The following is a 40,838-nucleotide window of genomic DNA, read 5'->3' as shown; positions in this document are numbered from 1 at the left end:
ACGCATATCCAAACACCTCAGATTTGGACGCCATCATAGCGCCCGATTGAGGTGTCCAAAATCATTAGGCCAGTTCAAGCCCGCTCCCACAGTAGATGAGTCACTGCTTGGAGAGGGTATGCAGATCAAAAATGTGGGAGCTGGCTTGCCAGCGATAGCGGTGGTTCAGCAATGAAGAGGTGGCTGACGGGTCGCCATCGCAGGCAAGCCCGCTCCCACAGTTGATCGAGTCACTGCTTGGAGAGGGTATGGAGATCAAAAATGTGGAAGCTGGCTTGCCAGCGATAGCGGTGGTTCAGCAATGAAGAGGTGGCTGACGGGTCGCCATCGCTGGCAAGCCAGCTCCCACAGTTGATCGAGTCACGGCTTGGAAGGGGTATGGAGATCAAATTGTGGGAGCGGGCTTGCTCGCGAATGCAGTCTTTCAGTCGAAGATGTATTCATTGAACCACCGCTTTCGCGAGCAAGCCCGCTCCCACATTTAGACCGTGCCCGGCCTCAGGGCTTCCAGGTCTGCACATCCTTGGCGTCTACCGCCTTGGGCAGCAAGCCGGCCTTGAAGAACGCGTCGGCAATTTTCTGCTGCTCACCCAACTGATCGAGCGTCACCGGTTGCACCTGATAACTGCGGTGCGCATTGGCCGCTTCTACGGTGGCCACGTCCAGGTTGCCCCACAACGGGCCGAGGATTTTCGCCGCGTCCTGCGGGTTTTTCTTCACCCACTCGCCGGTTTTCTCCAGCTGCGCGTACACCACTTTCAACACCTCGGGATGCGCCTTGGCGTACGGCGTCCCGGTCAGGTAGTAACGCTTGTAACTGGCCAGCCCGGCGCCGTCGGCCAAGGTGCGTGTCGGCAATTGACGCTGCACGCTGGTCAGGAAGGGTTCCCAGGTGACCCACGCATCCACCTTGTTGTTCTCGAACGCCGCGCGACCATCGGCCGGCGACAGGTACGCAGGCTCGATATCCGAAAAGGCCAGCCCCGCCTTGGCCAGCGCCGCGATCAGCAAATAGTGGGTGCCGGCCGCCTTGGTCACCGCGATTTTCTTGCCTTTCAAATCCGCCAGTTGCTGGATCGGCGAATCCTTGCGCACCACGATGGCCTGGGCCGAAGGCGAGGGCGCTTCCTGGGCGAAGTAGGTGAGTTTGGCCTGGGCCGCCTGGGCGAAGATCGGCACGGTATCCGCCACATCGGCGCTGATGTCGACGTTGCCCACGTTCAGCGCTTCGAGCAGCGGCAGGCCGCTGGGGAACTCGTGCCAGCTCACATCAATGTTGTCGGCCTTGAGGGCTTGTTCCAGGCTGCCCTGGGTTTTCAGCAGGGTGATCAGGGTCGAGGATTTCTGGTAGCCGATGCGCAGGGTTTCCTGGGCTTCGGCGCTGATGGCAACGGAAAAGGCCAGCAACCCTAAAACGACGGCGAGGGGACGGCGAATGGACATGGCGAGCTCGATCTTCAGCGAAATATCGCCAAGCATAAAGTTCTAAAAACTATTCGATAAATACTCTTTCGATCTTAGCTTAGGGCGCTTTTCGCACAGTCCTGCGAATTCGGCATAACCATAGAATTATAGAGTTCTTTCATAATCGCTCGTCATTAATATAATCAAGTTCGCTTATTTGCCAGGCCTTATGCCGCGTTTTGGCATATGCAGCTTCTTTCACTTCTTCTATGCCAAGGCCTTTTCATGACGTTCAAGAAACTCATTCTCGCCGCCAGCCTGCTGTTTGCCGCAGCGGCGGCCCATGCCGAGCAGACCCTGGATATCAGCTACCAGCGCTCATCCACCCTGTGGATCCTGCTCAAGCAAAATGGCCAGCTGGAACAGCGCCTCAAGCCGCTGGGGTTCACGGTCAACTGGCATGAATTCAGCACCGGCCTGCTCAGCTCGTTGAACGCCGGCAGTGTCGATCTGCATGCGGATGTCGCCGACGCCTTCGCCTTGTTCACCCAGGCCGCCGATGCGCCGCTGACCTACTACGCGCAGGAAAACGCGTCGCCCGGCGCGCAGGCGATCATCGTGCAGGATAAATCGCCGATCCACAGCGTTGCCGACCTCAAGGGCAAGACCGTCGCCGTGTCCAAAGGCTCGGGCAGCAATTTCCTGCTGATCAGTGCGCTGAAAAAAGCCGGGCTGACCCTTGCCGATATCACCCCGCGTTACCTCGAAGCCCCCGACGGCGGCGCGGCGTTCGCCAATGGCAGCGTGGACGCCTGGGTGATCTGGGACCCGTTCTACGCCACCCAGCAACTCGACCACCACGCGCGCGTGATTGCCGACGGCAGCGACGGCCAGGCCAATTACAACCGCTTCTACCTGGCCACGACCCGGTTCGCCAAGGCGCATCCGGACGTGTTGCAGGTGACGTTCGACACCCTGCGCGAGACCGGCCAATGGGTCAAAGCCCATCCCAAGGAGGCCGCTGAAATTCTCGGTCCGCTGTGGGGCAACATCGCCCCGGCGACGGTGGAGCGCGCCAACAGCCGCCGCAGCTACGACATCATCCCGGTCAAGGTGGACAACCTCGCCGAACAGCAACGCATTGCCGACTACTACTACGCCGCCAAGCTGATTCCCAAGCCGCTCAAAGTCTCTGATATCACCGTGTGGACGCCGAAGCCATGAGCCGCCAGATCCACTTGTCAGCCTTCCTGCTGAGCGGGCCCGTGGTGCACAGCCATGCGGTGTGGCGCCATCCGGAAACTGTCGGCAATTACCTCGATCCCGAGTACTACGCGCGAGTGGCCAAGGTGGTGGAGGAGGGGCTGTTCGACTTTCTGTTCTTCGCCGATCGCCTGGCGGTGGGCGACCAGATGGGCGGCTCCCGCGAGTTGGCCTTGCGCTACGGCGCCCAGGACGCCACGCGCCTCGACCCGCTGCCGATCCTCTCCTACCTGATCGGCCAGACCCGCAAGTTGGGCCTGGGCGCGACGCGGTCCACCACCTATTACGAACCGGCACACATCGCCCGCGAGTTTGCCACCCTCGACCACCTGTCCAAGGGCCGCGCGGCCTGGAATATCGTCACCTCGATGAACGACAGCGAAGGGCGCCTGTTTGGCAAGGACAAGCACCTGGAACACGACCTGCGCTATGATCGCGCCGATGAATTTGTCGAAGTCGCGCTGAAGCTCTGGAACAGCTGGGGCAAGGACGCATTGAAGCTCGATCGTGCCAGCGGCGTGCTCGCCGACCCGGTGTTGATCCAGTCGGTGCAGCACCAGGGCGAGTGGTTCAAGGTCGAGGGCCCGCTGAATATTCCGCGCACGCCCCAGGGGCGGCCAGTGCTGATCCAGGCCGGTTCCTCCGGACGTGGCCGTCGGTTTGGCGCGCGCTGGGCCGAAGCGATTTTCACCATTCACCCGCACCTGGCAGCCATGCGCGCGTTTCGCGATGACGTGCGCGCGCAGGTCGTGCAGCAAGGCCGCGAGGCCGACAGTTGCAAGGTGCTGACAGCGGTGATGCCGTTCATTGGCGGCAGCGAAGCCGAAGCCCGCGCCAAGCGCGACCAGCACAACGCCCTGGCGCGTCCCGAGCTGGGCCTGGTGACGCTGGCTTCGCAGTTGAATGTGGACCTGTCGCCCTTCCCGTTGAGCGCCACGCTGGCGGAAATCGCGCAGTCGCCGCTGATCCATCCGGCTGCTGCGGAAAAGCTGCTGATGCAAGGCCCGCAGACCACCCTGGAACAACTCGGCCGGATCTTCGCCAGCAGCGTGCGCGTGCCGCAACTGGTAGGCACCGGGGCGCAGATCGCCGACCAACTGGCCGAACTGTTCGAGCAGGGCGGTTGCGACGGGTTTGTAATTTCGCCGGGTTATTTGCCGGGGTCGTTCACTGAGTTTGTCGAGAGTGTGATTCCGCACCTGCAGCGCAAAGGCTTGTTCCGCAAAGCGTATGAGGGCTCCACGCTGCGCGAGCACTTGGGACTGGCTGACGTGCAGGCCTGAGCGCAACTTGCGCGACACACGCGCTTTTTTGTGGGGACCGAGCTTTTTTGTGGTGAGCAGTTTTTTTGTGGCAAGCCCGCTTTTTTGTGGCGAGCGGGCTTGCCCCGCGTTGGGGCGCGCAGCGCCCCCAAAACCCAACCCCGCGGTGTACCTGGAAGAACGCGGTGACTGTATTTGGGGCCGCTGCGCAGCCCAACGCGGGGCAAGCCCGCTCACCACAGGTAAGCCCGCTCACCACATCCAAGCGGGCTCACCACAGGCAATCCCACTCACCACAGGCAAGCGGGCTCACCACAGGCAAGCCCACTCACCACAGACGAGCGGGCTCACCACAGAAAAGCCCGCTTACCGCATGACCAACAACATCAATTTAAAAGGGATATTGAGCATGGCCACTTTCGATCACTTGACCCGTCGCCGCCTGCTCGGCATGGCCGGCCTGACCCTGGCTGGTCTGTCGCTGCCCGGCCTGGGCTTTGCCGCCGATGAACACGCCGGCCACAACACGCCCCAGGAGCCCGCCGGCACCGGAGACTTCATCCGCCTGGACGCGCCGCGCAAGCTGAAACTGGCCGTCAACCTCAACGCCGTGTGCCTGGCCCCGGTGGTGATCGCCCACGGCCAGGGCTTTTTCACCAAGCACAATCTCGACGTGGAGCTGGTCAACTTCGGCAACTCCACCGAAGTGCTGCTCGAAGCCATCGCCACCGGCAAGGCGGATGCGGGCGTGGGCATGGCGCTGCGGTGGCTCAAGGCGCTGGAGCAGGGCTTTGATGTGAAGCTCACTGCCGGCACGCATGGCGGTTGCCTGCGTTTGCTCAGTGCCGTGAACGGCGGCGTGAGCAAGCTCGAAGACCTCAAGGGCAAGGCCATCGGCGTGACCGACATGGCCAGCCCGGACCGCAATTTCTTTTCGATCCTGCTGAAAAAGCACGGCGTCGACCCGGTGCGCGATGTCGAATGGCGCCTCTACCCGGCCGACCTGCTGGGCACTGCGCTGGAGCGTGGCGAAGTGCAGGCGGTGAGCGGCAGTGACCCGTTCATGTACCGCCTGATCAAGTCCGGCGTGGCACGCGAGCTGTCCACCAACCTGGTGGAGGAATACGCCAACCTCAGCTGCTGCGTGGTCGGTGTCACCGGCAAGCTGGTGCGTGAAGACAAACGCGTAGTGGCGGCGCTGACCCAGGCGATTCTCGAAGCCCATGACTATTCCGTGCAGCACCCGGAGGCCGTCGCCAAGGGCTTCCAGGCCTATGCGCTGAACACCTCCACCGAAGAAGTGCAGGCGATCCTCCACGACCACACCCACGGCCACCATGCGGTCGGCGCGGCATTGACCCAGGAGATCACCACCTACGTCACCGACCTGAAAACCGTCGAAGTGATCAGCAAGGGCACCGACCCGGTGGAATTCGCCAAGGAGATCACCGCCGATGTCTTCAGCTGACGCCACAACCCTCAATCCGCCCGTGGCTCTCAAGGTCGGCTGGCAGGGCGCCGCCGTGGTGGCGGCCTGGGTGGCCGTCGCGCTGTTGATCAGCTATTGGCCCAACGCGACGCGCAATTGGCCGATGACCCAGGGCCTGGCGAATCTGTGCGTCGGCGTAGCGGTCGTGTTTATCCTGCTGAGCCTGCTCGGGCGCAAATTGACCAGGCTCGGGCAGCGCCTGCGCACGGCGGCGCCTTGGCTGATCGCCTTGCCGGCGCTGCTGGGCCTCTGGGAATTGCTCACCGCCAAACTGGCGTTGTTGCCGGTGCCGTTCTTTGCCCCACCGCAGGCCTTGCTCGCGGTGTACCTCGAAGACTACGCGCGGCTGGCCGACAGCCTGCTGCATTCGGCAGTGTTGCTGGGCTCCGGCGTGGCGCTGGGCGCCGCCACCGGCTTTGTCGCCGGCGTAGCCATCGGCTGGTCCACGCGGATCGGTTACTGGCTGCACCCGGTGTTGCGCATTCTCGGTCCGGTGCCGTCGACGGCGTTGTTGCCGCTGTGCTTTTTCCTGTTTCCCAGCAGCTGGAGCGCCAGCGTGTTCCTGATCGCGCTGGCCACCTGGTTTCCGGTCACGGTGCTGACCTGGTCCGGCGTCGCCAGCGTCGACAAAGCTTATTACGACGTGGCGCGCACCTTGGGCGCGAAGCAGGGCTTTCTGATTTTCAAGGTGGCGATTCCCGCCGCGTTGCCCCACGTTTTCGTCGGTCTGTTCATGGGCCTTGGCGCGTCGTTTTCCACCCTGGTCGTGGCGGAGATGATGGGCGTGAAATCCGGCATCGGCTGGTACCTGCAGTGGGCCCAGGGCTGGGCCGCCTACGCGAATATGTACGCTGCACTGTTGATCATGGCGTTGGCCTGTTCGGGGTTGATCACCGGGTTGTTCCTGGTGCGCGATCGGTTGTTGGCCTGGCAAAAAGGAACGATGAAATGGTAGCCCTGGCAACTGCAGTCGCCGCTTCCACGGGGTTGGCACTGCGTATTGAAAACCTCAGCCATGGCTTTGCCCTGGACGGTCAGCACCTGCCGGTATTGGAGCGGGTCTCCCTGGATGTTGCACCGGGCGAGTTCGTGGCGTTGCTCGGGCCTTCGGGCTGTGGCAAATCCACCTTGCTGCGCCTGGTGGCCGGCCTCGAACCTGCGGATGCCGGCAAGCTGCTGGCCGACGGCGAGGCCATCCTCGGCCCCGACCCGAGCCGCGTGGTGGTTTTCCAGGACCCGACCCTGTACCCGTGGCGCCGCGTGTGGGACAACGTTGCCATTGGCCTGGAAGCCCAGGGCCTGCTCAAGACCCATGCCGGCAAGGTCGACGAGGCGCTGGAAAAAGTCGGTCTCAGCCAGTTTGCCCGTGCCTACCCTCGGCAATTGTCTGGCGGCATGGCGCAACGTGTCGCGCTGGCGCGTGCGCTGGTCAACCAGCCGCGCTTGCTGATCCTCGATGAGCCCCTGGGCAAGCTCGATTCGCTGACGCGTATCACCATGCAAAAGGAACTCATCGACCTGTGGCAGCGCCAGGGCTACACGGCATTGCTGGTCACCCACGATGTGGAAGAGGCGCTGCTGCTGGCCAATCGGGTGATTGTGTTCAGCGACCGCCCGGCGAAAATCCAGGCGCAACTGCACATCGACAGGCCGTATCCACGGCACCGCGACGACCCGTATCTGGTCGATTTGCGGCGGCAGATTCTTGGCCTGCTGGGGCTCGGAGAAAGCTGGTAGTCAGCGCGCATCTTTCAGCGCAATGGTCTGGCTGGTCGCGCTCAACACACCGGCGCGCTCGGCCAGGTAGCGCGCCGGCGGCTGGCCCACCGCCTTGCGGAACATGGTGATAAAGCCGCTGGCATTCTCATAGCCCAGGTCCAGGGCCACGGCTTGCACGCTCTGACCTTTGGCCAGGCGCTGCAACGACAGGATCACATGCAACTGCCGTCGCCAACGGCCGAAACTCAAGCCCAACTCCTCAAGCAGCAGGCGCGTCATGCTGCGCTCGCTCATGCCGATGCGCACCGCCCATTGGCCAAGCGTGGCCTTGTCGGCGGGTTCGGCCAGCAGGCTGTCGGCCAGGCGCCGCAGCCTCGGGTCCCGGGGCATCGGCAGGTGCAGCGCTTCGATGGGGGCAGCGGCCAGCTCGTCCAGCAGCGTGTTGATCAAGCGGCCCTGGGCGCCGGCCTCGTCATACAGCTGCGGGAAACTCACCGCCTTGCTGATCAACTCATGCAACAGGCCGGACACTGCCAGGGTGCAGCACTGCGGGGGCAGGGCGCAGGCGGCATCGGGGTCGATCAGCAGGCAATAGACTTCCGCCTCACCCGAGCCGCGCGCCGCATGGCAGGTGCCGCCGGGAATCCACAGTGCGCATTGCGGCGGCACGATCCAGATTCCCGCTTCGATTTCGCAATGGATCACCCCGCGCAGGGTGTACATCAACTGGCCTTTGCGGTGCGCGTGTTGCGCGTGTTCCCAGGTGTCCGAGGCGCTGGTGGCACCTACCGCGACCACGGCACGCGGGAACACGTCGGCATCCTTGGCCATCAGCGGGTCGTGCAAGTCCAGGCGGTGGTGTCTCATGGCGCGTTCGCAGTTTGGCTGAATTGCGAAACAGTCTGGCTATTCTGTGCAATGCCGTCCAGTTCCGGGCTCATTATAGTGAGAGTCACTCTCATTAAGGAGCTTGGCCATGCGACTCGACAGTACAACGTTCCCCGTGGTGAAAATCGTGTTTGACGCCCCCAACGAAGGCGGGCCGGAGGATGCGTTCCTGGCCTTTGAGCGCCTGTTGGCGAGGGAGCAAGCCTTCATGCTGCTGCACGAAAAATCCGCCGATGAAAACAATCACGAGCACTCCCACGAAGAGCGCAAGCAGGCGTCGATCTGGATGAAAAAGAACAAACAGGCGCTGCGCACGTTCGTCAAAGGCATGATCCAGGTCGAGCCCAGCGCCGCGCAACGCCTGGCCCTCAAGCCGTTTGCGGTCATGTTCGGCAAGGCCTGGGGCTATCCGCTGCTGGTGGTCGAATCCAAGGACCAGGCCTGGGCACTGGCGCGCGATGTGCTGGATGAGCAGGTGTCGGACGTGGCGCATTTCTGAGCTGCGCCAATACAAGCCTGTGGGCGCTGGCTTGCCTGCAATGGCGGTGTGTCAGGCACCTGATGCATCAGCTGACACACCGCCTTCGCGAGCAAGCCCGCTCCCACATTGGATTCGGGTCGGGCTCAGGCATCCGGGTGCATGGAGATCAAAGGTGGGGATTGGGGTAGCGCCTAGGCACCTGAGTGCATGGAGATCAAAAAGTGGGAGCTGGCTTGCCTGCGAAGGCGGTGTGTCAGGCACCTGATGCATCAACTGACACTCTGCCTTCGCGAGCAAGCCCGCTCCCACATTGGATTGAGGTGGGGCCTGGGCATCCAGGTGCATGGAGATCAAAGGTGGGGATTGAGGTGGCGGCTAGGCACCTGGGTGTATGGAGATCAAAAGGTGGGAGCTGGCTTGCCTGCGAAAGCGGTGTGTCAGGGACCTCATGCATCAGCTGACACACTGCCTTCGCGGGCAAGCCCGCTCCCACATTGGATTGGGGGTGGGCCTGGGCATCCAGGTGCATGGAGATCAAAGGTGGGGATTGAGGTGGCGGCTAGGCGCCTGGGTGTATGGAGATCAAAAAGTGGGAGCTGGATTGCCTGCGAAAGCGGTGTGTCAGGCGCCGGATGCATCAGCTGACACACTGCCTTCGCGGGCAAGCCCGCTCCCACATTGGATTGGGGTGGGGCTTAGGGATCCGGGTGCATGGAGATCAAAGGTGGGGATTGGGCTGGCGCCCAGGCACCTGGGTGTATGGAGATCAAAAAGTGGGAGCTGGCTTGCCTGCGAAGGCGGTGTGTCAGGCAATTGATGGATCAACTGACACACCGCCTTCGCGAGCAAGCCCGCTCCCACAGGGGGGCGGTGGCGGCCTTAGTCCACGCAGATCGCGCGGCCCAGTTGGCCTTTTTCTACGGTTGCCGAGCAGCCGAAATGTCCGTTGTCCACCTGGCATGCACCGGTTACCGGGCCGTTGCCGGATTGGGTCGTCACGCTGGTCTGGCACTCGCCTTCGCACTGGCTGGAGTCGGTGCAGGCCTTGCCGGCGTCCTGGTACGGTGTAACGCACTTCCAGCTCTGCAGCTTGCCAACTTGCTTCATGGTGCCGCCGCCGGCCAGGCAGGCAGACGCGGTGGAATCCTGGGCGGGCGGTGTTGCAGAGCACGCCGATAGCAACAGCAGGGCGGCCAGGCCGATCATCAATTTCATGCAAATGTCCTCGTGGAGTTAGCGCAACGGTGCAGTGTACGGGCAATTGGACTACTTTGAATGACGAGCGATCCCTCCCGGTACTGACCCATGCACACGTTATGGAAACGCTATGTGGCACTGCTGGAAAACGACCTGAGCACGCAAATCTTCGACAATGTGAAGAACCTGCTGGTGTGCGCACTGCTGTTTGCAGCGGGGACTAATACAGTGCTCGGGCAGCGTGACTTGTTTATCGGCGTGTTCGCCTCCAGCGTGGCCGGTTGGGGGCTGATCATCCTGTCGTCGCTGTTGTTGGTGCTGAACGTGAGCGACGGCATTCGCAGGCTTTCCAAACTGCGCTACCACCTCGTGCTGCAACTGCTGATGATCCTGGTTTACCTGGTGATTGCCGAACGCATGGTCGAGATAGTCTGGGGCTTCCGCGCGCATTGAAGTATCCTCCGCGGCCCGCTTCCCATTGATTCAAAGACAGATGACAGCACAAGACATGCAGGCGATGCTTTCGTCGATCCTCGACGAAGTGCGCCCACTGATCGGCCAGGGCAAAGTCGCCGACTATATCCCCGCCTTGGCCGACGTACCCGCCAACCAGCTCGGCATTGCAGTGTACGGCAACGACGGTTCGGCGTACTGCGCAGGCGATGCCGATACGCTGTTCTCGGTGCAGAGTATTTCCAAGGTATTCAGCCTGGTACAGGCCATCGACCACGGCGGCGAAACCATCTGGGAGCGCCTGGGCCACGAGCCGTCGGGGCAGCCGTTCAACTCCATGGTGCAGCTGGAATTCGAACGCGGCCGCCCGCGCAATCCCTTCATCAACGCTGGCGCGCTGGTGATCTGTGACATCAACCAGTCGCGCTTCGCCGTGCCGATCCTGTCGATGCGCGATTTCGTGCGGCGTCTGTCGGGCAACCCGCAGATCCTGGTGAACAGCATCGTCGCCGACTCCGAAGCCCAGCACGGCGCGCGCAATGCGGCCATGGCTTACCTGATGAAATCCTTCGGCAACTTCCATAACGATGTCGACGCGGTGCTGCACAGTTACTTCAATTACTGCGCGCTGCAGATGAGCTGCCTGGACTTGGCCAAGGCCTTCAGCTTCCTGGCCAACGAAGGCGTGAGTGCCCACAGCGGCGAACAGATCCTCACCGCGCGCCAGACCAAGCAAGTCAACTCGATCATGGCCACCAGCGGCCTGTACGACGAGGCGGGCAACTTTGCCTATCGCGTCGGCTTGCCGGGCAAGAGCGGCGTCGGCGGCGGGATCGTCGCGGTGGTGCCGGGGCAGTTCACGGTGTGCGTATGGTCGCCGGAGTTGAACGCGGCGGGGAACTCGCTGGCGGGGATGAAGGCGTTGGAGTTGTTGAGCGAGCGGATTGGTTGGTCGGTGTTTTGAGGTTATAAAGGTGTTCCAGGCCGTTCCTGCGCTGCGTGGGAACGAGCATTTCTGCAGTGTCCAGATAGGTATCTTCATGGCTTACGAACTTCACATCGCCCGTGCCGACAGCCATGCAATTGCGCCTGAAGAGTGGCGCGCGTTGTGTGCCAGCGATCCAACCCTGGAGCTGCAGGACGAGGTGACCGGCATTAATCCCACTACCGGTGCGGTGATTTCCATGGGCGGAAATCAAACCGCCTACTGGACCTCTCCCACCACGCAGCAGGCTTACTATTTTGACTACCGGCGTGGTGAGATTGCCTTTGTGTACAGCGATGAAGCGATCGTGAAAGCCAAGGCTATTGCTCAATCGTTTGCCGCGACTATCAGGGGCGACGAGGGTGAGGCGTACTGACAGGCCTAGGCTTTGCGCGGCTTCATGAACAAATCCATCATCAAATACAGCGCGCCCACGGTGATTGCGATATCGGCAATATTGAACACGCCGGTATGGGCCGGCCCGACGTTCAGCACCATGTAATCAACCACGTGCCCGTCGCGAAAGACGCGGTCGATCAGGTTGGCAATGCCGCCTAGGGCGATGGCGTACAGCGGCAGGACTTTGCGCAGGGGCTGGTTCCAGTTGGAAAGGGACCACCACAGTGCCCAAGCCACTACGACAGCCACGCCGACGATGAAAATCAGCTGTTTGACCTGCGGCGGCAACGCGGCGCCCAGGCTGAGGAACGCGCCGGGATTCAGGCTCAATTCGAGTGCCAGGTTGATCGGGTTGGCGCCGATTTTGAAGCTGTGGGCGTGCAGTGAAACCAGGGCCAGCAGTTTGACGAGTTGGTCCACGGCAATAAAGGCGAGGCCGGCGAGGAGGGCGAAGGTGCGGCCTCGCAGTAGGGGCGACGTGCTCAAGCGGTAACTTCCTGTTTCAGGCTTTCGATAGAGCGCCCGAAGATAGCTCAGGCGCTGTATCGCGTCCATCGTCACGCCGCCGGATGGGCCACGCTCAGTGCCTTGTCCACCAGCAGTTGTACCCCGTCGAGCATACGGCAGATACCCAGCGCGACATTGCGTTGAGTCCCGTCGATCTCGAACGCCAGGTGAGTGGCGATGTCGCTGATGCAGGCCAGGTCCTGGGAGGCGTTGACCAGCAGGGTTTCGGTGCCCAGGTCGGCGCGCACGGTGAAGAGTCCGTCGTTGGATTCGGGCGTGGCGGGTTTTGGGTTGAGGTAGTGATCGATGGCGCGGTAGGCCACTTCGTGCAGGGTGCTGGTGTCGAAATCGGGATGGCTTGGGGGGTTGGGGCTGTCTTTAATCATGGTGGAATCTCTCCGGGAATGGAGCTGCCACGATTCGCGGTCAAACGAGAGAGGGTGGCAGCTATACGCGGGTTGACCGACCGGTCCCAAAGTAGCCCGGCATACCCGAAGGTATCCCGCGTACAGCTGCCGCGACACGATACAACAGGCGTACACAAAACGCCTGATTCGATGTGGCACAGATGCATTTGGGAGGGCGGACGGTCAAATCCGGCCGCTGAATTGGCAGCGACGACGAGAGGTTAGCCAGCACCTTGGCGAGCCACAACCTGAAAGCCTTGTCGGAAAAGTCCGAGAGCCGCATGCGCGGGGCACCGTTTATCGGCGGGTTGATTCAGTCAATCTCGGTGCGGCGTGGCAGTCCATGGGTGCCTGTGAGCTGATCACGGCGGGGGCTTGTTGATTGGGGTTGGGCTGGAAACAGCGGGAGTGCTGCGCACTCCAACGCGGGGCAAGCCCGCTCACCACAAAAAAACAAGGGGGGGGCTAGTTTTTGGGTTTTTTCGGGGGCTTTGACCCGGGGATAATCATGGCGACCTCTTGCTGGTAGCGTCGGTACCGCTCACCGAACAGCGTCACCAGGTCCTTTTCTTCAAAGCGTGCGCCGATGAAGATATAAACCGTCATTCCGACCGCAAACAACAGATGCCCGGCGGTCATGTGTGGCGTTGCCCAGAAGGCAATCAGGAAACCCAGGTACAGGGGGTGACGCACGAGCTTGTAAAACAGTGGCGTCGTAAACACCGGCGGCTGTGACGTGGGCTTGCGCCAACGGTCGATGGCCTGCTTGAGCCCGAACAGCTCAAAGTGGTTGATCAAAAACGTTGCCAGCAACGCGATGCCCCAGCCCAGCCAGAACAGGCCCATCAACAGGGCATCGGCCCAGGCGGCTTCAACCTTCCAGACACTCGCCGTAATGGGCTGCCACAGCCAGAACATCAACCCCAGCACCAGGCTGCTGAGCAGCACGTACGTGGAGCGTTCAACCGGCGCCGGGATGAACCCTGCCAGCCATTGCTTGAAACCCCGGCGCGCCATGACCGTGTGCTGGGCGCCGAACAGCATGATCAGCGCGGCATTGATCAACACGGCGGTCGGCCACTCACCGGGTGGGCCGTCGTTGATGTGCTTGGGCACCCCGATCTCGCCGACAAAGCCGATCAGGTACACGCAGGTGCACAGGAATACGAGGTAGCAGCAGGCGCTGTACACCAGCCCGAGCATTCGGGCGGTGTGTGGAGGATGTTCGAGGTTCATGGATGTCCTTCTCACTCAGTTGATCGCCCGCAATCCCAGCAGGCCAGCCAATGCATCTGGGCTAAGCCTAGCGAGTTTTGCGCGAGCGGTAACCTGTGAGAATTGACAGTCTGCAGCGTGCCTGGGAATAGGATTCAGCTGATATTGAGCCGGTCCAGCAGGCTGTACCACGCTACCCCCGCGCCAATGTAGAACCGCTGCAACCCGTGCATCGGCAAGCGTTGCAACGGTGTCACCGGGTAGGCGAACTCCGCGTGGCTGTCGCACAAGCGTGCGGCCAATTGCTGCCCCAGGCTGGTACACAGCGCGATGCCGCGGCCATTGCAGCCCAACGCCAGGGTGAGCCCCGGCGCGGGCTGGTGCACGTGGGGCATGAAGTCGCGGGTGATTGCGATGCGCCCGGCCCAGCGGTACTCGAATTCCAGCGGGCCCAATTGCGGAAAGAGCAGTGCCAGGGAGCGCTCCAGGTGGGCAAAGTCGGCCGGTGATGTGGGATCGTTGAACAACCCGCGCCCGCCCATCAATAAGCGTCCATGACTGTCTTTGCGAAAGTACAGCAGCAGCCGTTGCGCGGTGGACACGGTTTCCTGTCCCGGCAGGATACACTCTGCCGCGCGCCCACTCAGCGGCTTGGTGGCGACGATAAAACTGTTCGCCGCCAGAATGCTCTGCGCCATCCCCGGCCACAGGTTGCCGCTGTAGCCGTTGGTGGCCAGCACCACTTGATCAGCCGTGACCTGAGCCCCCCCAGCCGTCTGCAGTTGCCATCCGCCGCCGTGGTGCTGCAACCCTGTCACCGCACTGTGCCCATGAATGCGCACACCCGCCGCCAATGCCGCGCCGACCAGCCCACGGGCATACGCCAGCGGCTGAATCGCCCCGGCACGGCCGTCCAGCCAGCCGCCAGCGAACGCCTCGCTGCCCATGCGCGCGGCCACCGCTGCTGCATCCAGGCGCTGCACCGGCACGCCGCGTCGCGCCCATTGCTCGGCTCGCGCATGCAGCCCGGCCACGCCCTTTTGCGTGTACGACACCTGCATCCAGCCCTTGCGCACCGGCGCGCAATCAATGCCGTGCTTGTCGATCAACCTGAACACCAGGTCCGCCGAATTCGACACCGTCGAGATCAGTGGCTCGGCGCGCTCCGGTCCGAACATCTGCACCAGTTGCTCCGGGTCGTATTTGAGTGTCGGGTTGACCTGTCCACCGTTACGCCCCGAGGCGCCCCAGCCCGGCTCATTCGCCTCCAGCACGCATACACTGACCCCGCGCTCGGCCAAGTGCAGCGCCGTCGACAGGCCGGTATAGCCCGCCCCGACAATCGCCACGTCGACCTTCAGCGACTCCGCCAGCGCGGGCGTTGGCAGCACGGACGGCGCCGTCGCCGACCACAACGACTTCATGACAGGCTCCTTGCAGTGCCGGTGGGGTGCAGCACGCGTCGCAGAAAATCCTGGGTGCGCGCGTGCTGCGGGTCGCCCAGCACCTGCTCGGCCGGGCCGCTCTCGACGATGTAGCCGCCATGCAGGAAGCACACGCGGTCGGCCACTTCGCGGGCAAAGCCCATCTCGTGGGTGACCACGATCATGGTCATGCCTTCGTCGGCCAGGGTGCGCATCACCGCCAGCACATCGCCGACCAGTTCCGGGTCGAGGGCCGAGGTGGGTTCGTCGAACAGCATGGCTTCGGGTTTCATCGCCAGGGCGCGGGCGATAGCCACGCGCTGTTGCTGACCGCCGGAGAGTTGTTCCGGGTAGGCGTCGGCCTTGGCACTCAGGCCGACTTTTTCCAGCAGCACCAGGGCTTCCTCGCGCGCTTGCCCAGGTGACTCGCCCTTGACGTACACCGGGCCTTCCATCACGTTTTCCAGCACCGTGCGGTGCGGGAACAGGTTGAAGCGCTGGAACACCATGCCCATGCGGCTGCGCAGGGCGTGCACGGTCTTGCTGCCGCGCTGCACGGTTTCACCGAACACGCTGATCGTGCCGCCGTCGTAGGCTTCCAGTGCATTGATACAGCGCAGCAGGGTGGATTTGCCCGAGCCCGAGGGGCCGATCAGGCACACCACTTCGCCCTTGGCCACGTCGAGGTCGACGCCGTGCAATACGCGGTGGCTGCCGTAATGTTTTTGCAGCTGACGAATCTCGATCATGCTTTTTTCCTCCGGCCCAAGTGCTGTTCCATACGGCGCAGGCCATACACCAGCGGCAGGCTCATCAGCAGGTAGAGCAGGGCGACCAGGGTGTAGACGGTCATGTTCTGGAAGGTCGACGAGGCGATCAGTTGGCCCTGGCGGGTCATCTCGGCGACGGTGATGGTCGACACCAGGGACGAGTCCTTGAGCATCATCACCAGGGTGTTGCCGTAGGGCGGCAAGGCAATGCGAAACGCCTGCGGCAGGATCACCCGGCGCATCATCAACGCCGAGCGCATGCCCAGGGCTTCGGCGGCTTCGCGCTGGCCCTGTTCGACCGCAATGATGCCGGTGCGAAAGTTCTCGGCCTGGTACGCCGAATAGGCGATGCCCATGCCGATCACCCCGGCGTAGAACGCCGTGAGGTGCACGCCCATGTCCGGCAGGACGAAGTAGATGTAGAACAGCTGCACGATGATCGGCAGGCCACGGATCACGTTGATGATGGTGCTCGCTGTCCACGACAGCGCGCGGATCGGCGACAGCTTGAGCAACGCCAGCACCAGGCCGATGGCGCTGCTGAGCAGGAACGACAGCACGGTGATCTGGATCGTCACCCAGGCGCCCTGCAGCAGAATCGGCAGGAAATCCTGGGCGTTCTGCAGGAACTCAGCCAGGTTCATGGGCGCACCTGGGTATCAAGTCCCCACTTCTTGAGGATGCTGTCCAAGGTGCCGTCGGCCTTGATGCTGGCGATGGCAGTGTTCAGGCGTTCGAGGGTTTGCGCGTCGCCCTTGCGCACTACCAGGCAGACCTCGCCGACGTTGACCGGTTGGTAGTCGGCGGCGAGTTTCACGCCTTTGAACAGTTTCTGGCGGATCTGGTACGCCACCACTGGCTGGTCGCCAACGGCGGCCTTGATGCGGCCCAGGGACAGGTCGCGGACCATCTCGCCAATCGAGTCGTAGGTGCGGATTTCCTTGAAGATGCCGAGCTTGTTCAGTTGATCGTAAAAGATCGTGCCAGCCTGCACGCCGACCACCTGGTCCTTCAATGGGGTGAGGTCGGGGTAGGCGGTGTTGTCTTCGGCGTTGATGATCAAGCCTTCACCGTAGGCATATACCGGGGCGCTGAAATCGACGACCTTGGTGCGTTCTTCGGTCTTGAGCATGCCGGCGGAGATGAAGTCGAGCTTGCCGGAGGTGAGAGAGGGGATCAGCGCGGCGAAGTTGGTCTGTTCGATCTGGCTGGTGAAGCCGCCGACCTTGCCGACGGCTTCAGCCACGTCGACCATCACCCCCTGGATGCTGTTGCTCTTGATATCGAGGAAGGTGAACGGCGAACCACTGGCCGTTGCACCGACTTTGTACGTGGACGCACTTTCTGCGTGCGCGGCGCTGACGCAGAGCGTGGCGCACACGGCGAAGGCGAGGCGGCGAAACACGGGCGAAAGACTGTTCATCGGGTTACTCCAAAAGGAAAACGGAAAGTCAGTAGCGCAAGCGGCTGCCGATGAAACCGCAAGCTCTGTGCCATTTCGATTGGAGTAAATCGAATATCGCCACGTAAAATCGACAAAATGAACTTGTCGTATCGATATGCGATATTTTGTGGTCTATTTTTGCGATTTAGGGTAGAAATATCGCCACGCCTGATCGTCCTGACCGCGAGTCCGCCATGTCCGAAGAACGCAACAGTTTGCACAACCAATCCCTGGAAAAAGGCCTGTCGGTGCTCAAGGCATTCAGCGCCCAGCGCCGCAGCATGAGCCTTGCAGAGGTGGCCGAGGCCGCCGGCATGACCAAAAGCTCGGCCCAGCGCATGGTGTTTACCCTTGAAAGCCTGGGTTACCTTCGGAAACACTCGCGCACCCGGCATTACCAACTCACCCCGCGCGTGCTGGAGTTGGGCTTCAGTTACCTGGACGCGCATTCGCTGATCGAAGTGGCCAACCCGTTCCTGTCCGAACTGACGCGGCTGACCGGCGAAACCTCATGCCTGACTGAGCCTGCGGGCTACGACATGACCTATATCGCGCGGTTCGTCAGCGCGGGCTTTGTGCCGGTGCACATGCCGATCGGCTCGCGAGTGCCGATGTACTGCACGGCGTCGGGGCGCGCGTATTTGAGCGCGTTGCCTACGGATGAAGCGTTGGCGCTGATCGAGCACAGCCAGCGCATTGCGCACACCAGCCAGACATTGACCGAGGTCGACAGGATCCTGGAATCGTTGCAGCAGGTGCGTGAGCAGGGCTATGCGGTCAATGCCCAGGAGCTGTTCCTCGGCGACATGACCATCGGCGCACCGGTGCTGGGCGCGAATGGCCGGCCAGTGGCGGCGGTGCATGTGGTGGCGCCGACCAGTCGCTGGAGTCGGGCGGACGCGGAGAAGCAGTTGGCGCCGGCGTTGTTGCAGTGCTCAAGGGCGTTGAGCAATTCGGCGCGCAATCTTGAATAGCCCCATTCTCAAGAACACGGCCAATTCAATGTGGGAGCGGGCTTGCTCGCGAATGCGGTGTATCAGTCGCCAGATGCAGTGACTGGCACACCGCATTCGCGAGCAAGCCCGCTCCCACATTTTGATCTTCATTGTTCTTTGATAGTTATGTGAGCCCCAACAAAAAATGCGCCCCTTGGGGCGCATTTTTTTGTTCGGTCAGCCATCGCCTATCAGGCAATCGCGTCCCAAGCCCGATCACCGTGCTCGTCTTTGATTCGAGTCGGCAGGCCCATCACGTCCAGCGCCTTGAGGAACGGCTCAGCCGGCAGTTCCTCGACGTTGGCCATGCGTTGCACATCCCATTCACCACGGGCTACCAGCAGCGCAGCAGCGACCGGAGGCACGCCTGCGGTGTAGGAGATGCCCTGGCTGTCGGTCTCGGCGAAGGCTTCTTCGTGATCCGCCACGTTGTAGATGAACACCTCGTGCGGCTGGCCGTTCCTGGTGCCCTTGACCAGGTCGCCGATGCAGGTCTTGCCGGTGTAGCCAGGCGCCAGCGACGACGGGTCGGGCAGCACGGCCTTGACCAGTTTCAGCGGCACGACTTCCAGGCCTTCGGCGGTGGTGACCGGCTTTTCGGAGAGCAGGCCGAGGTTTTTCAGCACGGTGAACACGTTGATGTAGTGTTCGCCGAAGCTCATCCAGAACCGCACGTTGGGCACGTCGAGGTTTTTCGACAGCGAGTGCACTTCATCGTGGCCGGTCAGATAGAGGTTCTGCGAGCCGACTACCGGCAGGTCGTCGGTGCGCTTGACTTCGAACATGGTGTTGCTGGTCCACTGGCTGTTCTGCCAGCTCCACACCTGTCCGGTGAATTCGCGGAAGTTGATTTCCGGATCGAAATTGGTGGCGAAGTATTTGCCATGGGAGCCGGCATTGACGTCGAGAATGTCGATCGAATCAATGCGGTCGAAATGCTGTTGCTGCGCCAGCGCGGCGTACGCGTTGACGACACCCGGGTCGAAGCCCACGCCAAGGATGGCGGTGATGTTCTTCTGTTTGCACTCTTCCAGGTGGTTCCATTCGTAGTTGCCGTACCACGGCGGGGTCTCGCAGACCTTGCCCGGCTCTTCGTGGATGGCGGTGTCGAGGTACGCGACGCCCGTGTCGATGCAGGCACGCAGGACCGACATGTTGAGGAACGCGGAACCCACGTTGATGACGATCTGCGATTGTGTCTCGCGGATCAGGGCCTTGGTCGCTTCCACGTCCAAAGCGTTCAGCGCGAAGGCCTGGATGTCGGCGGGTACCTTGAGGCTACCCTTGGCCTTGACGCTGTCGATGATGGCCTGGCATTTGGAGATGTTGCGCGACGCGATAGCAATACCACCGAGTTCGTCGTTGTGCTGCGCGCACTTGTGGGCCACCACCTTGGCGACACCTCCTGCACCAATGATAAGAACGTTCTTTTTCAATTGCTTTATCTCTCCTTTATCCGCCAGCTTACGAAAGGCTGGACAGGTAGTCGTCGTAACCAAATTCACGAACCACTTCGACTGTACCGTCGAGTTGTTTCACTACGATGGACGGCATTTTCAGGCCGTTGAACCAGTTTTTCTTGACCATGGTGTAGCCCGCGGTGTCGATGAACGACAGCCGATCGCCGATGGCCAGCGGACGATCAAATTGGTACTCGCCGAAGATGTCCCCGGCCAGGCAGGATTTGCCGCACACCATGTAGGTGTGTTCGCCCTCGCTCGGTGCCAGCTTGGCGTTGAGGCGGTAGATCAGCAGGTCCAGCAGGTGCGCTTCGATGGAGCTGTCGACCACGGCGAGGTGTTTGCCGTTGTAGAGGGTGTCGAGCACGGTCACTTCCAGCGAGGCGCTGTTGGTGATCGCCGCTTCGCCGGGCTCCAGGTAGACCTGCACGCCGTACTTCTCGGAGAACGCCTTCAGGCGCGCGCAGAATGCGTCCAGCGCATAGCCTTCACCGGTGAAGTGGATGCCGCCGCCGAGGCTGACCCACTTGACCTTGTGCAACAGCGCGCCGAAGCGCTCTTCGATGGTGCCGAGCATTTTGTCGAACAGGCTGAAGTCGCCGTTCTCGCAGTTGTTGTGGAACATGAAGCCTGAGATCTGCTCGATCACGCCTTCGATCTTCTCCGGGTCCCATTCGCCCAGGCGGCTGAACGGGCGCGCCGGGTCGGCCAGCAGGTAGTCGGAGCTGCTCACCTGCGGGTTGACGCGCAGGCCACGGGTCTTGCCTTCGCTGCGTTCGGCAAAACGCTGCAGCTGGCTGATCGAGTTGAAGATGATCTTGTCGCAGTTATCCAGCATCTCTTCGATTTCATCGTCGGCCCAGGCCACGCTGTAGGCGTGCGCCTCGCCTTCGAACTTCTGGCGACCGAGCTTGAGCTCATACAGCGACGACGAGGTGGTGCCGTCCATGTATTGCTGCATCAGGTCGAACACCGACCAGGTGGCAAAGCACTTGAGCGCCAGCAGGGCCTTGGCGCCGGACTGTTCGCGCACGTAAGCGATCTTCTGCATGTTGACCAGAAGCTTCTGTTTATCGATGAGGTAGTACGGCGTTTTGATCATTTTTGAGAGCCTGCGGCGGTGCCTGCCAAAAAAGGACACGCATTGTGCCCGCACTTGGATCAGATCGAAAGGTTAGTGGGCGGATTTTGCTGCGCCGCCTTTAATCTGGCCTGCGAATATGACAGCCCGTGAGGATGATGAACGGTCATGGTGATTGAGCCAGGCTGGGGCGACGAGAGGTGAGAATGGACGCATGGACAGTGCACTGGCTGGAGGCTTCGGGCTGCCTGGCCGAGTTTCGTCAGGCATTGACGGGAGAATTCGACATCGCCTGTCAGGCCATTTCCCGATACCTGCCTGCCCAGGACCTCCTGGCGATCGCACTCGACAAAGGATGGCTCCACACCCCCCTGTAGGAGCCGGCAAGCTGGCTCTTGAAGGTTATCGGTGACATCAAACTGTCATCTGCCCACCATGTGACTGCCATATTCCCTCGCTACTGTCCTCGCCAATGAGATCGATCTCAAGCGAGTGACGATGACTGACCTGAAAGACGTTGCGCGATTGGCCGGGGTATCCCGTGCCACTGCCGCCCGCACCTTTGCTTCCCCCGACCAGGTGCGTCCGACCACCCGCGAGCAAGTGTTCGCCGCCGCCCGCGAGCTGGGCTTTCGCCCCAATCTGCTCGGCCGCCAGTTGCGGCTGCAAACCACCCAATTGATTGGCGTGGTGGTGCCCAACCTGCTCAACCCGGTGTTCGCCGAGCAGTTCCAGGCCATGGAGCGTGCGGCGCGGTTGCGCGGCTACAGCCTGGTGCTCGCCACCACGGACTACGACAGCGAGCGCGAAAGCAGCGTGGTCGAAGAGTTGCTGCGCCAGCGCGTCGACGGCCTGGTGCTGACGGTCACCGACGCCGAAAGCAACACCGTCCTCAGCAGCCTTAACAGCGAAAAAACCCCGTTCGTGCTCGCCTACCACCAACCGGGCAACCCCAACTACAGCGCCGTGTCGGTCGACAACCGCGCGGGCATGGCCCTGGCTACCCGCTACTTGCTGGAAGCCGGTCACCGGCGCATCAGCATGGTCGCCGGGCCCGCGTTGCAGTCGGACCGGGCCCGGCTGCGTTATGCGGGCTACTGCGATGCGATGAGCGAATACGGGCTTGCAAGCCGGCCGGTGATCGAAATGCCGGCCCACACACAGGCCGAATTCGCCGCTATCGAAGCCTGCCTGCAAGGGCCCCAGGCGCCGACTGGGCTGGTGTGTTCCAACGATTTCCTGGCCATCAGCCTGATCGCCGAACTGCGCCGCAATGCCTGGCAGGTGCCGCAGCAACTGTCGGTCGTGGGCTTTGACGGCATCGCCCTCGGCACCCAGATGCACCCGACCCTGTGCAGCGTGGTGCAGCCCATCGCACTGCTCGCCAGCACGGTGATTGATCAACTGCTGGCGCAGATCGCCGGTAACGACCCGATATCCCACTGCCTGCCTTGCCATATCCGGCCTGGCGACAGCACTCAACCCCATGAGGAGAGCTTCGATGCGCGCATTGCGTAAAACCCTGGCAGCCGTGCTGCTCTGCGGTATGGCCGGCCTGGCCCAGGCCGCCGACACCGCAATTTGCTACAACTGCCCACCGGACTGGGCCGACTGGGGCACCCAACTCAAGGCCATCGCGGCCGACACCGGCGTGCAGGTGCCGCTGGACAACAAGAACTCCGGCCAGTCCCTGGCGCAACTGGTGGCCGAGAAGGCCGCCCCCGTGGCGGACGTGGTGTACTACGGCGTGACCTTCGGCCTGCAGGCGCAAAAGGCCGGCGTGGTCGACGGCTACAAACCCAAGGGCTGGGAGCAGATTCCCGCCGGCCTCAAGGACCCGGACGGCCACTGGTTCGCGATCCACTCCGGCACCTTGGGCATCATGGTCAACGTCGACGCGCTCGGTGGCTTGCCGGTGCCGCACAGCTGGGCCGACCTGCTCAAGCCTGAATACAAAGGCATGGTCGGTTACCTGGACCCGTCCAGCGCGTTTGTCGGCTACGTCTCCGCGGTAGCGATCAACCGCGCCCTGGGCGGCGACCTCGACAACTTCGCCCCGGCCATCGACTACTTCCAGAAGCTTGCGAAAAACGCGCCCATCGTGCCCAAGCAAACTGCGTACGCGCGGGTGCTCTCCGGTGAGTTGCCGATCCTGGTGGACTACGACTTCAACGCCTACCGCGCGCGCTACAAAGACAACGCCAACGTGGCCTTCGTGCTCCCCACGGAAGGCAGCATCAGCGTGCCCTATGTGATGAGCCTGGTGGCCAACGCGCCACACCGCGCCAATGCGCAAAAAGTCCTCGATTTCGTGCTGTCCGACGCCGGCCAGGCACTGTGGGCCAAGGCTTATCTGCGCCCGGTGCGCCCGCTGAAAATGCCTGCCGACGTCGCCGCGCAATTCCTGCCCGACAGCGACTACGCCCGCGCCGGCGTGGTCGACTACGAAAAAATGGCCGCCGTGCAGGAAGCCTTCGCCGCCCGTTACCTGAACGAGGTCAAGTAAGTGGCAGCATCGGCAAAACATGCGGCCTGGGCGCTGGCCCCGGCCTGTGCGGTACTGCTCGCGTTCTGGCTGTTGCCGCTGGCGCACCTGATGCTGCTCGGCGCCGAGAGCCGCGACAGCCTCGGCAGCGGTTACTGGCAGGTACTCAGCAGTGCGCAATACCTGGGCAGCCTGGGGCAGACGCTGGTGCTGGCGGTCGTAGTGACACTGGTCGCGCTGTTGATCGGCGGCATCAGCGGGGTGTTCCTCGCGCGCCAGCAGTTCTTCGGGCGTTCGGCCCTGGTCGCGCTGCTGACCTTTCCCTTGGCGTTTCCAGGAGTGGTGGTGGGGTTCCTAGTGATCCTATTGGCGGGGCGCCAGGGCCTGCTGGCCTCCCTCGGCCTGCAACTGGCGGGTGAGCGCTGGATCTTTGCCTACTCGCTGGCCGGGCTATTTGTCGGCTACCTGTACTTCTCGATTCCACGGGTGATCCTCACGGTGATGGCCGCGTGCGAAAGCCTCGACCGCAGCCTGGAAGAAGCCGCGCATTCGCTGGGGGCAGGGCACTGGCGCGTGGTCTGCGACGTGATCGTGCCCGGCCTGGCGCCGGCTTTGGCCTCGTGCGGGGCGATCTGCTTTGCCACCTCCATGGGCGCCTTCGGCACCGCGTTTACCTTGGGCACGCGCTTGAATGTGACCCCGGTGGCGATCTACAACGTGTTCACCAACTACGCCAACTTTGCCGTCGCCGCCGCGTTGTCGGTGGTGCTGGGTGCGCTGACCTGGGCGGTCTTGCTGCTCACGCGCCGGCTGGTGAAAAATGCGGGGACGGTCCTGTGAAGCGCTCATCGCTGTTTGTGATTCAACTGCTGTTCACCTTGCTGGTGTGTGCCTTCATGCTGGTGCCGGTGCTGATGTCATTGCTCGCCGGGCTCACGCGCAATTTCTTTGTGGGGCTGTCGAGTGGCTTGACCTTCGACTGGTTGATCCAGGTATGGCAGGCCTATTCGCCGACGGTGTGGCTGTCGTTGCAACTGGCGCTGGCGTGCGCGGTGTGCGTCTGCGTGATCGGCGTGCCGGCGGCCTATGCCCTGGTGCGCATGAACAACCGCTTCAGCCGCGCCTTCGAAGAGTTGATGGTGCTGCCGGTGGCGATGCCGGGGTTGGCCAGTGCGCTGGCCTTGCTGCTGACCTACGGCCAGTTCGGCACCTTCCGCAGCAGCTGGTTGTTCATCCTGGTCGGGCATGTGCTGTTCACCTTGCCGTTCCTGGTGCGCCCGGTGATGGCGGTGATGCAGCGTCAGCACTTGCCGGTGTTGGAAGAGGCGGCGGCGAGCTTGGGCGCCGGGCCGATCAAGCGCTTTTTCAGCGTAGTGGTGCCCAACTGCCGCGCGGGAATCCTCGCCGGTGTGCTGATGGTGGTGACCTTGTCCCTGGGTGAATTCAACCTGACCTGGATGCTCCACACACCGATGACCAAGACCCTGCCGGTGGGCCTGGCCGACAGCTACGCCTCGGCGCGCCTGGAAATCGCCAGCGCCTACACCCTTATCTTTTTGCTGATGATCGTGCCGCTGTTGATTGCGTTGCAGGCCATCAGCGCGCGTTTGTCCCGTGGAGAACGTCGATGACTGCTATCACTATTCGCCTGCAAGGCTGTCGCAAGGCGTTCGCCGACGGCACCGTGGCCGTGCATGACTTGAACCTGACCGTCGAAGGCGGCGAAACCCTGGCGATTCTCGGCCCGTCCGGTTGCGGCAAGACCACCACGTTGCGCCTGATTGCCGGCCTCGAACGTCCGGATGTCGGCCAGGTATTGTTCGGCAACCAGGACGTGACCCGCCTGCCCATCGAGCGTCGCGACGTGGGCATGGTCTTCCAGAATTACGCGCTGTTCCCCAACCTGGATGTGGCCGGCAACATCGTCTACGGCCTGAAGATTCGCGGCGTGTCGGCGTCCGAACGCAACAAGCGCTGCGACGAGTTGCTGGAACTGGTGGGCTTGCAGCACCACGGCAAGCGCAGCATCCACGAGTTGTCCGGCGGCCAGCGCCAGCGCGTGGCCCTGGCCCGTGCATTGGCACCGCGCCCGAAAGTGCTGTTGCTCGATGAGCCGCTGGCGGCCCTTGATGCGCAATTGCGTGAGCGCCTGCGCAGCGAGTTGGATCAACTGCTGCGGGGCCTGGGGATCACCTCGGTGTTCGTCACCCACGACCAGGGTGAAGCCATGGCGCTGGGTGATCGCATCCTGGTGATGGAACACGGCCGCGTGGCGCAGTTGGGCAGCCCGCGGGATATCTACCAGAAACCGGCCAACGCGTTCGTCGCCGGATTCGTCGGCAACCTGAATGCGTTCTCGGTGCTCGAAGCCTCGCCACTGGGCCTGAAAGTCTGCGGCGGCGAACTGCCGTGGCAGGCGGCCAACCTGCCCGGCACGGTGTACTGCCGCCCTGAACACCTGCGCGTGATGGACGGCGAGGGGCACCTGCACGGCCATCTGCTGGCGCAGTTTTTCCAAGGCGCGCAGAGCCGCCTGCTGGTGGATGTGGGCGGTCCGCAACCGTTGCTGGTCGACAGCAGCGACAACCAGCTCTACGCCGTGGGCGCGCCGATTGCCCTGGCGATCACACCGCACATGTTGTTCACCTTGAACGCCTGAGAACTTATGTCCAATCGTGCCTTTGTTGTTGCGCAGATCAGCGATCTGCACCTTAAAGCCGGCCAGCGCCTCACCTATGGCGTGGTCGATACCCTCGGTGCGCTGCGCCGCGCCGTCGATCATCTGAACGCCAGCCACCCACGGCCCGATATCGTGGTGGTCAGTGGTGACCTGGTGGACTTCGGCCGCGCCGATGAGTACGCGGTGCTGCACCCTGAACTGGCGCGCCTGCACATGCCGGTCTACCTGGTGCCGGGCAACCACGACGCGCGCGGGCCGATGCTCGATGCGTTCGGTGATCACGCCTATTTGCCGGCCTCGGCCGAGGGGCCGCTGGACTGGGTTGTGGACGCGCATCCACTGCGCCTGATCGGCCTCGACTCGACCATTCCGGGCGGCCACGGCGGGCAGTTGCTGGACAGCCAATTGCAGTGGCTCGACGAGCAGTTGGCACTGCGCCCCGACGCGCCCACGCTGCTGATCCTGCATCACCCGCCGTTTATCAGCGGCATCGGGCATATGGACCGCGAGCCCTTCATCAACGCGGCGGCTTTGGAAGCAGTCGTGGCCCGCCATCCGCAAGTGGAGCGCCTATTGTGTGGGCACCTGCACCGGCCGATGCAGCGGCGTTTCGGCGGCAGCATGAGTTGCGTGTGTCCCGGTACTTCGCACCAGATCGTGCTGGACTTGCAAGATACCGCGCCGGCACATTTCAACCTGGAGCCGGCGGGGTACTTGCTGCATCGCTGGGATGCGCAGCAGGGGTTGATCAGCCACAACGGCGTGTTCGGGGAGTACCCAGGGCCGTACCCGTTTTATGACGCGAATGGGTTGATTGATTGAAGCATCGGGCTTTCCATGGCGGGGGCGGGCGCTGCTGCGCACCTCAGCGGTAGCAGGCTCCCTCGCCACGGTCCAGGACGGGGCTCAGGCCACGCGGTTTCTGCCTGAACCCTTGGCCTCGTACAAGCGCATGTCCGCGCGTTTGAGCAACGCCAGGGAATCGCGGTCCGAGGGTTCGGCCACACCGACGCCGATGCTCACCGTCACGTGGCCGACTGTCGGGAACACGGCGGCTTCCACGGCCGCGCGGATTTTTTCGGCGACCACTTCGGGGCTGTCCGGCTCCTCGACTTCGGGCAGCAGCACGGCGAACTCCTCACCGCCGTAGCGCGCGACGAAGTCGGTGGCGCGGGTGGTGTTTTCGATCAGCGCCGCGAGCTGGCACAGCACGTCATCACCGATGGCGTGGCCGTAGGTGTCGTTGACGCGCTTGAAGTAGTCGGCGTCGATCAGCAGCAGCGCGAAGGTGCGCCCGGTGCGCTGGAACAGCAGGCTGTTCTCGGCCAGTTTTTCATCGAAGCGACGCCGGTTGAACACGCCGGTCAGGGCGTCGTGGGTCGCCAGTTTGAGCAGGTCGGCATTGGCCTGGGTGAGGTCGGCGGTGCGTTGCGCCACGGTGGCTTCCAGGGAGGCGTTGGCCTCTTGCAGTTCGCGTTCCTTGGAGAGCAATGATTGCGTCATGCCGGTGAGGGAGCGACCCAGTTGGGCGATTTCCAGCACGGGGTGGTCCTGAGGGAAGACCGCGCCGGGCTGGTGGTTCTGCACCTGTTTGGCCGATTTGGCCAGGCGCTCGATCGGGCGGCTGAGGGAGGAGGCCAGGAAGTAGGCGGCGAGCACAAACACGACCGCAGCCAGCAAGCCCAGCACCAGCAATTTGTAGAGCAGGGTGCGCGCCGGTTCCAGCGCTACATCCAGCGGTTGGCGCACCATGATGTACCAGGTCATTTTCGCGTTGGACGGGCTCGGCACGGCGATGGAGGCGGTGACGTAGCCATTGCCGGTCGACCAGCCGGACGCGCTGCGCAACTGGTCTGGCGGCATTTGCTCGCCGGCCAGCAACTCCGGGTAGAGCACCTTGCCATCGAAGTCGACGATCAGCGCCTCGATCTGTGGGATCGCATCTTTTTGCATCACGGCCGAATCGACGATCTGCGTCACCCAGCGCCAGTGCGCATGAGCGCCCAGCACGCCGATGGTTTCGCCTTGTGCGTTGCGAATCGGCGCGGCAAAGTCGATGAAGCGCAACGGCTCACCACTCGCCGAACCCGGCAACAGCTTGGCCAGCAGCACCGCCTCGTGAGGATCACCGGTGTACTCGCCGCGCATGCCGGCCTGGAACCACGGGCGCTGCTGCACCGACTGATTGACCAGCAACCCGTTGACCGCCTGGCGCACTTGACCGTTGGCGTCGGCCACGCCCATCCACGCGTATTCGGCGCGCGACTGGGTGCGCAGCTCCATCAAGGTCAGGATGTCCGGCGCGTCCAGGTCGCCCTTGCGCATGATCGGCGCCTTGCTCAGCAGCGAGACTTCCAACTGGCGTTCACGCAATTGCACCGCCAGCAGCGCCGCCGTCGAGCGGGCCGTGCTCAACAGGGCGTTGCCGCTGGCCTGTTTCATCTGTTCGGTGGCGATATGGCCGACATAGACCCCCACGCTCAATAACGTGAGTAACGACAAACCGGCAAACCACAGGGTCAGGTGACTACGCAGACTGGCTTTGATCATGGGGGGCTTTCGTCGACTGGGCGTTATTACAGGGTAGGCGTAATACCACAGAGCGTGCCAGCACTTGGGACCACAAACGTTCAAGAAGCACGCCAGGGCGGCTCAGTAGACTCGCCTCACTTCTTCTATTGCGGGTTCCCCATGGATATTTTCCTCTACGCCTTCAGTGTCATGTACAGCCCAGGTCCGGTGAATTTCATGGGCCTGAATGCCGGGCTCACCGGCCAGTTCCGGCGCTCTACCGGGTTTTTCATCGGCGTTGGTTGCGCGATGCTGTTGTTGTTCGTGCTGTTTGGCTACACCGGCGAAGCGCTCATTTCCCCGGCGGTGCTGCCGTACATCTCGTTGGTTGGCGGGGTGTACACGTTGTACCTCGCCTATCAGGTGTTCAACGCGCGCACCGAAGTTGAAGAGTCTGCAAGCCCTGCGACCAGGACCCTCACGTTCTGGAATGGCCTGGTGATCCAGTTGCTCAACCCGAAGGGCATCATGGCAGTGTTGCCGATCACCAGTGTGATGTTGCCGGCGGCGCACATTACCGGGGCATCCATCGCCGGGGTCTCGGCATTGCTGGCGTTCGGGGCGTTTGGTGCGCCGTGGGTGTATGCGCTGCTGGGCGCGGTGCTGGGGCGGCGCATCAATGGAGCGTCGGCCTTCACGCTGTTCAACCGGAGCATGGGCGTGGCGCTGGCGGTGTGCGCGTATTTCATGTTTCACGCGTTCTATGTGCATTTGGTTTCAACGTGAGAATACATCTGGTGCTGACCCACCGCCTTCGCAGGCAAGCCAGCTCCCACATTAGGCTGTGTTGAGTCAGAGGTATTTGAGTCCGGCCAGCTCCTACATTAATCCGTGTTGAGTCAGATGTATTGGAGTCCGGCCAGCTCCTACACTCGGCCGTGTTGAGTCAAAGGTACTTGAGCCAAGCCAAATCCCGCCTGCGGGCTTTCAGTCTGGCGAACCAACGCACTGGCACGTACAACGCCACAGGCAGCACTAACGCGACCAGCCAGATGGTGCCGATGCTGTCGGCGCCGAAATAGTTGCCCTGGTTGAGCCCGAACAGCGCCACACCGATGACATAGAGCATTTTCAGCACATAAAGATGCAGCAAGTAGAAGAACATCGGCGCTGCGCCGAAGGTGGCGAGCACGCCGATCCAGCGTTTTTGTCCGGCACGTTCAAACGCCAGTAACAGCAGCAACCCGAGCCCCAGGGTCAGCGCCAGAAACAATAGCGAAGGCGGGTACTTGGTGACGTTGAAAAAGCTCATCAGCGTCCGCACGCCGTCGTCATAGGCCTGCCAGGGTTTCTCGCCATAGCCATTGGCCGCGCGCGCCACCAGGAACCCCACCAACGCTGCCGCGCCGCTCAGCAACAGGTAGCGCTGGCGCAGCGCCGGCTGCAGGGCATTCGCGAACCATGGGCCGAGGCCGTAGCCGAGGGCAATCACGCCGATCCACGGCAGCACCGGATACGTGATCCGCAGGCGCAACGCGTCGCCAACCTCGATCCAACCGCGCTCATGCAGAATCGCCCAGGCGTTTTGCAGCGCCGACCCCGGCGTGAAGTGCAGGCCATCGAGCAGGTTGTGCCCAGCGATGATCACCAGGGCCACCGCGATCAGCAACGGACGCGGCAGCCACACCAGTGCGGCGAGGGCGAGCATGCTCACGCCGATGGCCCAGATCACCTGCAGGTAGATCACGCTGGGCGGCAGTTGGAAGGTCCACGCGAAGTTGACCAGGGTGAACTCCAGCACCACCAGGAACAGCCCGCGCTTGAACAGGAACGCCGACACATCGCGCCGGCCCTGGTACTTCTGGCCGTACAGCCACGCGGATAAACCCGTGAGCAGCACAAACACCGGTGCACACAGGTGGGCGAGGGTGCGGCTCACAAACAACGCGGGTTCGGTGCTGTCGATGTTCATCGGGTCGCTGACCTGGCGGTGCAGCAGGAAGGTTTCGCGCACGTGGTCGAGCAGCATGAACAGGATGACCAGGCCGCGCAGGGCGTCGATGGCCAGCAGGCGTGGGCGTTGGGGAACAGCGTCGGTCATGGGCGGCATCACAGGGCAGGCGGGCGAGGAGCGTTATCCTATAACATTAATTTGCGCGTTGCCGTGCTTCGTCGTGCAGATTAGAATGCGATCAATTCTTAATTACTCCTTGGCCCCGCGCCGGTGACTCGCATGTCGTCCCCCCTCAATCTGCCTATCCAGGACCTGTACTGCGAACACCACGGATGGTTGTACCGCTGGCTCGACCGCAAGCTGGGCAACGCCAGCGACGCGGCCGACCTGGCCCACGATACCTTCATGCGCCTGCTCACCCGCCAGCCCGGCAACGGTTTTGGCAGCGAACCGCGTGCGTTGCTCACGCATATCGCCAAGGGCCTGATGATCGACAGTTGGCGCCGCCAGGAAGTCGAGCGCGCCTACCTTGAGACCATTGCCCACCTGCCCGAGCAGGAAGTGCCGTCGCCGGAAACCCGCTGGCTGATCCTCGAAGCGCTGTACCGCATTGAGGCCATGCTGCGCGACCTGCCCGACAAAACCCGCCAGGCCTTCCTGATGTCGCAGATCGACGGCTTGACCTACGCGCAGATCGCCGAGCACCTGCAGGTGTCGCTGGTGTCGGTCAAACGCTACATGCGCGATGCATTTCTCGCCTGCCTGAGCGTGGCATGAGCCCGTCGATCGACCCGCTGATCCTCGGCGAAGCCGCTGACTGGATGGTGCAGTTGCAGTCCGGCAGCGCCACCGACGAGGATCGCCGCGCCATCGCCCAATGGCAGTGCCGCAGCGCGCAGCACGCCCAGGCCTGGCAGCGGGCGGAAGCGATCCTCGGCGACTTCAACAGCGTGCCCGGCGCGATTGCCGGCGACACCCTCAAGCGCATCGGCCGCAAGAAAGCCCTGGGTCGGCGCCAGGCCCTCGGGCTGTTGTTGCTGGCGGGGCCGGCGAGCTGGCTGGCCTGGCAGCACAAGCCCTGGCAGGCCTGGACCGCCGACCAGCACACCGCCGTCGGCGAGCAGCGCAACCTCACGTTACCGGATGGCACGCGCCTGCTGATCAACACCGCCAGCTCGCTGAATATTGTCTTTACCGATCAGGTGCGGCGCATCGATTTGCTGCAAGGCGAAGTGCTGATTACCACCGCCAAGGACCCGGCGCCGACGCACCGTCCGTTCAGCGTGCAGACTCGCCACGGCAGCGCGCGGGCGCTGGGAACGCATTTCAGTGTGCGGGTCGGGGAGCAGAGCAGCCGCGTGGCGGTGATCGACGGCGCAGTGGAAATGCTGCCGCTGCATGCCAGCCGGGGGCTGATCCTCAAGGCCGGCGAACAGAGCGCGTTCGGCAGTGACAGCGTGGCGGCGGTGGCGCCGCTGGAGGTGGGCGCAATGACCTGGGAAAACGGCATGTTGCTGGCCCAGCAGATGCGCCTGGCGGATTTGCTCGAGGAGCTGGGCCGCTACCGGCAGGGCGTGTTGCGCTGTCACGCCAGTGTGGCCGGGTTGAGCGTGTCCGGCGCGTTCCCGCTGCGCGACACCGATGCCAGCCTGCGCCTGTTGCAGGACACGTTGCCGGTCCAGGTCAGCAGCCTGACCGGTTACTGGGTCACTGTTGAGCCACGCTGAAACTTTTTTGCCTGTTCGCTGACACCTTTTTCGTTGTCGTGCGGTGTAGGGGAGAACCCTCAACTTTGCACCGCGCCGACAGGAATGCCCATGACCTTCACATCGCACCCCATCCGCCCCTTGCAGGCCTTGAGCCTGGCCGTCGCGCTCGCGGCCATCGCACCGCTGCACAGCGCCGTGGCCGCCGAGCCGGCAAGCAGCGCGGCGCGCAGCTACAACCTCGGCGCCGGGCCGTTGGGCAATGTGCTGGCGCAGTTTGCGGCGTTGTCCGGCGTGCCGTTGTCGTTCGACTCCAAGCTGCTCAATGACCAGCACAGCGCAGGCCTGCAAGGCAGTTACACCGCGCAGTCGGGCTTTATGCAGTTGCTGCAGGGCAGCGGCTATACCCTGCAAAGCACCGGCGCGAATGGCTACACCGTGGTGCCCCAGGCCAACGGCGATGCGGTGGAGCTGGGCGCTACCACCATCAGCGGCGAGGGCGGGGCGCAGGCGGACACCTACGGCGGTGGCCAGGTCGCGCGTTCGGCGCGATTGGGCGTGTTGGGCAATCGTTCGATCAACGATGTGCCGTTCAGCGTGGTCAGCTACACCGCCAAGACCATCGCCGACCAGCAGGCGCGCACCGTGGGCGATGTGCTGCTCAATGATGCGTCGGTGCGCCAGTCTTCCGGGTTCGGCAACTTCTCCCAGGTGTTCACCATCCGTGGCTTGCCGTTGAACACCGATGACATTGCCTTCAATGGCCTGTACGGCGTGCTGCCGCGGCAGATCATCACCACCGAGGCGCTGGAGCGCGTCGAGCTGTTCAAGGGCCCCAACGCCTTCGTCAACGGCGTGTCGCCGGCTGGCAGCGGCATTGGCGGCAGCGTCAACCTGGTGCCCAAGCGCGCCGAAGACATCGCCACGCGCAGCGTCACCCTCGACACCACCACCGATGGCCAGGCCGGCGGCCACCTCGACGTGGGCCAGCGCTTTGGTGAAGACAACCGCTTTGGCGCGCGGCTCAACCTGGCCCGGCATGGCGGCGATACTGCCATCGAGGATGAATTCAAAAGCTCGCAACTGGTGGCCGTGGCCCTGGATTACCGGGGTGATCGCCTGCGCCTGTCCACCGACTTCGGCTACCAGAAAGAACGCATCAACAATGGCCGCTCGGTGGTGTACCCCAATGGCACCAAAGTGCCGAAGGCGCCTTCGGCCAAGGACAACTATGCGCAGGATTGGAGCTGGTCGGAGCTGGAAGACACCTACGGCATGTTCAATGCCGAGTACGACCTGACTGAAAACTGGACTGCCTATGTCGGCGGCGGTGCCAAGCACACGCGCGAGAATGGCCAGTATTCATCGTTGTACGTGGGCAATGACGGCAGCGGCCGCGTCGGCTTCCTGTACTCGCCCCATGATGAAGACAACAAGAGCGCCATGGCTGGCCTCAACGGGCATTTCAACACCGGGCCGGTGACCCATCAGGTCAATCTCGGGTTGTCTGGCATCTGGGGTGAGCAGCGTTCGGCGTTCGAGGCGATCCAGCAGGCCAACCGTCGGCCGGGCAATCTGTACAACCCGACCCAGGTGCCTCGCCCGACCGTCACTTACTTCGGCAGCGACATTCACGACCCGCGTGTCGTCGGCAAGAACCGTATCAAGAGCGCCGCCGTTTCGGACACGCTCGGCTTCATCGACGACCGCGTGCTGTTGACCGTCGGCGTGCGTCGCCAGACCATCGAAGTGGATGGCTGGAACACCACCAGCGGCGCGCGCACCGCGGACTATGGCGAGTCCATCACCACGCCGGTGTATGGGCTGGTCGTCAAGCCGTGGGAGCACGTGTCGTTGTATGCCAACCGGATCGAAGGGCTGGCCCAGGGGCCCACGGTGCCGACGGCGGTCGACATCACCAACAGCGGCGACGTGTTCCCTCCGAGTCGCAGCAAACAGACCGAGGCCGGGGTCAAGCTCGATTGGGACAACTACGGTGCGACCCTCGGCGTCTACCGCATCGAACAGCCCAACAGCGCGACCAACAACAACCCCAACAGTGTGACGCCGCAGTTCCCCAACGGCACCCGCACGTTCAATGTCGACGGCGAGCAAATCAACAAAGGCGTCGAGTTGAACGTGTTCGGCGAGCCCATCGACGGCCTGCGCCTGCTGGCGGGTGCCACGTGGATGCACACTGAATTGCAGAATACCTCCAACGGCGCCACCGATGGCAACCGCGCCGCCGGCGTGCCGCGCTTCCAGTTCAACCTGGGTGCCGACTGGGACATCCCGGGCCTCCAGGGCGCCGCCGTCAACGCACGGCTGCTGCGCACCGGCGGGGAATACGTCAACGCCACCAACACCCTGAACATCCCGGCCTGGACCCGCGTCGACCTCGGCGCCCGCTATGGCTTCAAGGCTGACGACAAGTACGTCACCCTGCGCGCCAACGTCGAGAACGTGGCGAACAAGGCGTACTGGGCTTCCGCATCGACGGCCAACAACTACCTGACCCAGGGCGAGCCGCGCACGATCAAGCTGTCGGCCACGGTGGACTTCTAAGCGCCCACTACGGTCCACTGTAGGTGCCGGCCAACCGGCGCCTACAGGAGATAGCCACCGTGAGTACGACCGAACACACGCCGCAGTCCGTCATCGATTTCTGGCAACACGCCGGCCCCAAGCGCTGGTTCGCCAAGGACGACGGGTTTGACGCAAGCTTTCGCGACACCTTCCACGCCACCCACCTGCAAGCGGCCCGGCGTGAGCTGGAAGGCTGGCTGGACACGGCTGACGGCGCGCTGGCGCTGTTGATCCTGCTCGACCAATATCCACGCAATGCGTTTCGCGGGACCGCGCACATGTTCGCCACCGACCCGCTGGCGCGCCTGTATGCCCGGCGCATGGTCGATGCCGGCCTCGATCAGCAGGTGGACCTCGCGTTGCGTGCGTTCTGCTACCTGCCGTTTGAGCACTCGGAGGATGCGGCTGACCAGCAACGCTCTGTGGCGCTCAACGCGGCGTTGGACGCCAACACCTACCGCTGGGCCAAGGAACACGCGCGCATCATCGAGCGCTTCGGGCGGTTTCCGCACCGCAACGACGTGTTGGCCAGGGTCACCACACCCGACGAGCGCAGCTTTCTGGAGGAGGGCGGGTTCGCCGGCTGAGCGGCTATTCCCGCGAGGAATGCCCCCATAAAAACAGCGCATTGTCTTTCTCGGCGGACATCTCGTAGCGTGGGGTTTCACCCAAGGAGACCCTGCCATGCACCAGCCCCCGTTGCGCCTCTATGTCGATTCGCTCTACACCAGCCCCTACGCGATGTCGGTGTTCGTCGCCCTGCGCGAAAAGGGGCTGGGCTTCGATGTGGTGACACTGGACCTGGACGCCGCGCAAAATCGCACCGCCGATTTCGCCCAACTGTCCCTGACCCAGCGCGTGCCCACGTTGGTGCACGGCGATTTCGCGCTGTCGGAGTCGTCGGCGATCACCGAGTACCTGGAGCACCTTTACCCGGACACGCCGGTGTACCCGGTCGAGCCAAGGCAGCGGGCGCGGGCGCGACAGGTGCAGGCGTGGCTGCGCAGCGACTTGCTGCCGATCCGCCAGGAGCGTTCGACGCTGGTGGTGTTCTGCGGGCAGACAATGCCGCCGCTGTCACCGGCGGCCGAGGTCGCGGCAGGCACGTTGATCAGTGCGGCGCAGGCGCTGCTGGCGGATAACCCGGAGTACCTGTTCGGCGCGTGGTCGATTGTCGATGTGGACTTGGCGGTGATGCTCAATCGCCTGATTCTCAACGGCGACAGCGTGCCCGCCGGGCTGGTTGATTACGCGCAGCGCCAGTGGGCGCGGCCGTCTGTGCAGGAGTGGGTCAACCTGCCACGCCCTGCGCTTTAAACCACCATTCATCCCCCGCATGCGGTGGCGCCCTTGACAGGCGTCATCCGCGCGGCAAATACTCTCGCCATATTCATATATATGACTAAATAACAAAGTGAATGTGGCCCCATGAATACGCTCTCCAGTGATGCACGTCTGCCGCTATATCAACGCCTGCGCGACCATCTGGTCGAACAGATCGCCAACAATCGCTGGCGCCCTGGCGAAGCAATTCCCACCGAAGCGGTGCTGTCCGCCGAATACGAGATCTCCACGGGCACCGTGCGCAAGGCGGTGGATGCGCTGGTGAGCGAGGGCATCCTTGAGCGCCAGCAGGGCCGTGGCACGTTCGTCCGCCGCCCGCAATTCCAGTCTTCGCTGTTTCGCTTCTTCCGTTTCCAAGGTCCCTCGGGCGAACGCCAGGTGCCCGAGAGCCGCATCCTCACGGTGGAATCCGTGACAGCACCGTCGGCGGTCAGCGAGGCCCTCGGCCTGGCAGCCGAAGCCCAGGTGATTCGTATCGTGCGTACCCGTCTGCTGGACGTGCAGCCATTGCTGGCGGAAGAGATCTGGCTGCCGCGCAAGCGCTTCCAGGCGTTGCTCGACATCGACTTGTCCGCCCAGGGCCCGTTGCTCTACCCGGTGTATGAAAGCGTCTGCGGACAAGTGGTGGCCTCGGCCGAGGAAACCCTTACCGCCGAGTCGGTCAACGAGGTGTACGCGCGGCTGCTGCAGGTGCCGGTCAACAGCCCGGTGGTGGTGATCGAGCGCCTGGCCCGCGATTACGCCGGGCAGCCGCTGGAGTGGCGCCGCTCGCGCGGGCACGCCGAGCACTTCCGATACCGCGTGGATATCCGCTGACGCACCACCCGTAGTTTCACGTGTTTGCCAACACTGGCCTTGCAACGGCGCGGTTCGTGCTCGGCTGCCTCGCGTTTGACCTATAAGGATAAAAATCATGTTCAGTTGGTATCGCCAAGTCACTCCTCGGGAGCGCAAAACGTTCTGGGCCTGCTTCGGCGGATGGTCCCTCGATGCATTGGAAGTGCAAATGTTCGGCCTGGCGATCCCGGCCCTGATCGCCGCGTTCGCCTTGAGCAAGGGCGATGCCGGGCTGATCAGCGGGGTCACGCTGGTTACCTCGGCCATCGGTGGCTGGGTCGGCGGCACCTTGTCCGACCGCTACGGCCGGGTGCGCACCCTGCAGTGGATGATCCTGTGGTTCTCGTTCTTCACGTTTATCTCGGCGTTTGTCACCGGCTTCCACCAGTTGCTGATCGTCAAGGCCCTGCAGGGCTTCGGCATCGGTGGTGAGTGGGCGGCGGGCGCGGTGTTGATGGCCGAGACCATCAACCCCAAGTATCGCGGCAAGGTCATGGGCACCGTGCAAAGCGCCTGGGCCGTGGGCTGGGGCGTGGCGGTCGGGGTGTTCGCGCTGATCTATTCGTTTGTGCCGCAGGACATGGCCTGGCGTGTGATGTTCGTGGTGGGCCTGCTGCCGTCGTTCCTGATCATCTGGGTGCGCCGCAATGTGGAAGAGCCCGACAGCTTCCAGCGCCTGCAAAAAGAGCAGGTCATCCCGCAGAGCTTCTTCAAGTCGCTGGCCGGGATTTTTCGCCCCGAGCTGATCCGCGTCACGCTGTTTGGCGGCCTGCTGGGCCTGGGCGCCCATGGCGGTTACCACGCGGTGATGACCTGGCTGCCGACCTTCCTCAAGACCGAGCGCAACCTGTCGGTGCTCAACTCGGGTGGCTACCTGGCCGTGATCATTTTTGCGTTCTGGTGTGGCTGCGTGGTCAGTGGCTTGCTGATCGACCGCATTGGCCGGCGCAAGAACATCGTGCTGTTCGCGCTGTGCTGCGTGGTCACCGTGCAGGCCTATGTGTTCCTGCCGCTGACCAATACGCAGATGTTGTTCTTAGGCTTCCCGCTGGGTTTCTTCGCCGCCGGCATTCCGGCCAGCCTGGGGGCGTTGTTCAACGAGCTGTACCCGGCGGATGTGCGCGGTGCCGGCGTGGGCTTTTGCTACAACTTCGGGCGCGTGCTGTCGGCAGTGTTCCCGTTCCTGGTGGGGCACATGAGCGACTCGATGTCGCTGGGCTCGGCCATCGGCATTGATGCCGGGATTGCCTACGGGGTCGCCGTGATTGCCGCCCTGTGCCTGCCGGAAACCCGTGGCCGCGTGTTGGAAGCGACGCCGGTCGACAGCGTCCCCAGCGGCCAGCGCGCGCAGGCCTGAGACCTATTTACAGATGAAAGACGACCACCATGCTCGATAACTGCTCCACGCCCATCACCGGCATCGATGCCCACGCCCATGTGTTCAGCCAGGCGCTGACCCTGGCCGGTGAGCGGCGCTATACCCCTGGGTACGACGCCACGCTGGGGGATTACCTCAGCCATCTGCACGCCAATGGCCTCAGCCACGGCGTGCTGGTACAACCGAGCTTCCTCGGCACCGACAATCAATACCTGCTCGCGGCCCTGCAGCAGGCGCCCGGTCAGTTGCGTGGGGTGGTCGTCGTAGACCCGGACGTCGGTCGCGATACCTTGCAGGCCATGGCCCGCCTGGGCGTCGTGGGGGTGCGCTTGAACCTGGTGGGGCGTGCGCTGCCGGATTTTGCCGGCCCGGGCTGGAAAGGGTTTTTCGCGCTGATCGCCGAACTCGGCTGGCACGTGGAATTGCACCGCGAGGTGGATGACTTGCCGCAACTGGTTCGGCACTTGATTCCGTTCGGGGTCAAGCTGGTGATTGATCACTTTGGCCGGCCCGATGCCCGGCAAGGGGTTGATCAACGCGGGTTTGCCGAGTTGCTGGAACTGGGACTCAGCGGCCACCTGTGGCTGAAAGTCTCGGGTATCTACCGCCTGGCCGGCACGCCCGCGCAGAACCTGGCGTTTGCGCGCGAGGCCATGCCGCTGCTGCTGCAAAGTTTCGGTCGGCATCGGCTGGTGTGGGGGAGTGACTGGCCGCACACCCAACATGAAGCGTCCACGGGCTATGCCAGTGTGGTTGAGCAGCGCCAGGCCCTGGGCTGTTCGGCGCAGGTCGAGCAGGCGTTGCTGGTCGATACGCCGAGCCGCTTATTCGGCTTCCACCACCCGTAGCCAGGCGTGCTCCACGCGGCGGTCGAGGTCTTCCCAATCCGCCATGCCCAGTACCCGTGTGGTGTTCAAGCCGCGCAGATAGCCGCGCAGTTGCTGGGCGCTGGCGTTCACCTGCTCGGCATCGGCGGTGTCGTTCTGCAGCACGGTTTCATAGTCGACCAGGTAATCGGCGACCCGCTCGCGAAACTCCGGCAGTACGGCCTCGCGGATGCGGTCGAAGGTTTTCTGGTGGGGCTTCATGGCGTGGTCCTTATAAGTTTTATGTGCGCACTATCGGTTCAGATAATAGTCACCATCAAGCATCGCAAGTTCTGTTTTTACAGGAAAGGCGGAAAATCGCCTCATCAAGACGCTGCTCAAGGAAATGCGCGATGAGGACATTTATCCAACTGGCTTTGATGGCCCTGATGCTGGGCACTGTCGTCATGAACACGGCGGCAATCGCCGATGAACTGCCCACAGGCCATTTGCTACCTATCGTCGGTAGCGTAGACTCCCTGCAGCGTGCGCAATCGGTGGGTGTGTTGCTGAGCGACAACACCCGCGACAATCTCAGCTACCTTGAACGCTACCACGACATGGCCTTGAATGGCGCCAAGGATGCCCTCGACGGGCGTATCCGCGAGGCGTTCGTCAACAGCTCCGACCCGGAACTGGCCATCGATTGGTTGATGAGCTCGCTGCAAGGCACCTTCCTGTCGGTCACCGTGTACGACAACCTGGATGCCCTGATGCAGGCTCACCCCGATGTGGTGGTGATGCTCGACACCCACAACCAACTGCTGACCCAGCGTAACGACCAGGTCGAGGCGCGTTTTATTGCGCGGTTCTATGACACGAACCTGCAATACATCGCCAAGGCCGAAGGCTCGGTGCACAAACAGCTGCCATCGGTGTGGGTGCACGACAAGGCCGCACCGGAGATTGCTGCGCAGATCGAACAGCAGCGCGATGTACAGCTTGATGCCTTGAAGCAGTTCGATGCATCGCTCAAAGCGTTGATTCGTGCCAGTTGATGTGACCTTTTTTAGTTATTTTCAGGAATTTTTCATGCGCTCTTTTTTCGTCCCGGCCCTGGCCTTTGCTTCCCTGTTACTGGCCGGTTGTGTTTCCGCTCCGAATGCACCCACCCTGACCCTGCAAACCAGCAAGGGCCCAGAAGCCTATGTGCAGTGTGTTGTACCGAAACTTGAAAAACACGGGATCACCTCGACCGTGACGCAAAACTCGCGTCACGCCAAAGTGGTACTGACCAGCAAGATCGCCGCCGATGACGTGCTGGAAGCCTACAAGTCGCAGGATGGCGGCAAAGTGTTCTTGTACGAGCGCAAGCCGCTGGCGTCGACGATCACGCCATCGCGTTTGGAGCTTGCCGCGCAGGAATGCAAGTAACTGCCGGCAGCGCATCGCCTGGTGCGGGGATGTGGACGCGCCAACCTTTGAGCGGATTGCACAACCCGGTTCCAACTTGAAATACATCCCAATGTGGGAGCGGGCTTGCTCGCGAAAGCGGTGGTTCAGTCGATAGTTTCGGTGACTGACACACCGCCTTCGCGGGCAAGCCCGCTCCCACATTTTTTGATGTGTGCAGGGATCGGGGGTTGGCTGCGAGGCTGAAAGTGCTGGTCAGCCCTTGCCCACAGGGGCTTGGGATGGGGCCTGAGAC

Annotated in this window: 43 protein-coding genes; 28 read left to right on the top strand and 15 right to left on the bottom strand. The window is 62.9% G+C overall.

Annotated features, from left to right (window positions below; translation table 11 throughout):
- Nucleotides 1-498: 498 nt before the first annotated feature.
- Nucleotides 499-1,443: an aliphatic sulfonate ABC transporter substrate-binding protein gene (locus AC07OJ_RS06630; RefSeq protein WP_495094250.1), complete on the bottom strand. Its 945-nt coding sequence runs from the start codon at nucleotides 1,441-1,443 to the stop codon at nucleotides 499-501.
- Nucleotides 1,444-1,689: 246 nt separating this feature from the next.
- Here AC07OJ_RS06630 and AC07OJ_RS06625 point away from each other — a divergent pair, with 246 nt between their 5' ends.
- The 5 genes from AC07OJ_RS06625 to AC07OJ_RS06605 all read left to right on the top strand — a co-directional run bounded on the left by AC07OJ_RS06625 (nucleotide 1,690) and on the right by AC07OJ_RS06605 (nucleotide 7,155).
- The gene (locus tag AC07OJ_RS06625) at nucleotides 1,690-2,628 is read left to right on the top strand and encodes an aliphatic sulfonate ABC transporter substrate-binding protein (protein ID WP_495094249.1); all 939 of its coding nucleotides are present in this window, start codon (nucleotides 1,690-1,692) and stop codon (nucleotides 2,626-2,628) included.
- Nucleotides 2,625-3,950 (top strand): LLM class flavin-dependent oxidoreductase, encoded by a 1,326-nt coding sequence (locus AC07OJ_RS06620; protein WP_495094248.1) that lies wholly within the window; start codon nucleotides 2,625-2,627, stop codon nucleotides 3,948-3,950. The genes AC07OJ_RS06625 and AC07OJ_RS06620 overlap by 4 nt, the downstream gene beginning before the upstream one ends.
- A 388-nt stretch (nucleotides 3,951-4,338) precedes the next feature.
- Entirely contained in the window at nucleotides 4,339-5,397 is a 1,059-nt protein-coding gene (locus AC07OJ_RS06615) for an ABC transporter substrate-binding protein (RefSeq protein ID WP_213553821.1), read from the top strand.
- On the top strand, nucleotides 5,384-6,373 hold the full coding sequence (locus AC07OJ_RS06610) for an ABC transporter permease (protein WP_120448929.1): 990 nt from the start codon (nucleotides 5,384-5,386) through the stop codon (nucleotides 6,371-6,373). Before AC07OJ_RS06615 ends, AC07OJ_RS06610 begins: the two co-directional genes overlap by 14 nt.
- The gene (locus AC07OJ_RS06605; RefSeq protein ID WP_065907542.1) at nucleotides 6,367-7,155 is read left to right on the top strand and encodes an ABC transporter ATP-binding protein; all 789 of its coding nucleotides are present in this window, start codon (nucleotides 6,367-6,369) and stop codon (nucleotides 7,153-7,155) included. Before AC07OJ_RS06610 ends, AC07OJ_RS06605 begins: the two co-directional genes overlap by 7 nt.
- Here AC07OJ_RS06605 and AC07OJ_RS06600 read toward each other — a convergent pair whose 3' ends face one another.
- Nucleotides 7,156-8,004 carry an AraC family transcriptional regulator gene (locus AC07OJ_RS06600; RefSeq protein WP_065907544.1) on the bottom strand — a complete coding sequence of 283 codons (849 nt, stop codon included), beginning with the start codon at nucleotides 8,002-8,004 and terminating at the stop codon, nucleotides 7,156-7,158.
- 109 nt (nucleotides 8,005-8,113) lie between these two features.
- On the opposite strand from AC07OJ_RS06600, the gene AC07OJ_RS06595 reads away from it, so the two are divergent.
- Entirely contained in the window at nucleotides 8,114-8,524 is a 411-nt protein-coding gene (locus AC07OJ_RS06595; protein WP_065907546.1) for a hypothetical protein, read from the top strand.
- Nucleotides 8,525-9,385: 861 nt separating this feature from the next.
- Here the strand turns inward: AC07OJ_RS06595 and AC07OJ_RS06590 are convergent.
- Nucleotides 9,386-9,721, bottom strand: coding sequence for a hypothetical protein (locus tag AC07OJ_RS06590; RefSeq protein WP_495094247.1), 336 nt, complete (start codon nucleotides 9,719-9,721; stop codon nucleotides 9,386-9,388).
- Nucleotides 9,722-9,811: 90 nt separating this feature from the next.
- Here AC07OJ_RS06590 and AC07OJ_RS06585 point away from each other — a divergent pair, with 90 nt between their 5' ends.
- The 3 genes from AC07OJ_RS06585 to AC07OJ_RS06575 all read left to right on the top strand — a co-directional run bounded on the left by AC07OJ_RS06585 (nucleotide 9,812) and on the right by AC07OJ_RS06575 (nucleotide 11,517).
- A complete protein-coding gene (locus AC07OJ_RS06585) occupies nucleotides 9,812-10,156 on the top strand; it encodes a hypothetical protein (protein WP_065907561.1) in 345 nt (114 codons plus the stop codon).
- Between the two features lie 55 nt (nucleotides 10,157-10,211).
- On the top strand, nucleotides 10,212-11,120 hold the full coding sequence (gene glsB, locus AC07OJ_RS06580; RefSeq protein WP_495094273.1) for a glutaminase B: 909 nt from the start codon (nucleotides 10,212-10,214) through the stop codon (nucleotides 11,118-11,120).
- 76 nt (nucleotides 11,121-11,196) lie between these two features.
- Complete coding sequence (locus AC07OJ_RS06575) at nucleotides 11,197-11,517, top strand: hypothetical protein (protein WP_213553818.1); 321 nt, start codon at nucleotides 11,197-11,199, stop codon at nucleotides 11,515-11,517.
- Between the two features lie 5 nt (nucleotides 11,518-11,522).
- Here AC07OJ_RS06575 and AC07OJ_RS06570 read toward each other — a convergent pair whose 3' ends face one another.
- The 7 genes from AC07OJ_RS06570 to AC07OJ_RS06540 form a co-directional block, all read right to left on the bottom strand.
- On the bottom strand, nucleotides 11,523-12,026 hold the full coding sequence (locus AC07OJ_RS06570; RefSeq protein ID WP_201145093.1) for a signal peptidase II: 504 nt from the start codon (nucleotides 12,024-12,026) through the stop codon (nucleotides 11,523-11,525).
- Nucleotides 12,027-12,097: 71 nt separating this feature from the next.
- Complete coding sequence (locus tag AC07OJ_RS06565) at nucleotides 12,098-12,433, bottom strand: DUF6124 family protein (protein WP_495094246.1); 336 nt, start codon at nucleotides 12,431-12,433, stop codon at nucleotides 12,098-12,100.
- 486 nt (nucleotides 12,434-12,919) lie between these two features.
- On the bottom strand, nucleotides 12,920-13,690 hold the full coding sequence (gene mddA / locus AC07OJ_RS06560) for a methanethiol S-methyltransferase (protein ID WP_495094245.1): 771 nt from the start codon (nucleotides 13,688-13,690) through the stop codon (nucleotides 12,920-12,922).
- Nucleotides 13,691-13,824: 134 nt separating this feature from the next.
- Nucleotides 13,825-15,093 carry an NAD(P)/FAD-dependent oxidoreductase gene (locus AC07OJ_RS06555; protein ID WP_495094244.1) on the bottom strand — a complete coding sequence of 423 codons (1,269 nt, stop codon included), beginning with the start codon at nucleotides 15,091-15,093 and terminating at the stop codon, nucleotides 13,825-13,827.
- A complete protein-coding gene (locus AC07OJ_RS06550) occupies nucleotides 15,090-15,842 on the bottom strand; it encodes an amino acid ABC transporter ATP-binding protein (RefSeq protein ID WP_065907571.1) in 753 nt (250 codons plus the stop codon). Before AC07OJ_RS06550 ends, AC07OJ_RS06555 begins: the two co-directional genes overlap by 4 nt.
- Entirely contained in the window at nucleotides 15,839-16,507 is a 669-nt protein-coding gene (locus AC07OJ_RS06545; protein WP_065907573.1) for an amino acid ABC transporter permease, read from the bottom strand. Before AC07OJ_RS06545 ends, AC07OJ_RS06550 begins: the two co-directional genes overlap by 4 nt.
- Nucleotides 16,504-17,286, bottom strand: coding sequence for an ABC transporter substrate-binding protein (locus AC07OJ_RS06540; protein WP_495094243.1), 783 nt, complete (start codon nucleotides 17,284-17,286; stop codon nucleotides 16,504-16,506). The genes AC07OJ_RS06545 and AC07OJ_RS06540 overlap by 4 nt, the downstream gene beginning before the upstream one ends.
- 215 nt (nucleotides 17,287-17,501) lie before the next feature.
- Here AC07OJ_RS06540 and AC07OJ_RS06535 point away from each other — a divergent pair, with 215 nt between their 5' ends.
- Complete coding sequence (locus AC07OJ_RS06535) at nucleotides 17,502-18,281, top strand: IclR family transcriptional regulator (RefSeq protein ID WP_065907576.1); 780 nt, start codon at nucleotides 17,502-17,504, stop codon at nucleotides 18,279-18,281.
- A 212-nt stretch (nucleotides 18,282-18,493) separates the two neighbouring features.
- Here AC07OJ_RS06535 and AC07OJ_RS06530 read toward each other — a convergent pair whose 3' ends face one another.
- Nucleotides 18,494-19,738, bottom strand: coding sequence for a saccharopine dehydrogenase family protein (locus tag AC07OJ_RS06530; protein WP_495094242.1), 1,245 nt, complete (start codon nucleotides 19,736-19,738; stop codon nucleotides 18,494-18,496).
- 28 nt (nucleotides 19,739-19,766) lie between these two features.
- Nucleotides 19,767-20,864 carry a carboxynorspermidine decarboxylase gene (locus AC07OJ_RS06525; RefSeq protein WP_106803504.1) on the bottom strand — a complete coding sequence of 366 codons (1,098 nt, stop codon included), beginning with the start codon at nucleotides 20,862-20,864 and terminating at the stop codon, nucleotides 19,767-19,769.
- A gap of 185 nt (nucleotides 20,865-21,049) precedes the next feature.
- Between AC07OJ_RS06525 and AC07OJ_RS06520 the strand changes: the two genes are divergently transcribed.
- The 7 genes from AC07OJ_RS06520 to AC07OJ_RS06490 all read left to right on the top strand — a co-directional run bounded on the left by AC07OJ_RS06520 (nucleotide 21,050) and on the right by AC07OJ_RS06490 (nucleotide 26,830).
- Entirely contained in the window at nucleotides 21,050-21,220 is a 171-nt protein-coding gene (locus AC07OJ_RS06520; RefSeq protein WP_495094241.1) for a hypothetical protein, read from the top strand.
- A 121-nt stretch (nucleotides 21,221-21,341) separates the two neighbouring features.
- Entirely contained in the window at nucleotides 21,342-22,361 is a 1,020-nt protein-coding gene (locus AC07OJ_RS06515) for a LacI family DNA-binding transcriptional regulator (protein WP_495094240.1), read from the top strand.
- On the top strand, nucleotides 22,345-23,349 hold the full coding sequence (locus AC07OJ_RS06510; protein WP_495094239.1) for an ABC transporter substrate-binding protein: 1,005 nt from the start codon (nucleotides 22,345-22,347) through the stop codon (nucleotides 23,347-23,349). The genes AC07OJ_RS06515 and AC07OJ_RS06510 overlap by 17 nt, the downstream gene beginning before the upstream one ends.
- Nucleotides 23,350-24,168, top strand: coding sequence for an ABC transporter permease (locus AC07OJ_RS06505; RefSeq protein WP_120448920.1), 819 nt, complete (start codon nucleotides 23,350-23,352; stop codon nucleotides 24,166-24,168).
- Nucleotides 24,165-24,959 (top strand): ABC transporter permease, encoded by a 795-nt coding sequence (locus AC07OJ_RS06500; RefSeq protein WP_106803507.1) that lies wholly within the window; start codon nucleotides 24,165-24,167, stop codon nucleotides 24,957-24,959. The genes AC07OJ_RS06505 and AC07OJ_RS06500 overlap by 4 nt, the downstream gene beginning before the upstream one ends.
- Entirely contained in the window at nucleotides 24,956-25,987 is a 1,032-nt protein-coding gene (locus AC07OJ_RS06495; RefSeq protein ID WP_495094238.1) for an ABC transporter ATP-binding protein, read from the top strand. The genes AC07OJ_RS06500 and AC07OJ_RS06495 overlap by 4 nt, the downstream gene beginning before the upstream one ends.
- Nucleotides 25,988-25,993: 6 nt before the next feature.
- Complete coding sequence (locus AC07OJ_RS06490) at nucleotides 25,994-26,830, top strand: phosphodiesterase (RefSeq protein ID WP_065907591.1); 837 nt, start codon at nucleotides 25,994-25,996, stop codon at nucleotides 26,828-26,830.
- 84 nt (nucleotides 26,831-26,914) lie between these two features.
- Here the strand turns inward: AC07OJ_RS06490 and AC07OJ_RS06485 are convergent, their stop codons facing one another.
- The gene (locus AC07OJ_RS06485) at nucleotides 26,915-28,558 is read right to left on the bottom strand and encodes a diguanylate cyclase (protein WP_315421774.1); all 1,644 of its coding nucleotides are present in this window, start codon (nucleotides 28,556-28,558) and stop codon (nucleotides 26,915-26,917) included.
- A gap of 141 nt (nucleotides 28,559-28,699) precedes the next feature.
- On the opposite strand from AC07OJ_RS06485, the gene AC07OJ_RS06480 reads away from it, so the two are divergent.
- Nucleotides 28,700-29,305, top strand: a complete 606-nt coding sequence (locus tag AC07OJ_RS06480; RefSeq protein ID WP_495094237.1) for a LysE family translocator — start codon at nucleotides 28,700-28,702, stop codon at nucleotides 29,303-29,305.
- A gap of 160 nt (nucleotides 29,306-29,465) precedes the next feature.
- On the opposite strand, the gene AC07OJ_RS06475 is transcribed toward AC07OJ_RS06480, so the two are convergent.
- Nucleotides 29,466-30,620 carry an acetyltransferase domain-containing protein gene (locus AC07OJ_RS06475; RefSeq protein WP_495094236.1) on the bottom strand — a complete coding sequence of 385 codons (1,155 nt, stop codon included), beginning with the start codon at nucleotides 30,618-30,620 and terminating at the stop codon, nucleotides 29,466-29,468.
- Between the two features lie 132 nt (nucleotides 30,621-30,752).
- Between AC07OJ_RS06475 and AC07OJ_RS06470 the strand changes: the two genes are divergently transcribed.
- From AC07OJ_RS06470 to AC07OJ_RS06435, 8 genes are all read left to right on the top strand, one after another.
- Nucleotides 30,753-31,250 (top strand): sigma-70 family RNA polymerase sigma factor, encoded by a 498-nt coding sequence (locus AC07OJ_RS06470; RefSeq protein ID WP_065907596.1) that lies wholly within the window; start codon nucleotides 30,753-30,755, stop codon nucleotides 31,248-31,250.
- Nucleotides 31,247-32,200, top strand: a complete 954-nt coding sequence (locus AC07OJ_RS06465; protein ID WP_495094235.1) for a FecR domain-containing protein — start codon at nucleotides 31,247-31,249, stop codon at nucleotides 32,198-32,200. Before AC07OJ_RS06470 ends, AC07OJ_RS06465 begins: the two co-directional genes overlap by 4 nt.
- 90 nt (nucleotides 32,201-32,290) lie before the next feature.
- The gene (locus AC07OJ_RS06460; protein WP_495094234.1) at nucleotides 32,291-34,744 is read left to right on the top strand and encodes a TonB-dependent siderophore receptor; all 2,454 of its coding nucleotides are present in this window, start codon (nucleotides 32,291-32,293) and stop codon (nucleotides 34,742-34,744) included.
- Between the two features lie 59 nt (nucleotides 34,745-34,803).
- Entirely contained in the window at nucleotides 34,804-35,352 is a 549-nt protein-coding gene (locus tag AC07OJ_RS06455; RefSeq protein ID WP_491522655.1) for a DUF924 family protein, read from the top strand.
- 97 nt (nucleotides 35,353-35,449) lie between these two features.
- Nucleotides 35,450-36,082, top strand: a complete 633-nt coding sequence (yfcF, locus tag AC07OJ_RS06450; RefSeq protein WP_495094233.1) for a glutathione transferase — start codon at nucleotides 35,450-35,452, stop codon at nucleotides 36,080-36,082.
- Nucleotides 36,083-36,193: 111 nt separating this feature from the next.
- Complete coding sequence (locus AC07OJ_RS06445) at nucleotides 36,194-36,925, top strand: GntR family transcriptional regulator (RefSeq protein ID WP_282398078.1); 732 nt, start codon at nucleotides 36,194-36,196, stop codon at nucleotides 36,923-36,925.
- Nucleotides 36,926-37,022: 97 nt separating this feature from the next.
- On the top strand, nucleotides 37,023-38,303 hold the full coding sequence (locus AC07OJ_RS06440; RefSeq protein ID WP_495094232.1) for an MFS transporter: 1,281 nt from the start codon (nucleotides 37,023-37,025) through the stop codon (nucleotides 38,301-38,303).
- A 29-nt stretch (nucleotides 38,304-38,332) separates the two neighbouring features.
- On the top strand, nucleotides 38,333-39,172 hold the full coding sequence (locus tag AC07OJ_RS06435; RefSeq protein ID WP_495094231.1) for an amidohydrolase family protein: 840 nt from the start codon (nucleotides 38,333-38,335) through the stop codon (nucleotides 39,170-39,172).
- On the opposite strand, the gene AC07OJ_RS06430 is transcribed toward AC07OJ_RS06435, so the two are convergent.
- Complete coding sequence (locus AC07OJ_RS06430) at nucleotides 39,149-39,412, bottom strand: hypothetical protein (protein ID WP_495094230.1); 264 nt, start codon at nucleotides 39,410-39,412, stop codon at nucleotides 39,149-39,151. The two genes, AC07OJ_RS06435 and AC07OJ_RS06430, sit on opposite strands and share 24 nt — an antisense overlap.
- Before the next feature lie 131 nt (nucleotides 39,413-39,543).
- Between AC07OJ_RS06430 and AC07OJ_RS06425 the strand changes: the two genes are divergently transcribed.
- The gene (locus AC07OJ_RS06425) at nucleotides 39,544-40,188 is read left to right on the top strand and encodes an ATPase (RefSeq protein WP_065907612.1); all 645 of its coding nucleotides are present in this window, start codon (nucleotides 39,544-39,546) and stop codon (nucleotides 40,186-40,188) included.
- A gap of 34 nt (nucleotides 40,189-40,222) precedes the next feature.
- Nucleotides 40,223-40,564, top strand: a complete 342-nt coding sequence (locus tag AC07OJ_RS06420) for a hypothetical protein (RefSeq protein WP_065907613.1) — start codon at nucleotides 40,223-40,225, stop codon at nucleotides 40,562-40,564.
- Nucleotides 40,565-40,838 lie beyond the last annotated feature (274 nt).

This window comes from Pseudomonas sp. GW821-FHT09C08 (genome assembly GCF_059418125.1).
This window is presented reverse-complemented; position numbering and strand designations above follow the sequence as displayed.

Bases quoted from the DNA above. Each gene is read 5' to 3' on its own strand.
- AC07OJ_RS06590 (WP_495094247.1), bottom strand. From the start codon at position 9,721: ATGAAATTGATGATCGGCCTGGCCGCCCTGCTGTTGCTATCGGCGTGC.
- AC07OJ_RS06515 (WP_495094240.1), top strand. From the start codon at position 21,342: ATGACTGACCTGAAAGACGTTGCGCGATTGGCCGGGGTATCCCGTGCC.
- AC07OJ_RS06620 (WP_495094248.1), top strand. From the start codon at position 2,625: ATGAGCCGCCAGATCCACTTGTCAGCCTTCCTGCTGAGCGGGCCCGTG.
- AC07OJ_RS06475 (WP_495094236.1), bottom strand. From the start codon at position 30,620: ATGACCGACGCTGTTCCCCAACGCCCACGCCTGCTGGCCATCGACGCC.
- AC07OJ_RS06495 (WP_495094238.1), top strand. From the start codon at position 24,956: ATGACTGCTATCACTATTCGCCTGCAAGGCTGTCGCAAGGCGTTCGCC.
- AC07OJ_RS06425 (WP_065907612.1), top strand. From the start codon at position 39,544: ATGAGGACATTTATCCAACTGGCTTTGATGGCCCTGATGCTGGGCACT.
- AC07OJ_RS06610 (WP_120448929.1), top strand. From the start codon at position 5,384: ATGTCTTCAGCTGACGCCACAACCCTCAATCCGCCCGTGGCTCTCAAG.
- AC07OJ_RS06535 (WP_065907576.1), top strand. From the start codon at position 17,502: ATGTCCGAAGAACGCAACAGTTTGCACAACCAATCCCTGGAAAAAGGC.
- glsB (WP_495094273.1), top strand. From the start codon at position 10,212: ATGCAGGCGATGCTTTCGTCGATCCTCGACGAAGTGCGCCCACTGATC.
- AC07OJ_RS06565 (WP_495094246.1), bottom strand. From the start codon at position 12,433: ATGATTAAAGACAGCCCCAACCCCCCAAGCCATCCCGATTTCGACACC.
- AC07OJ_RS06540 (WP_495094243.1), bottom strand. From the start codon at position 17,286: ATGAACAGTCTTTCGCCCGTGTTTCGCCGCCTCGCCTTCGCCGTGTGC.
- AC07OJ_RS06595 (WP_065907546.1), top strand. From the start codon at position 8,114: ATGCGACTCGACAGTACAACGTTCCCCGTGGTGAAAATCGTGTTTGAC.
- AC07OJ_RS06460 (WP_495094234.1), top strand. From the start codon at position 32,291: ATGACCTTCACATCGCACCCCATCCGCCCCTTGCAGGCCTTGAGCCTG.
- AC07OJ_RS06625 (WP_495094249.1), top strand. From the start codon at position 1,690: ATGACGTTCAAGAAACTCATTCTCGCCGCCAGCCTGCTGTTTGCCGCA.
- AC07OJ_RS06465 (WP_495094235.1), top strand. From the start codon at position 31,247: ATGAGCCCGTCGATCGACCCGCTGATCCTCGGCGAAGCCGCTGACTGG.
- yfcF (WP_495094233.1), top strand. From the start codon at position 35,450: ATGCACCAGCCCCCGTTGCGCCTCTATGTCGATTCGCTCTACACCAGC.
- AC07OJ_RS06510 (WP_495094239.1), top strand. From the start codon at position 22,345: ATGCGCGCATTGCGTAAAACCCTGGCAGCCGTGCTGCTCTGCGGTATG.
- AC07OJ_RS06545 (WP_065907573.1), bottom strand. From the start codon at position 16,507: ATGAACCTGGCTGAGTTCCTGCAGAACGCCCAGGATTTCCTGCCGATT.
- AC07OJ_RS06440 (WP_495094232.1), top strand. From the start codon at position 37,023: ATGTTCAGTTGGTATCGCCAAGTCACTCCTCGGGAGCGCAAAACGTTC.
- AC07OJ_RS06470 (WP_065907596.1), top strand. From the start codon at position 30,753: ATGTCGTCCCCCCTCAATCTGCCTATCCAGGACCTGTACTGCGAACAC.
- AC07OJ_RS06630 (WP_495094250.1), bottom strand. From the start codon at position 1,443: ATGTCCATTCGCCGTCCCCTCGCCGTCGTTTTAGGGTTGCTGGCCTTT.
- AC07OJ_RS06485 (WP_315421774.1), bottom strand. From the start codon at position 28,558: ATGATCAAAGCCAGTCTGCGTAGTCACCTGACCCTGTGGTTTGCCGGT.
- AC07OJ_RS06480 (WP_495094237.1), top strand. From the start codon at position 28,700: ATGGATATTTTCCTCTACGCCTTCAGTGTCATGTACAGCCCAGGTCCG.
- AC07OJ_RS06520 (WP_495094241.1), top strand. From the start codon at position 21,050: ATGGACGCATGGACAGTGCACTGGCTGGAGGCTTCGGGCTGCCTGGCC.
- AC07OJ_RS06430 (WP_495094230.1), bottom strand. From the start codon at position 39,412: ATGAAGCCCCACCAGAAAACCTTCGACCGCATCCGCGAGGCCGTACTG.
- AC07OJ_RS06435 (WP_495094231.1), top strand. From the start codon at position 38,333: ATGCTCGATAACTGCTCCACGCCCATCACCGGCATCGATGCCCACGCC.
- AC07OJ_RS06525 (WP_106803504.1), bottom strand. From the start codon at position 20,864: ATGATCAAAACGCCGTACTACCTCATCGATAAACAGAAGCTTCTGGTC.
- AC07OJ_RS06605 (WP_065907542.1), top strand. From the start codon at position 6,367: ATGGTAGCCCTGGCAACTGCAGTCGCCGCTTCCACGGGGTTGGCACTG.
- AC07OJ_RS06575 (WP_213553818.1), top strand. From the start codon at position 11,197: ATGGCTTACGAACTTCACATCGCCCGTGCCGACAGCCATGCAATTGCG.
- AC07OJ_RS06445 (WP_282398078.1), top strand. From the start codon at position 36,194: ATGAATACGCTCTCCAGTGATGCACGTCTGCCGCTATATCAACGCCTG.
- AC07OJ_RS06585 (WP_065907561.1), top strand. From the start codon at position 9,812: ATGCACACGTTATGGAAACGCTATGTGGCACTGCTGGAAAACGACCTG.
- mddA (WP_495094245.1), bottom strand. From the start codon at position 13,690: ATGAACCTCGAACATCCTCCACACACCGCCCGAATGCTCGGGCTGGTG.
- AC07OJ_RS06600 (WP_065907544.1), bottom strand. From the start codon at position 8,004: ATGAGACACCACCGCCTGGACTTGCACGACCCGCTGATGGCCAAGGAT.
- AC07OJ_RS06550 (WP_065907571.1), bottom strand. From the start codon at position 15,842: ATGATCGAGATTCGTCAGCTGCAAAAACATTACGGCAGCCACCGCGTA.
- AC07OJ_RS06490 (WP_065907591.1), top strand. From the start codon at position 25,994: ATGTCCAATCGTGCCTTTGTTGTTGCGCAGATCAGCGATCTGCACCTT.
- AC07OJ_RS06615 (WP_213553821.1), top strand. From the start codon at position 4,339: ATGGCCACTTTCGATCACTTGACCCGTCGCCGCCTGCTCGGCATGGCC.
- AC07OJ_RS06420 (WP_065907613.1), top strand. From the start codon at position 40,223: ATGCGCTCTTTTTTCGTCCCGGCCCTGGCCTTTGCTTCCCTGTTACTG.
- AC07OJ_RS06555 (WP_495094244.1), bottom strand. From the start codon at position 15,093: ATGAAGTCGTTGTGGTCGGCGACGGCGCCGTCCGTGCTGCCAACGCCC.